General features: G+C 46.4%; 56 protein-coding genes and 1 pseudogene (2 of these 57 cut by a window edge). 30 read left to right on the top strand and 27 right to left on the bottom strand.

Annotation, left to right across the window (positions count from 1 at the left end):
* Positions 1-2,553 carry the 5' portion of a TonB-dependent receptor domain-containing protein gene (locus AC1XUF_RS21205; RefSeq protein WP_483343834.1) on the bottom strand. Its footprint begins 255 nt before the window's first position, so 2,553 of the gene's 2,808 nt are visible here — the first part of the coding sequence; it begins with the start codon at positions 2,551-2,553; the stop codon falls past the left edge of the window.
* Positions 2,554-2,820: 267 nt separating this feature from the next.
* Here AC1XUF_RS21205 and AC1XUF_RS21200 point away from each other — a divergent pair, with 267 nt between their 5' ends.
* The gene (locus tag AC1XUF_RS21200) at positions 2,821-3,330 is read left to right on the top strand and encodes a metallophosphoesterase family protein (RefSeq protein WP_483343833.1); all 510 of its coding nucleotides are present in this window, start codon (positions 2,821-2,823) and stop codon (positions 3,328-3,330) included.
* 2 nt (positions 3,331-3,332) lie between these two features.
* On the opposite strand, the gene AC1XUF_RS21195 is transcribed toward AC1XUF_RS21200, so the two are convergent.
* From AC1XUF_RS21195 to AC1XUF_RS21185, 3 genes are read right to left on the bottom strand one after another with little or no spacing between them, the layout of a single operon-like run.
* Entirely contained in the window at positions 3,333-4,559 is a 1,227-nt protein-coding gene (locus AC1XUF_RS21195) for a M20/M25/M40 family metallo-hydrolase (protein ID WP_483343832.1), read from the bottom strand.
* A 33-nt stretch (positions 4,560-4,592) separates the two neighbouring features.
* Positions 4,593-4,904, bottom strand: coding sequence for a MerR family transcriptional regulator (locus tag AC1XUF_RS21190; protein ID WP_483343831.1), 312 nt, complete (start codon positions 4,902-4,904; stop codon positions 4,593-4,595).
* A 42-nt stretch (positions 4,905-4,946) separates the two neighbouring features.
* The gene (locus AC1XUF_RS21185; protein ID WP_483343830.1) at positions 4,947-5,375 is read right to left on the bottom strand and encodes an SRPBCC family protein; all 429 of its coding nucleotides are present in this window, start codon (positions 5,373-5,375) and stop codon (positions 4,947-4,949) included.
* A 577-nt stretch (positions 5,376-5,952) separates the two neighbouring features.
* On the opposite strand from AC1XUF_RS21185, the gene AC1XUF_RS21180 reads away from it, so the two are divergent.
* Entirely contained in the window at positions 5,953-7,104 is a 1,152-nt protein-coding gene (locus AC1XUF_RS21180) for an acyltransferase family protein (protein WP_483343829.1), read from the top strand.
* Here the strand turns inward: AC1XUF_RS21180 and AC1XUF_RS21175 are convergent, their stop codons facing one another.
* Together AC1XUF_RS21175 and AC1XUF_RS21170 are read right to left on the bottom strand one after the other, a co-directional pair.
* Positions 7,105-8,229 (bottom strand): carboxylesterase family protein, encoded by a 1,125-nt coding sequence (locus tag AC1XUF_RS21175; RefSeq protein WP_483343828.1) that lies wholly within the window; start codon positions 8,227-8,229, stop codon positions 7,105-7,107. It abuts the gene before it with no gap.
* A 1-nt stretch (position 8,230) separates the two neighbouring features.
* On the bottom strand, positions 8,231-8,443 hold the full coding sequence (locus tag AC1XUF_RS21170; RefSeq protein WP_483343827.1) for a hypothetical protein: 213 nt from the start codon (positions 8,441-8,443) through the stop codon (positions 8,231-8,233).
* Between the two features lie 149 nt (positions 8,444-8,592).
* Between AC1XUF_RS21170 and AC1XUF_RS21165 the strand changes: the two genes are divergently transcribed.
* Complete coding sequence (locus AC1XUF_RS21165) at positions 8,593-8,775, top strand: hypothetical protein (protein WP_483343826.1); 183 nt, start codon at positions 8,593-8,595, stop codon at positions 8,773-8,775.
* A gap of 3 nt (positions 8,776-8,778) precedes the next feature.
* Here AC1XUF_RS21165 and AC1XUF_RS21160 read toward each other — a convergent pair whose 3' ends face one another.
* Positions 8,779-9,243, bottom strand: coding sequence for a response regulator (locus tag AC1XUF_RS21160; RefSeq protein WP_483343825.1), 465 nt, complete (start codon positions 9,241-9,243; stop codon positions 8,779-8,781).
* 386 nt (positions 9,244-9,629) lie between these two features.
* Here AC1XUF_RS21160 and AC1XUF_RS21155 point away from each other — a divergent pair, with 386 nt between their 5' ends.
* The 6 genes from AC1XUF_RS21155 to AC1XUF_RS21130 all read left to right on the top strand — a co-directional run bounded on the left by AC1XUF_RS21155 (position 9,630) and on the right by AC1XUF_RS21130 (position 16,996).
* Entirely contained in the window at positions 9,630-11,930 is a 2,301-nt protein-coding gene (locus tag AC1XUF_RS21155; RefSeq protein WP_483343824.1) for an Rv1355c family protein, read from the top strand.
* Positions 11,931-12,623, top strand: coding sequence for a hypothetical protein (locus AC1XUF_RS21150; RefSeq protein WP_483343823.1), 693 nt, complete (start codon positions 11,931-11,933; stop codon positions 12,621-12,623). It begins immediately after the preceding gene.
* A complete protein-coding gene (locus AC1XUF_RS21145; RefSeq protein WP_483343822.1) occupies positions 12,614-14,791 on the top strand; it encodes a sensor histidine kinase in 2,178 nt (725 codons plus the stop codon). The genes AC1XUF_RS21150 and AC1XUF_RS21145 overlap by 10 nt, the downstream gene beginning before the upstream one ends.
* Positions 14,784-15,875 carry a sensor histidine kinase gene (locus tag AC1XUF_RS21140; RefSeq protein WP_483343821.1) on the top strand — a complete coding sequence of 364 codons (1,092 nt, stop codon included), beginning with the start codon at positions 14,784-14,786 and terminating at the stop codon, positions 15,873-15,875. The genes AC1XUF_RS21145 and AC1XUF_RS21140 overlap by 8 nt, the downstream gene beginning before the upstream one ends.
* Positions 15,876-15,881: 6 nt before the next feature.
* Positions 15,882-16,271 carry a response regulator gene (locus AC1XUF_RS21135; RefSeq protein ID WP_483343820.1) on the top strand — a complete coding sequence of 130 codons (390 nt, stop codon included), beginning with the start codon at positions 15,882-15,884 and terminating at the stop codon, positions 16,269-16,271.
* A gap of 575 nt (positions 16,272-16,846) precedes the next feature.
* Positions 16,847-16,996, top strand: coding sequence for a hypothetical protein (locus tag AC1XUF_RS21130; protein ID WP_483343819.1), 150 nt, complete (start codon positions 16,847-16,849; stop codon positions 16,994-16,996).
* Here the strand turns inward: AC1XUF_RS21130 and AC1XUF_RS21125 are convergent, their stop codons facing one another.
* From AC1XUF_RS21125 to AC1XUF_RS21110, 4 genes are all read right to left on the bottom strand, one after another.
* Positions 16,997-17,701 (bottom strand): L-ribulose-5-phosphate 4-epimerase, encoded by a 705-nt coding sequence (locus AC1XUF_RS21125; RefSeq protein WP_483343818.1) that lies wholly within the window; start codon positions 17,699-17,701, stop codon positions 16,997-16,999. It abuts the gene before it with no gap.
* Between the two features lie 12 nt (positions 17,702-17,713).
* Entirely contained in the window at positions 17,714-19,204 is a 1,491-nt protein-coding gene (gene araA / locus AC1XUF_RS21120; protein WP_483343817.1) for an L-arabinose isomerase, read from the bottom strand.
* A 22-nt stretch (positions 19,205-19,226) separates the two neighbouring features.
* Positions 19,227-20,912: a ribulokinase gene (locus tag AC1XUF_RS21115; protein ID WP_483343816.1), complete on the bottom strand. Its 1,686-nt coding sequence runs from the start codon at positions 20,910-20,912 to the stop codon at positions 19,227-19,229.
* Between the two features lie 180 nt (positions 20,913-21,092).
* Positions 21,093-21,806: an NUDIX hydrolase gene (locus AC1XUF_RS21110; protein ID WP_483343815.1), complete on the bottom strand. Its 714-nt coding sequence runs from the start codon at positions 21,804-21,806 to the stop codon at positions 21,093-21,095.
* A gap of 180 nt (positions 21,807-21,986) precedes the next feature.
* Here AC1XUF_RS21110 and AC1XUF_RS21105 point away from each other — a divergent pair, with 180 nt between their 5' ends.
* The 9 genes from AC1XUF_RS21105 (at position 21,987) to AC1XUF_RS21065 (ending at position 33,561) form a co-directional block, all read left to right on the top strand.
* A complete protein-coding gene (locus tag AC1XUF_RS21105) occupies positions 21,987-22,574 on the top strand; it encodes an RNA polymerase sigma factor (RefSeq protein ID WP_483343814.1) in 588 nt (195 codons plus the stop codon).
* 75 nt (positions 22,575-22,649) lie between these two features.
* A complete protein-coding gene (locus AC1XUF_RS21100) occupies positions 22,650-23,660 on the top strand; it encodes a FecR family protein (protein WP_483343813.1) in 1,011 nt (336 codons plus the stop codon).
* A gap of 156 nt (positions 23,661-23,816) precedes the next feature.
* The gene (locus AC1XUF_RS21095; protein WP_483343812.1) at positions 23,817-27,428 is read left to right on the top strand and encodes a TonB-dependent receptor; all 3,612 of its coding nucleotides are present in this window, start codon (positions 23,817-23,819) and stop codon (positions 27,426-27,428) included.
* A 23-nt stretch (positions 27,429-27,451) separates the two neighbouring features.
* Positions 27,452-29,182: a RagB/SusD family nutrient uptake outer membrane protein gene (locus AC1XUF_RS21090; RefSeq protein WP_483343811.1), complete on the top strand. Its 1,731-nt coding sequence runs from the start codon at positions 27,452-27,454 to the stop codon at positions 29,180-29,182.
* A gap of 33 nt (positions 29,183-29,215) precedes the next feature.
* Positions 29,216-30,436, top strand: a complete 1,221-nt coding sequence (locus AC1XUF_RS21085) for a purple acid phosphatase family protein (protein WP_483343810.1) — start codon at positions 29,216-29,218, stop codon at positions 30,434-30,436.
* A 283-nt stretch (positions 30,437-30,719) separates the two neighbouring features.
* On the top strand, positions 30,720-31,559 hold the full coding sequence (locus tag AC1XUF_RS21080) for an endonuclease/exonuclease/phosphatase family protein (protein WP_483343809.1): 840 nt from the start codon (positions 30,720-30,722) through the stop codon (positions 31,557-31,559).
* A gap of 91 nt (positions 31,560-31,650) precedes the next feature.
* A complete protein-coding gene (locus tag AC1XUF_RS21075; protein ID WP_483343808.1) occupies positions 31,651-32,325 on the top strand; it encodes a hypothetical protein in 675 nt (224 codons plus the stop codon).
* An 8-nt stretch (positions 32,326-32,333) separates the two neighbouring features.
* Positions 32,334-33,101: a helix-turn-helix domain-containing protein gene (locus AC1XUF_RS21070; protein WP_483343807.1), complete on the top strand. Its 768-nt coding sequence runs from the start codon at positions 32,334-32,336 to the stop codon at positions 33,099-33,101.
* A 70-nt stretch (positions 33,102-33,171) separates the two neighbouring features.
* Complete coding sequence (locus AC1XUF_RS21065; protein ID WP_483343806.1) at positions 33,172-33,561, top strand: DUF1398 domain-containing protein; 390 nt, start codon at positions 33,172-33,174, stop codon at positions 33,559-33,561.
* A 28-nt stretch (positions 33,562-33,589) separates the two neighbouring features.
* Here the strand turns inward: AC1XUF_RS21065 and AC1XUF_RS21060 are convergent, their stop codons facing one another.
* Together AC1XUF_RS21060 and AC1XUF_RS21055 are read right to left on the bottom strand one after the other, a co-directional pair.
* Positions 33,590-34,084 (bottom strand): hypothetical protein, encoded by a 495-nt coding sequence (locus tag AC1XUF_RS21060; protein ID WP_483343805.1) that lies wholly within the window; start codon positions 34,082-34,084, stop codon positions 33,590-33,592.
* Positions 34,012-34,593, bottom strand: a pseudogene (locus AC1XUF_RS21055) (carboxypeptidase-like regulatory domain-containing protein); the annotation flags it as partial. The gene AC1XUF_RS21060 and the pseudogene AC1XUF_RS21055, both read right to left, overlap by 73 nt.
* A gap of 1,021 nt (positions 34,594-35,614) precedes the next feature.
* Here AC1XUF_RS21055 and AC1XUF_RS21050 point away from each other — a divergent pair.
* Positions 35,615-36,013, top strand: coding sequence for an OsmC family protein (locus tag AC1XUF_RS21050; protein ID WP_483343804.1), 399 nt, complete (start codon positions 35,615-35,617; stop codon positions 36,011-36,013).
* Positions 36,014-36,165: 152 nt separating this feature from the next.
* The gene (locus AC1XUF_RS21045) at positions 36,166-37,212 is read left to right on the top strand and encodes a hypothetical protein (protein ID WP_483343803.1); all 1,047 of its coding nucleotides are present in this window, start codon (positions 36,166-36,168) and stop codon (positions 37,210-37,212) included.
* A gap of 1 nt (position 37,213) precedes the next feature.
* Here AC1XUF_RS21045 and mtgA read toward each other — a convergent pair whose 3' ends face one another.
* Positions 37,214-37,900, bottom strand: coding sequence for a monofunctional biosynthetic peptidoglycan transglycosylase (gene mtgA, locus AC1XUF_RS21040; RefSeq protein ID WP_483343802.1), 687 nt, complete (start codon positions 37,898-37,900; stop codon positions 37,214-37,216).
* Between the two features lie 129 nt (positions 37,901-38,029).
* Here mtgA and AC1XUF_RS21035 point away from each other — a divergent pair, with 129 nt between their 5' ends.
* The gene (locus AC1XUF_RS21035; protein ID WP_483343801.1) at positions 38,030-39,310 is read left to right on the top strand and encodes a DUF2851 family protein; all 1,281 of its coding nucleotides are present in this window, start codon (positions 38,030-38,032) and stop codon (positions 39,308-39,310) included.
* Here AC1XUF_RS21035 and AC1XUF_RS21030 read toward each other — a convergent pair.
* From AC1XUF_RS21030 to AC1XUF_RS21015, 4 genes are all read right to left on the bottom strand, one after another.
* The gene (locus tag AC1XUF_RS21030; RefSeq protein WP_483343800.1) at positions 39,307-39,504 is read right to left on the bottom strand and encodes a hypothetical protein; all 198 of its coding nucleotides are present in this window, start codon (positions 39,502-39,504) and stop codon (positions 39,307-39,309) included. The genes AC1XUF_RS21035 and AC1XUF_RS21030 overlap by 4 nt on opposite strands.
* Positions 39,505-39,579: 75 nt before the next feature.
* A complete protein-coding gene (locus AC1XUF_RS21025; RefSeq protein WP_483343799.1) occupies positions 39,580-40,995 on the bottom strand; it encodes a CCA tRNA nucleotidyltransferase in 1,416 nt (471 codons plus the stop codon).
* A gap of 29 nt (positions 40,996-41,024) precedes the next feature.
* Positions 41,025-41,231 (bottom strand): type II toxin-antitoxin system HigB family toxin, encoded by a 207-nt coding sequence (locus AC1XUF_RS21020; protein ID WP_483344041.1) that lies wholly within the window; start codon positions 41,229-41,231, stop codon positions 41,025-41,027.
* Between the two features lie 63 nt (positions 41,232-41,294).
* Positions 41,295-41,666 (bottom strand): globin domain-containing protein, encoded by a 372-nt coding sequence (locus AC1XUF_RS21015; protein WP_483343798.1) that lies wholly within the window; start codon positions 41,664-41,666, stop codon positions 41,295-41,297.
* A gap of 117 nt (positions 41,667-41,783) precedes the next feature.
* Between AC1XUF_RS21015 and AC1XUF_RS21010 the strand changes: the two genes are divergently transcribed.
* Complete coding sequence (locus AC1XUF_RS21010) at positions 41,784-43,163, top strand: glycoside hydrolase family 140 protein (protein ID WP_483343797.1); 1,380 nt, start codon at positions 41,784-41,786, stop codon at positions 43,161-43,163.
* A gap of 7 nt (positions 43,164-43,170) precedes the next feature.
* Here the strand turns inward: AC1XUF_RS21010 and AC1XUF_RS21005 are convergent, their stop codons facing one another.
* On the bottom strand, positions 43,171-43,944 hold the full coding sequence (locus AC1XUF_RS21005; RefSeq protein WP_483343796.1) for an AMP nucleosidase: 774 nt from the start codon (positions 43,942-43,944) through the stop codon (positions 43,171-43,173).
* 50 nt (positions 43,945-43,994) lie between these two features.
* On the opposite strand from AC1XUF_RS21005, the gene AC1XUF_RS21000 reads away from it, so the two are divergent.
* Positions 43,995-44,444: a type I restriction enzyme HsdR N-terminal domain-containing protein gene (locus tag AC1XUF_RS21000; RefSeq protein WP_483343795.1), complete on the top strand. Its 450-nt coding sequence runs from the start codon at positions 43,995-43,997 to the stop codon at positions 44,442-44,444.
* 78 nt (positions 44,445-44,522) lie between these two features.
* Here AC1XUF_RS21000 and AC1XUF_RS20995 read toward each other — a convergent pair whose 3' ends face one another.
* Together AC1XUF_RS20995 and AC1XUF_RS20990 are read right to left on the bottom strand one after the other, a co-directional pair.
* The gene (locus AC1XUF_RS20995; RefSeq protein ID WP_483343794.1) at positions 44,523-45,134 is read right to left on the bottom strand and encodes a YceI family protein; all 612 of its coding nucleotides are present in this window, start codon (positions 45,132-45,134) and stop codon (positions 44,523-44,525) included.
* 91 nt (positions 45,135-45,225) lie between these two features.
* Positions 45,226-45,684 carry a MarR family winged helix-turn-helix transcriptional regulator gene (locus AC1XUF_RS20990; protein WP_483343793.1) on the bottom strand — a complete coding sequence of 153 codons (459 nt, stop codon included), beginning with the start codon at positions 45,682-45,684 and terminating at the stop codon, positions 45,226-45,228.
* Between the two features lie 103 nt (positions 45,685-45,787).
* On the opposite strand from AC1XUF_RS20990, the gene AC1XUF_RS20985 reads away from it, so the two are divergent.
* The 3 genes from AC1XUF_RS20985 (at position 45,788) to AC1XUF_RS20975 (ending at position 48,988) form a co-directional block, all read left to right on the top strand.
* The gene (locus tag AC1XUF_RS20985) at positions 45,788-46,369 is read left to right on the top strand and encodes a Maf family protein (RefSeq protein ID WP_483343792.1); all 582 of its coding nucleotides are present in this window, start codon (positions 45,788-45,790) and stop codon (positions 46,367-46,369) included.
* A gap of 6 nt (positions 46,370-46,375) precedes the next feature.
* Positions 46,376-47,881 carry an alpha-amylase family glycosyl hydrolase gene (locus AC1XUF_RS20980; protein WP_483343791.1) on the top strand — a complete coding sequence of 502 codons (1,506 nt, stop codon included), beginning with the start codon at positions 46,376-46,378 and terminating at the stop codon, positions 47,879-47,881.
* A gap of 96 nt (positions 47,882-47,977) precedes the next feature.
* A complete protein-coding gene (locus tag AC1XUF_RS20975) occupies positions 47,978-48,988 on the top strand; it encodes an SMP-30/gluconolactonase/LRE family protein (protein ID WP_483343790.1) in 1,011 nt (336 codons plus the stop codon).
* Position 48,989: 1 nt separating this feature from the next.
* Here AC1XUF_RS20975 and AC1XUF_RS20970 read toward each other — a convergent pair whose 3' ends face one another.
* Both AC1XUF_RS20970 and AC1XUF_RS20965 read right to left on the bottom strand, forming a co-directional pair.
* Complete coding sequence (locus AC1XUF_RS20970; protein WP_483343789.1) at positions 48,990-49,526, bottom strand: hypothetical protein; 537 nt, start codon at positions 49,524-49,526, stop codon at positions 48,990-48,992.
* Between the two features lie 11 nt (positions 49,527-49,537).
* Positions 49,538-50,056: a hypothetical protein gene (locus AC1XUF_RS20965; protein ID WP_483343788.1), complete on the bottom strand. Its 519-nt coding sequence runs from the start codon at positions 50,054-50,056 to the stop codon at positions 49,538-49,540.
* A 211-nt stretch (positions 50,057-50,267) separates the two neighbouring features.
* Here AC1XUF_RS20965 and AC1XUF_RS20960 point away from each other — a divergent pair, with 211 nt between their 5' ends.
* Positions 50,268-50,777 carry a GtrA family protein gene (locus AC1XUF_RS20960; RefSeq protein WP_483343787.1) on the top strand — a complete coding sequence of 170 codons (510 nt, stop codon included), beginning with the start codon at positions 50,268-50,270 and terminating at the stop codon, positions 50,775-50,777.
* Here the strand turns inward: AC1XUF_RS20960 and AC1XUF_RS20955 are convergent.
* The 4 genes from AC1XUF_RS20955 to AC1XUF_RS20940 form a co-directional block, all read right to left on the bottom strand.
* The gene (locus tag AC1XUF_RS20955) at positions 50,774-51,958 is read right to left on the bottom strand and encodes an acetyl-CoA C-acyltransferase (RefSeq protein WP_483343786.1); all 1,185 of its coding nucleotides are present in this window, start codon (positions 51,956-51,958) and stop codon (positions 50,774-50,776) included. The genes AC1XUF_RS20960 and AC1XUF_RS20955 overlap by 4 nt on opposite strands.
* A gap of 40 nt (positions 51,959-51,998) precedes the next feature.
* Entirely contained in the window at positions 51,999-52,256 is a 258-nt protein-coding gene (locus tag AC1XUF_RS20950; RefSeq protein WP_483343785.1) for a DUF6814 family protein, read from the bottom strand.
* Positions 52,257-52,297: 41 nt separating this feature from the next.
* A complete protein-coding gene (locus tag AC1XUF_RS20945) occupies positions 52,298-53,833 on the bottom strand; it encodes an MFS transporter (protein ID WP_483343784.1) in 1,536 nt (511 codons plus the stop codon).
* 129 nt (positions 53,834-53,962) lie between these two features.
* Positions 53,963-54,253, bottom strand: coding sequence for a hypothetical protein (locus tag AC1XUF_RS20940; protein ID WP_483343783.1), 291 nt, complete (start codon positions 54,251-54,253; stop codon positions 53,963-53,965).
* A gap of 232 nt (positions 54,254-54,485) precedes the next feature.
* Here AC1XUF_RS20940 and AC1XUF_RS20935 point away from each other — a divergent pair, with 232 nt between their 5' ends.
* From AC1XUF_RS20935 to AC1XUF_RS20925, 3 genes are all read left to right on the top strand, one after another.
* A complete protein-coding gene (locus AC1XUF_RS20935) occupies positions 54,486-55,223 on the top strand; it encodes a carbohydrate-binding family 9-like protein (protein ID WP_483343782.1) in 738 nt (245 codons plus the stop codon).
* A gap of 25 nt (positions 55,224-55,248) precedes the next feature.
* Positions 55,249-56,352, top strand: a complete 1,104-nt coding sequence (locus AC1XUF_RS20930; RefSeq protein WP_483343781.1) for a lactonase family protein — start codon at positions 55,249-55,251, stop codon at positions 56,350-56,352.
* A 275-nt stretch (positions 56,353-56,627) separates the two neighbouring features.
* On the top strand, positions 56,628-57,138 hold the 5' portion of the coding sequence (locus AC1XUF_RS20925; RefSeq protein WP_483343780.1) for an RNA polymerase sigma factor. 32 nt of this gene lie beyond the right edge of the window; the window shows 511 of its 543 coding nt (coding positions 1-511); its start codon is at positions 56,628-56,630; its stop codon lies beyond the right edge, outside the window.

Genomic DNA, 57,138 nt, shown 5'->3' with positions numbered 1-57,138 from the left:
GTCGTTCTTATAACTGCGGTAATTGAGACGCGCGTTGAAAAAAACCTCTTTAGGCATTTTCAGGTTCATATCTGCCGTGTAGTTCGTATTAACAATTGTTTGATTCTGATTGGTGTTGATAGAATATTTGGTATCGTTGATACTCCAATTGGCGTAAGTATATAAGGTAAAAACGTCGCTTGGCGTAAGGTCCAGCCTGGCCCCTAAGTTGTAGCCCTTTGTGTTAGTTTCATTTTTAACGTCATTCACGTAAGCGATGCTGTTACCGAAATTGAGCCCCACGTTACCTCCGACAGTCAGTTTCGTTTTCACGATCGGCAGCCCGAAACCAAAATAACCTCCGTAATTATTACTCCCCGAAACGTTCATAGGCTTCGTCGTCGTCACGAGCGTTTCCGTATTGACCGAGCGGTTGTATACGATCTGGTTCACATTATAATTATAGAAAATATTACCATATAGATTCGTGAAAGACGCTGGATTGAACATTTGATACCCTCCGTAGAAATTGTGGGTAGATGAGGGCAGCAAATCCGGATTACCCTCGGTAATGTAAAGCGGATTACTATTGTCCACGATTGGCTGCAAGTCGGTAATCGATGGTTCCCTGACCGACAGCCCGTACTCCGCATATAGATACCGGTTGTTTTTGAGACTATAATTTAAGCCGATATTTGGCACCAGGCTGAAAAACGTTCGGTCGATACGGGTGAAATTATTGTTAGCCTGGTCGGTCATGAATTTTCCTTTCAGATCGAGCTGTACCCCAGCCACACCTAAAGACAGGTTCAATCCATTGGATGAGTAGCGAACGCTTGTACCCAAACGATTGTAGGTGAAATCGTTCGAATAATAACGGGTAAGGAAGGGATTCACTTCTTGCACATTTCCCTCTATATCGAACACATCACGGTCGACTTTATCCTTGCGAAGACTGTAATTGTAAAAAGTCTCCCAGGTAAATTTCTTGGCAAATGGCTCTACGAAAGAAAGGCTACCCTTGAAGTTGCCGCGGGTGCTCTCGGTTTGGTTGAGCTGATTGACCACGCTGTTCCGTACAGAATCCTGTGCGAAGGTATTGACCGAATTCAAATGCTTGTCTTCGTCGGCATTATTGATATTATAGGAGAGGCTTGCTGCGAAGTTCCGCCCTTTCTTCTTGCCCGACTTATGCCGGTACATCAGCAGGTTGGCCATCGCAAATGAATTGTAATTACTGACATTGTTCACGGTCGACTGGTTGACAGGCTGGTTCTCCATACGGAAGGAAGCTTGCTGGCTTTCATATTTACTATCTCCAAGGTTGATCCTAGAATTGCTGATGAGCACAATGCTATTGAGCGAATCGATCTCCTTTTCAAAGCGCAATGCCGGCCGGTGATTGCCGATGAAGCCGTGGGTATTGTTGTTATCCCGGGTCTGATATGATTCGTTCGTCAAGAAGTTTTGTGTACTTGACCTCACATCTACCTTGGAGTCGGTCTGGCTGTAAAAATAGCTCGTACTGAGTTTGGTTTTCTTGGTGTCAAAATTATAATTGGCACCGCCCGCCCAGTTTTTGGTAAAGCCCTCGGATGTACTCCCCCCCCAATTAGGTTGTATTGTAATATCGTCACCACCATAGGACCTGCCGCTGTTGAAGCCGAAATCCCCGTCATCCCAGTTGAACGACTGGCTACCCTTGAAGTCCTGGTAGTCGTTACGCGCGATGCCCGACTGGTTGGTATTATTTCCAAAACCAAGCAAAGCGAACTGCTGCTTGTCGTTGAAGCGGTTATAACTCACCTTTCCTTCCATCCGCGACTCGTTCCCTACCCCGGCCACTGCTTTCCCGAACCCTCCTTTTTTATGACTGTCTTTGAGTTCCAGGTTCATGGTCTTCTCGCGCTTACCGTCGTCTATGCCTGTTGCTTTTGCCTGCTCTGTCTTGCCATTGAAAACCTGCACTTTGTTAATTGCCTCTGCGGGGAGATTTTTGGTCGCCATTTTCGGATCGTCGCCGAAAAACCTTTTACCGTCTACCGTTACACGTTTGATCTCCTCCCCCTGAGCCCGGATATTCCCGTCACCATCCACCTGCACACCAGGTAACTTACGCAGAAGGTCCTCTACGGTTGATCCCGGTGGAACTTTGAAAGCCTTTGCATCAAACTCTACCGTATCGCCCCTGATGCTCAACGGCGCACGGGCAGTTTTAATGACGACCTCATAAAGCTCCTTTTGAAGTACCTTCATTTTAATTTTACCCAGATCCACCGTTTCCTGGTCTTTTGGGTTGATGTCGTCCTGGTAAGGAATAAAGCCAACATACGACACCTTGAAAATATAACTGCCTCTTTTGATGTTCTTCAATTCGAAAGCACCGTCTTTGTTGGCCCTGCCGAAATTAACAAGAGACGAATCTTTGGGAAGCAAGAGCATCACTGTTGCCTCCGGAAGTATGGCCCCGGATGTATCGGTTACCACTCCTTTTAACGTAAATCTCCCGGCGGTCTGCGCTTGAGCAGCCAACATAGAAAGACATAAACAGAACAGAAGTAAGGTTTTTTTCAAAGCTAACAGAAGGTTTAGATGAGTGGTTTTTGTAACTGTTAAATTACTCCCCGCAATAATATACAAACCAAAACAACTTTACAACTAAATTTTTAGTTTGAAGATGATTTTATGCGGCTGCAAGGAAAATTTAACTTTTATTAAGAGGACAACTGCAAATATTCACTTTTATTATATATAAGTTACTTTTATCTGCGAAAAAATTAAATTATTAACTTTACGGTAAAAAGACCGTCATTTTTGGACCCACAACATTAAAAAGAGTAAATGAAGACTATCGGTTTGGTGTCAGACACACACGGGTATTTAGATGAGCGGATATTTGATCACTTTGCCAATTGCGATGAAATCTGGCATGCGGGAGATCTTGGGTCTGTTAATATTGTGGAACAGCTCGAAGATTTTAAGACCTGCAGAATCGTGTATGGGAATATTGACAATCATCAAATCCGTGTCCGGACGCAGGAAAATCTGCATTTTGAGGTCGAGGGGTTCAGGGTGTGGATGACCCACATTGGCGGGGCACCTCCCCGTTACAATCCGCAGGTTATGCCTGCATTGCGGGCGGACACGCCGGACATTTTCATCTGCGGTCACTCACATATATTGAGGGTAATCCGCGACCCGGCACTGAACAATATGCTATACATGAACCCAGGAGCAGCAGGAAGGGAGGGCTTTCATAAGTTCCGCACAATTCTGCGGTTCAATCTGCACGAAGGGATTATCAGCCAGATGGAAGCAATCGAGCTCGGGAAAAGAGGCACTATTTCATAAGTTTAAAAAGTAATTTTTACGGTTTTGGTCTCCTTGCCACGCAAAAGCTCGGCATCTACCTGCTGCCCTTTTTCGTGTTCGCTAAGAATATCCATGTAGTCATAAATGCTGCCTATCTCTTTTCCAGCAAGTTTGGTGATAATATCACCTACCAGTATCCCTGCCTTATCTGCCGGACGTGCCTTGGAAACCCCGTCAATTTTCAGGCCTTTGCCCGAATAACTGTAATCCGGCATCACGCCTAATGTTACTTTAAAATTGCTGGTCGTGGCACCGGAATGCGGGCTGCCAGCTGTTAAAAATTCAGGTTCAACAGTTTCCGTATCGAGCTTTTGAAGGAGCCCGGCTATTACATTGAGGATACGTGCCTCGCCATCGACGTTGATTTTGTCGGCATCGTCTGAAATTTTGTGATAATCCCCGTGGCTACCCGTAAAAAACTGCACAACAGGGATATTTTTTAAATAAAAAGACGTGTGGTCGGACGCACCCACACCTGAAGAATCAATGGTGACTTTCAGATTCTGCGATTTCGCCAGATCTGGTATAAGCTTGCCCCACACTTTACTAGTGCCCCATCCCGAAACAATTATCCCTTTGTTCTCTTCCAGCCTGCCGATCATATCCATATTGATCATGGACGACACCGACATTAATGGTATAGTGGGCTTTTCCGTGAAATGTTTGGAGCCGATCAATCCCAACTCCTCGCCGGAAAATGTAATGAACAGGTAGTTATGCTTTTCCACTACATCGTTTTCGGCAAAATATCTGGCCAATTCCAGCACACCGGCAGTTCCCGACGCGTTGTCATCGGCTCCGTTATGGATTTTATTTTTACTGTCAGGGGATAATGAACTTCCCTGAAAACCCTTACCCAGGTGATCATAATGCGCACCGACCACAATCGTTTTGGCAGCCCAGTTATCCAGAAAGCCTGCCACATTTCTGCCCATCATCTGATGGGCCTTTCCTTCAATTGCGAAGGAAACCTCAAAGGGTTGGAAAAAACTACCATTCGTCCCCGCCGGTTTCAATCCGACTGTTTTAAAAAAATCTGAAATATAGTTCGCTGCCCTAACCTCCCCCAAAGTGGCTGTGCCCCGTCCTTCCAGCTCATCGGAGGCCAGAAATTCGATATGCTGTCGGATGAATGCAGGCTGGATGTTTTGCGAAAATGCAACAAATGGCACTATCCCAATCAGGACAAGCAGAAAACGCTGTTTCATTGTTTCTTAAAATGATGGTCCGATTTGGAAGGTTTAAAGTTTTTCCTGAATCTCAACAAGGAATTTTCTTACTCTCAGCAGTCGCTGGATCAGGAGCTGCGCTTCTTCCTTTCTACGTAGTTGCTCTCTGGTTCCTTTAATGGTCCGCCCCTGCTTATCACGCTGGTGCATGATCTTTTTGATGATCTCAATGTCCCTCTCCGTATATCGCCTGCGATTGCGTGCGTCCCTTTTTGGATTAAGCTGAGGAAATTTCTTTTCCCAAAAGCGTAGGGCTGAAGGCTCACAACCCACCCTTTCAGCAACTTCGTTGGTGTCGTAGTAAAGTTTTGTATTCGATTCCATATCAATATGAAGCGGTTACTACAAAGATAAGCAGCACGTCAATTAAACCCTGTTCTCTGCCAAATTTTTGATCTTGTTCAATGCGGCTGCCGCAAATTCGCCGGAAGACCTGTAATAATCCTCGCCGTCGGCCAAAGCTGCAAAATCGCCGATTTCCAGGGCAAGCCTAGTAAAACCATCTGACTCGGAGAGGTTATACTGATACCCTATGTCATAGGCAGCGGGCGGTTGTTCCCATTTAGAAACATAAAGCGCAAATACCAGCGATTTATGCGGCTCGCAAACTTTGACGGTCATTTTTGAAATGCCAGACCACTCGATTGTCCGTCCCGTTTCCAGATAATAGTCGTCGAAATCGTGAGGAAGATCATCCCATTGCCTGATATATTTTGGGGCGACCAATACTTCCCAAACCTTTGACACCGGAGCTTCAATTAATACTTCATCCTTGATTATCAATTCCTGACTCATTTTTTTTGTTTTGCGGGTGAAATGCTAGTGCGCACGTGTCGATAAATTGGAATTTGCATTGAGCCAATTTAATCTGTGGAACAATCCTTGTTTATCAATTCAGCCATCTAACCACTTATTTTATCAATTTTGTTTACTAACCGACGGCTCCCCAAATTATAATTGCTGCGATGCGGCAGTCTCCACCATTGGCTTTTGCTTAATTTTTTAGAATTTAGTTTTTAAGTTGCATATTCAAATCTTATGATTGTCATACAATCAAGACACTGTATTACAGGTACATGTGCAACTATTTCTGCATTTAAAAACTAATGAACACACAATGAGTAATGTTTAAATGATTGACAATGATGGATATACGCACACTATTAAAAAACCATGCCTTTTGCGCAGCCTGGCCCTGCTTTGAGTTGAAATGTCACACTTTCATTCTAATTCATTTCCCCGATTGCCACGTCACAAGTCCAAATAACACTCTCTGTAACCAAAGGGCAACTATTCTGATTGTCAAAACACAGCGGCGCCGGCACAACCTGCCTTCCGGAGCTGCCTGTATGTATTTATTTTTTTTCAAACCATGAGCCGGGAGGAATGCCTTAACCATCATGAGCACCAGTCCAGAATTGCCAGTATCCAGGTTTTAAGGGCTATTGCTGCTCTCATTGTTGTCGTTTACCATTCAAGGGATCTGATCGCAAAAGGCGAACCTTTCAGGAAAGAGGTCGATTTTTTGTTTAATGCCGGGGCAGCAGGTGTCCCGCTGTTTTTCGTGATCAGCGGTTTTATTATGGTTTACATTACAAAAGGAATATCCTCTTCGGGAACGAGTGTACTTCTTTTTTTTACAAAAAGGCTTTTACGCATCTGGCCTGCATACGCCGTTGTTACTTTGCTATTTTATGTCATACAGCACGGTTTTTCAGTAGATCCACTTTCTTTATCTGAGCTTGCTCAGAGTTTGTGTTTCACTCCGGTTTCACGCTTTAATCCTCCTTTTTATGGAGCTGCCACACTTTACGTCGGATGGACTCTCAACTATGAGATCTACTTTTACCTGCTGGTGACGATCTCTCTGTTTTTTTCAAGACACAGGTGGACAGTCTTCTTTTCGTTGATTTCGATAACCCTGATCTTCCTCCCATTGGCTTTGGGCGACCTAACGTTAAAGCCCGATCATGCCCTGGACTTTGGCCACGGGTATCTTAATATGATTACCAATCCGATTGTCTGGAATTTTGTCTATGGTGTGATTATAGGGCTGATCTATAACGATCATGAATTGTTTCGCCTGTTCTCCGTCGCCTTTTCTGAAAGCAATGTCGTTTTCTTTGTTGTTACACTTGTGCTGTGGCAATACTTATCGGGTTTCTTTGGCGGGTTTGGGCCGTTTCAATGGGGTTTCGGCTCTGTGTGCCTTTTCACGGCAATTGTCTTTCACAGCACCCGGCACACCTCACGCTTCCCTTCGTGGCTTGTAAGGCTTGGCGACATTTCGTTTTCGATTTATCTTCTGCATATTCCGGTACTTGTAACATTGAAGACCTTTTTTCATAAAATCGGGTACCCGGTTTTCGACTCCGGCCCCGCCATGCTGATGCTAACGATATCTGTTACCGTAGCCGCATCCAGAGTATCGTATCATTACCTCGAATTATGGCTTTCGGAATACTTGAAAGGTTTCTTTGCTAATATCGAAAAGCGGCAGGCCAAGTCGAAAGTACGCACTTGATTATCTGACCGTCAGATCTTCGACGGTTTTGAAGTTCTCATTCGTTATTTGACGCATGTCCCCAAGCCATAAGCGTTTCATAAATTGTGCGTACCGGTTGGTAACATATTCTTCGGTGTAAGTCAGCATATGTCCGACCTCCGGCTGATAGTTGAGTTCATAAGGCACTTTGTACTTTTTAAGCAAATCGGAAACCGGCTTGGCACCTTCGGAACTTAAATAATAAGGGCAGGAAAGAAAGGTGCCCTTCTGATAAGGAAGAACATTGTCACCCGTTCTCTGAAAAAAAACTGTCGGCAATGCATTGGTGGTTTTAATATAGCCGCTTTTAAATATCCCGTAGCCAAGGTACGAAAGCAACGCTCTGATCGTAAATACACTGCCATTTTGATTCGGGTCTAGTTTGCCTAGTCTCTTTGTGATACCTGGCGACAAAGCTTCGAAATCCGCTTCGGTCATGTACGCCAGTGCGGTAATTGTAATAGCCCCCGCACTGCTTCCTGCGAGCATCATCTGGCTCGGGTCAATGCCGAAGTCATCGGCCCGCTCAGCGAAATAATGTAGTGCTGCGTATGTGTCCTGAACTGCGCGATATACTGCTTGTACAACTTCCGTATTATTTCCGCCGCACGCATTTTGCTCGCTTCCTCCGATGAAACCGAGTCGGTAATTGATTGACGCTGCCGCAAACCCTTTTCGCGCCAACAGACTGGCCTTACCCATTTCATTACCCAGCCCTCCAAAAATAAAAGCTCCCTCGTGAACCATCAGAACAAATGGCCGGTGTTTCATTGTATCCGAAGCTGGCGCTACAAACGAAAAATCGAGATCGACAGGGAGACCCTTGTAGTCATTTGCCCTGGAATAAAATCCGGTACGGCGATCCAGGTCCGCTTCTTCAAACAAATAGTAAGTCCCAAATCTTGCAGAATGGCCCAGGAAGTAATCCTCGGTACCTATCCTGGTGGTGTCTTTAATAACTGTGTCCGGAGATGATGTGGTGGCGGTGTCTATCTCAGTTGAGTCGGCAATTTCTGTGGGCTGGGGGGATACCGGTGTTGCACAATTGGTACACCACCGGATCAATAGTAACAGAACACTGCTGACACAGATTTTTCTGAACATGCTAGTTGTTTACGTTCTTTTTAATTCTTGTAGAATCAGTTTCCCGATTTTGCTCGCTCTGATGATAAAAGTAACCTTCCGTTTTATTTTTGTCGGCAAGGTCACTGTCCTTTTTCTCTTTATTTCCCCTCGCCCCCATTTGTTTGGCACATGAGGTTAAGAAAACGAACACGACCACTCCTGTAATTACGCCTACTGCTATGATCTTTTTCATGATATCCTGCTTCAATTGTTGTTGATGAGATTCCCTGTCTATCAGGGACACAAACACTTCACAAAAAGGATACCAAGGCGCCCAGCCCCATTTATTGCGGTTTCTGCGACTAGCCTGAGACTTTTGGTATGATTTTATAAAGTCTTGGAATGCACACCAAAATCCAAGGCATTATGGACGTAATCATCTTCTTAAAGGCCATCAGCAATCTGCTCTTTGCAGCAATTCTGTTCCTGGCCGTACTCATCACCTCTGCGTTTTCGGTAGTAGTGTATATTTTGAAAGGATTAGGTCCGGCACTCGGTCACCGCCTGACTTTCCGGAAAAAGTAATGGCTAAGACAGCAGGTTTTGCCTCAAAAGAAACTCAAGCTGTCCGTTCACGTCCATCAGCTTCTCTATCAATTCCTTGTTTTCTTCACGCAGATGAAATATTTCATAAGCATTCTTGATGATGATCCGCAGTTGCTGCTCGTCCCAGGGCTTGTTGAGGTAATAGTAAATGTGGCCCTTATTTACAGCGTCGATCACCGCAGTAATGTCCGTGTACCCGGTCAAAAGGATACGGACCGGGTCGGTATATTCCTTTAATACTTCGATCAGAAAATCAACGCCGGTCATTTCCGGCATTCTTTGATCCGTTATGATCACATGCACGACATTGTGCTTCAACAGCTCGAGACCTTCCCGCCCGGATGTGGCAATCAGAATGTTAAAATCTCTTCTGAAAGCGGCCTTAAACGAATTGAGATTATTGATTTCATCATCTACATAAAGCACGCTGATTTTTCCTTTTTCCATTGCTTCAAAATTCTTTACCAGGAGGCGGTTTTACAGTTTTGGGGGCTTTTACGAACTAATTTCTAATATTATAATAATAATTCTATATTCACATCAATCTGTCAGTCACACTTTTCGCGGATTCATATTCCATAGAACCGTAACCATCTGCTAATAAGTAAAATTTCCTCGGAATCGTCCAAATATTTTTCTCACCATTTTAAGAGGGGTTAGTTTTACAAAAATAAATTCAGCAATTTGTGTACTTGATTCAATCAAGATCGTCTGTGAATATACTAGATTCAAAATATGCAATGGCAGGTCGGATCGAAATTTATTCATTGATCCGCGGTATTGATTGATCTGGACGTTATTCCACTAAGAACGGGACCCACAATAACTTAAAAATGTATCAAGGAACAAGCCTTAGTAGCACTTACAAACCAGTTTTTATCCAAAAAGATCAGTATAGGAACAAGGAAAAATTCGATTCATTTATTGACAATTACAGGGATAAAATCATCCTGGATCTGTTCGAGTCACAGAAAAAGGAACTGATACGGATTCGCAGCCCCCGAAAACGCCTCACCAGCATTGAAACCGACGAGCTATACAGGCAATGGCGAATTGGAAAAAATCCGGATACAGAGGGAACCTGGCTGTTCTACCCCTGGTCGGGCAGGCTTCTCCACATTTTAGACGAAAATGAGTTCACCGAGCTCAGGACAAGCCGTAATCAATACAAGATTACTCCGGAAGAACAGAAGGAACTAGCAACACGTAAAATTGGGATTATCGGCCTATCAGTCGGTCACGCTGTGGCAGTCAGCCTTGCAACGGAGAGGGCCTGCGGCACACTCAAACTGGCTGATTTTGACACCATTGAATTAAGTAACCTAAATAGGATCAAGGCAGGCTTACATAACATCGGCGTCAATAAATGTATTGTTACCGCCAGGGAAATTGCAGAAATCGACCCATTCCTTGAAATTGAATGCTACACGGAGGGTGTCACCAAAGAGAACCTGTCCCGGTTCCTGTTGGACGACGGCAAGCTGGATATATTGATAGACGAATGCGATGATATCGGAATTAAAATAGCTTGTCGTGTGATGGCGTCGCAGCACCAGATACCTGTGGTAATGGAAACGAGTGACAGGGGGATGCTGGATGTGGAACGCTTTGACATCGAGCACGACAGGCCAATTTTCCACGGCCTTCTTAAAGGTATTCCGCCCGAAAAGTTTGACCATATTTCTGAGGAGGAACGTCTTCCGCTTGTACTCCGGATTGTGAATGCCATCAATGGTTCCAAAAGGGGCAAGGTATCCCTGCTCGAAATCGGACAGACGATCAGCACATGGCCCCAGCTAGCCAGCGCAGTTACCCTTGGTGCTGGGGTAGTCACAGATGTATGCCGTCGCATTTTATTAAAAAAATTCAACGAATCCGGCCGCTATTACATTGATTTGGAAGAACTTGTGGCAAACAAGATAATTCCGGAAAAGGTCAACCTTGCCGGAAATCCATATCAACCATTTGACCTCGCCGAGGCCATTCTTGCTGCAGATTCCCTGCCCTATTCTCGCAAATCTGCGCCAATCGGCGAGGACCTGATCCGTGAAATCGTCAACGCAGCCTGCTTTGCCCCTTCTACCGGCAATGATCAGCCGTGGAAATGGCTCTATCGGAACGGGCGGCTGCATTTATTTCATGACCGCTTCAGATCTTATTCTTTTGGTGATTTTGATCAGATCGCCTCCAATATATCGTTTGGCGCGGCCTATGAAAATCTGATACTCAAAAGCAGTGAACTCGGATTAGGGATTCGGGGGCAGGTATTCCCGTTGGGCACTTCATCCACACTTATAGCCACCATTGAGTTCGTCGACCAACATAGCGAGTACATCGATGCCGAACGTGTATACGCTTCCGATCTGTCGCAGTGGATTTACGAACGGTGTACCAACAGGAATCCCTCGATACCCGCTTCGATTACTGAACAGGAGGTTGAAATTTTCAAAAATGCTGCGGAGAGTGTTCCGGGAGCACGTTTTCATTTCTTCGAAGATAAACAACTCATACGGGCACTGGGCGAAATCATTGGCGAGTGTGACAGGATCAGGCTACTCAACCCAAACGGACACCGCGATTTCGTTCAAAGGGAGATGAAATGGTCACCAGCGGAAGCCGAAACTTCCCGAGATGGTATCGACATCCGTACACTGGGCATGAACAACGCCCAGATGGCAGCACTTGCAATGATCCGGGATGAGGAAATTACCAGCGCATTGAAAATCATCCATGGAGGCAGCGCATTGATCGATGTGGCGCTCAAAACACTCAGTACTGCTTCGGCAATCGGTATGATCACATTGCCCAATTACAGCTACCTGGATTTTTTCCAAGGAGGAATGGCCATGCAAAGACTTTGGCTAAGGGCGGAGCAATCCGGATTTGCAATTCATCCTTTGATCTCCCCTTTTTACTTATTTCCAAGGGTCACTAAAGGTAATGGTGCCGGGCTGGATGCCGAAGAAACCGAAAGATTAAAAGATCTTAGAAAAAAATTTCTGGAACTCGTTCCGTTTGAAGATAATATTGCAGAAGTGTTTTTATTCAAAATTGCAAAGGCGGAAAAACCTCAGATCAAAAGTTACAGGTTACCGTTGGAGAAAACACTTTTTATCGTAAACCCCGAAAAATAAATGGTAGCACATATAAAAGCCTACCGTGCGCCGGACGATGTGGAAACCAGCCTTAAATATGCCGAAGGCCACCGCAAAGTGTTGGAAGCATACGGTGTGAAGCAGGTAACTTCTTACAGCCACAACTGGCTCGAAGACCCGAATACATATGTGATCATCGTGGAATCAGAGGACGGCAGCAAAATTTACGGCGGAACGAGGGTACAGGTAAGGTCCCCGAACCTTAAAATGCCCATGGAGGATGCCATCGCAAAAATCGACAAAAACATCTATAGTTATGTCGACAATATCGGTGACTACAATGTTGCGGAATTTTGCGGATTGTTCAATTCCAAGGAAGTGGCCGGATATGGAATTGGAAGCGTATATCTGGGAAGGACGGCCATGGCCATTTCTTCCATGGTCGGGATCAAATACCTGATGGGCCTATGCTCTCCTATCACACTGGTAATCAGTCAGCGGATTGGATTTGAAGTACTCACAGACCTGGGGAACAACGGAACGTTTTACTATCCCAAAGAAGGCCTGATCGCCACATCGCTGATTGCGAGAGACCTGACTAACCTGCCGTTCGCGACAGATGAAGAACGTCAAAAAATATTCAGCCTGCGAGAAAACCCCAGACAGACCGTTTTGGAAAATGGCAGACGGGGGGAACTGGAAATTATATATGATATCAACAAATGGATTTAAGGTTCTACCAGCGTTTTTTTCTTACGTTCTTCGTTTCGCTTTTTTCCGTTGTAGCCTACGGCGGTGAGATCGCTTTTAAAGGCAATGACTTAACGCTCGGGAAAAATGTTGAGATACTGGAAGATACCGCCGGGACCATGACGCTTGACCAAGTCATTTCTTCCCGTAAGTTTGTTCAGAGTCACGATGAAACCCCAAATTTCGGGCTCAGCAATTCCACCTTCTGGATCAAGCTGACCATTAAAAATGAAACTGACGAGGAGGATATGTTCCTCGAGCTGGCTTACCCGCGGATCGAATTCTGCACGCTCTATTCGATGGAACAGGGCCGGTTTCGTGAAGAATCCATTACCTGGAATGATGTATTCGGTAAACGAAGCGTTCAACACCAGAATATCGTTTTTGAACTCGCCATCCCCACTCAAAAGTCGAAAACCTATTATCTGAAGATCCGCGCTAGCGAACAGATCGTTGTGCCTCTGATCATTCGCAGCGAAGCTGGTTTCTTCAAATACGCATTTAACAATGAAACCATAGCGGGAATCCACATGGGGGTTTTGCTGGTGATGATGCTCTACAACTTCTTCGTCTATTTTTCGATACGGGAAAAGAGCTACCTCTATTACGTTTTGTACATCCTGTTTATGGGACTTAATCAGACAACGATCACCGGCTACACTTTCAAGTTCCTCTGGCCTGATACCCCATCCCTGAACAAATATTTCAGCGTATTTCCAACGCTAGGCGGAATATTTGCTATTTTATTCTTCCAAAATTTCCTGCATTCAAAAGAAAAGTCTCCGGTAATACATCGTATTCTTTCGGCAGTTATCGTAGGATTCATCCTGGCAATTGTTTTCAATTTGATGGGCATGGACCGGATCAGTTACCGGATTATCGATGTAACCGGCGTTTCGGCATCTTTGCTGGCACTGATTGTAGCTATCCAGCTTTCTTTGCAAAATTATCGTCCCGCGAAATTCTATCTGGTCGCATGGTCGATTTTTTTGGTTGGAATAGTACTTTATACACTGAGAAATCTTAATATATTACCCTATAATACCTTTACAAACTATACGATGCAGGCAGGTACCGCGATTGAGGTGATCTTGCTTTCATTCGCGCTTGCCGACAAAATCAACATTTTCAAGCAGGAAAAAGAAGCTTCGCAGGCACAGGCGCTGAGGATTTCAATGGAAAATGAAAAGATGATCCTGGAACAAAACGCCTTCTTGGAAAAAAGTGTCAACGAGAGAACTGCCGAGCTGCAATTTGCCAACACGGAGCTCAACGGTGCGCTCACTAAACTGAAAGACGCCCAAAGCCAGCTTCTGGATTCAGAAAAAATGGCGTCCCTCGGCCAGCTCACGGCCGGGATCGCTCACGAGATCAATAACCCGATCAACTTCGTAAGTTCTAACATTCGCCCGTTGAGAAGGGACATTGACGACGTTCTTGAGATATTGGATTCATACAGCGAGATTCAGAACGTGGAATCTCTGGATGTTCTTAAAAGTAAAGTGGAAGAGATAGAGCATCTGAAAGATGAACTCGATCTTGATTACATCAAAACTGAACTTGTCACGCTTCTGAAAGGTATGGAAGACGGCGCACAGAGAACTGTGGAGATTGTCAAAGGGCTTAAAATATTCTCCCGTGTCGATGAGACCGACCTGAATCTGGTCAATATCAATGAAGGCATCGAGTCTACGGTGATCATATTGAATTATCAGATGGGTAATTCGATACGGCTCGTCAAAGAGCTGGGGAATATCCCCAGCATTGAATGTTACGCGGGAAAGCTCAACCAGGTCTTTATGAACATCCTCACCAATTCCATTTACGCATTGCAAAAGGAAAAACATAATAGTGACCAACCAACCATCTGGATAAAAACGTGGCTTAAAGATCCTGAACACATTTCCATTTCAATGCGCGATAACGGCCCAGGGATGACTCCCGAGGTCCGCAACAAAATATTCGAACCTTTTTTCACAACCAAGCAAGTGGGGGACGGAACTGGATTAGGGCTTTCAATTGTCTTTAAAATTATCGAAGTTCACAGCGGCAATATCCAGGTAAATACAGAAGTCGGGCAGGGAACAGAATTTGTGATCACCCTGCCAGTCAAGAAAAAAGTACGCCCTATCCCTATTTTCAATGAATGATAAAGCAATAACCATTCTCTATATTGACGATGAGGAGCATAATCTGCATTCGTTCAAAGCTTCATTCCGTAAGCAATACGATATCACGATTACTTCCTCTGTCGTAGAAGCGGAACTGATCATGGAAAACAAGGATTTCTGTATCATTCTGGCAGACCAGAGAATGCCGATCATGACAGGTGTGCAATTCTTTGAAAAAATCAGGATCAAACACCCAAAACCTATACGCATACTCATCACGGGGCATACAGACATTAGTGCCGCGATTGATGCCATCAACAAGGGAGAAGTGTTTAGGTTCATCGACAAGCCCTGGGACTACAAATATGTGGAAACAGCTATTTCGAGCGCTTATGATATCTACAAGACCAGAGAGGATCTCAAACTGCGCAATATTGAACTCCAGAAGGCCAATGAAGAACTTGATAAATTTGTGTACAGCGCCTCTCACGACCTCCGCGCACCACTGATGTCCGTACTGGGAATCGTAAACCTGGCATTGCTGGAAGAAGATGTAAAATCGCAGAACGAATACCTGGAACTGATACGCCAGTCAGTTAAAAAGCTGGACACGTTTATCATCAACATCATTGATTACTATAAAAATGCACGTGGTGTTCCTGTTGTAACTAACATCAGTTTCGAAGAACTGGTAACGGAAGTCCAGGCCACTATACAGTATCTGCCAGAATATGGTAACCTCAAAATGACAACCGAGATCGATCAGGTCGGCGTGTTCCAGTCCGATGTTATGAAACTGAGGATTATCTTTAATAACCTGATCAACAATGCGATCAAATTTCAGGACAGGTCCAAAGCGGAACCTTACGTACACCTGACCGTCAAGTCCACTCCTACGCATGCCAGGATCGTTGTGGCAGATAATGGCACCGGGATCAAGGAGTCGGATCAGGACAAGATTTTCAAGATGTTTTACCGGGCCGGCGCAACCAACAGCGGCTCGGGGATAGGACTGTATATTGTGCATGAAGCCATATCCAAGTTGGGTGGGGAAATTACGGTTAATTCAAAAATAGGCGAAGGTAGTATTTTTGAAATCAACATCCCTTCTATAACTAAATAACCCGCTATGGCACCTCTGCTCAACTTCTTCCTGATTGATGACAGCGCGTTCGATCTTTTCATTTACGAAAAACTTCTGATCAAAAGCGGGATCACTGATAATGTAAAAACATTCAATTCTGCTCGTGAGGCACTAAAACACATTCTCAACCAGGGAAATAACCTGCCGGAAATCATCATTCTGCTAGACCTTCAAATGCCCGATATGAATGGCTTCGAGTTTATCGATGCATTTGACGGCCTTCCGGTTTTTTTGAGGGAAAAGATTAGGATCTTCATGCTTTCGTCCACGATTGATACACGTGATATAGAAAAGGCAAAAGCAAGCCCGCATATCATCGACCTTCTTCCCAAACCTCTGGAAGTCAATTTTCTTAAAAAGAAACTGGCAATGTAATTCGTGAAGCACCCGGAAAAACGCTTCAAATTCCCATTCCCCCAGATTGTCCTATTTTGAAACAACTTGCCGTTGATTAAAACCAGCGGACTTCCAAAATGTGGGATAAAAGCAAGTTTAAATTAAATAAACGTAATTTTTTATATAACTTTTTGAATATATAAAAAAGCGAACGATGTTCGGGAACATGTTTGTTTCTCCATGTTGCGTCAAACTTTGTAAACCTTAACATCCAAAATAAATTAATGAAAACTGATAGCAAAACCCTGTCCGAAATTTTGAAACTTCACGCGGAGTATGTTCGAGAAGTAGAATTTAGTGGAATCAAGCCCTTATCGATGGAGATTTACAAAACTAACTCACACAACTTTGTGCGCTGGATTAAAGATGAATTCAACCCCGGAAGCAAATTGCGAAAGGAAGTAATGGGCCAGTGAAAAAACATTGTCATGCTCGACGTTTAACAAAATATGGTTCTGCCGGATGAATAGCCTCTCCGGCAGTTTTTTTATACCCCGTTCTTTCCTATGTTTGGAAACAAAATGCAGCCCCGATCCGTTTGACGAATAAAGACTATGCTATTTTCACTATTTAATATACTGAAAGGCCGTTTCACCAAGGAGGCAATCAACGAGGCGAAAGCCAATGAAAAGAAAATGTCCCGCCAGGAAGCACTTCAGCAAATGCGTAACATTGCAAGCAAGCGGACCGACAAGAACAAGTAGTCAGCAACCCTGTCCGTAGTAAGCGTCCTTGCCATGCTTGCGAAAATAATGCTTATCAATAAGGCTTTGTTTAATCGTGCCTGCTGATGGGTTAATCTGCAGCGTAAGAAAAGCCATTTTCGCAATTTCTTCAAGAACAATAGCGTTATAAACTGCCTTAGCCGGATCCTTTCCCCACGTAAACGGCCCGTGGCAGGCAATCAGCACCATTTCAATTTCTTCGTAGCTCAATCCCTGTTTTGAAAACAAATCGAGGATCTGGTTGCCGGTTTCGTGCTCATAGTCTCTCGTGATCATGTCGTCAGTCATCACCTCAGTAACAGGAATAGAGGCTGTTAAATGGTCTGCATGGGTAGTACCCAGGTTTGGGATCGGTTTAATAGCCTGCGCCCAGGCTACCGCATAAGTCGAGTGCGTGTGGCAAACCCCTCCTATCGACGGGAAATTTCTGTAAAGCAAGGTGTGGGTCTTTGTGTCCGAAGAAGGGCGCATGATGCCCTCAACCAGCAAATTGTCCAGATCCACAATCACAATGTCGTCCACTTTCAGCCTATGGTAAGGCACGCCGCTTGGCTTGATGGCCACAACTCCCGCTGCTCGGTCCACACCACTTACATTCCCGAAGGTTACTATGGCCAACTCTTCCTTTGGGATCTCCATATTGGCCTCGTAAACCTGCTCTTTCAGATAACTGTATTTAGACATCGTATCAATTCTTTATTTATAAGCAGCTTCACTCCACTTTAATTCTTTTTTCAGCTGCCTTAATGAGGTATTTTTATCAATAACAACCAATTCAACACCCACCATTTCGGCGAAGCTTTCGATATGGTCTGTGCTCAGATTCTGGCTGTAAACAGTATGGTGGGCCCCCCCGGCATAGATCCAGGCCCCACAGCCGGTTTGCATATCGGGGGCAGGTTTCCATAAAACCCTGGCGACTGGCAACTTAGGAAGCTGCTCACTCACTTCTACCGCCTCCACTTCATTTACCAGGATCCTGAACCGGTTACCCAGATCGATCAGCGAAACATTGATGGCAGGACCCGCGGCCGCGTCAAAAACCAGCCGTACCGGATCTTCTTTCCCTCCTATACCAAGCGGGTGGATTTCACAGGATGGTTTCCCTTTGGCAATGCTCGGACAAATTTCCAACATATGTGATCCTAATACGAGATTGTTGGCCGGATGAAAATGATAGGTATAATCTTCCATAAATGAATTGCCCCCCTCCAACCCCGAAGCCATCACTTTTAGCGCACGGACCATCGCGGAAGTTTTCCAGTCTCCTTCACCCGCATACCCATATCCGGCCGCCATCATACGTTGCGAGCCAATACCGGGTAATTGCTTCATTCCATGCAGGTCCTCGAATGTATTGGTGTAACCTTTAAAGTTGCCTGCCTCCAGAAAATGCTTCAAACCGAGCTCAATGCGTGCTGAATCGCGTAATGCATCGTGCCTTCCCTGCCCTTTGCGAAGGTCCGGAGCGAGCTGGTAAGTTGCATCGTATTCTTCGACCAGCCCGTCCACTTCATAGTCGGAAATCTGGTTGATTACCTCCACCAGGTCGCCGACGGCATGGGTATTTACAGAAAACCCGAATGTCATTTCCGCAGCAACCTTATCACCATCTGTAACTGCAACCTGCCGCATATTATCGCCAAACCGTACGAATTTCGCTCCTTTCATGTCGTGACGGGCAGCCGCTACCCTGGTCCATTGAGCCAAATCCTCCACAACATCATCTTGCTGCCAATGTCCCACAACCACTTTCCGGTTCAGCCGCATCCGTGTCATGATAAACCCAAACTCCCTGTCGCCGTGTGCCGACTGGTTCAGGTTCATAAAATCCATGTCAATATCAGCCCATGGAATGTCCCGGTTGTATTGGGTATGCAAGTGCAACAATGGTTTTTGCAGGATTTGCAAGCCCCTTATCCACATTTTGGCGGGAGAAAAGGTATGCATCCAGGCAATGATGCCCACACAGCGGGAGACACTGTTCGCCTCCTGAATAATATGATAAATCTCGTCCGCAGTTTTAACAACCGGTTTGAAAACAATCCTTACCGGTATTTTCGGGGATTGGTCAAGGTAGGTACTGATGATCTGGGAATGCTCGTCAACCTGCCGGAGTGTCTCCTCGCCATATAAATGTTGACTGCCTGTTACAAACCAAATCTCAAATTGTTTTAAATCGAGCATTAGATAGTGAATATCGTTGTGATTAGAAGGTTTCGGAAAATGAATTGACGGGTACAGATTGGGGTTTTGCCAGGAACTGGTTTTCCAAAAATGCGCCAGACTGAAGGTACCTTTGGTAAAGCGATTGATACACGTTTGCCTGTTCCTCCCGCGGCTGATATACCTTGTCAAAGCCAGAGCTCATTGCCTCTTGTGCGTCCTGCAAATTTTTATGAATACCCGAGGCTACGGCGGCAAACATAGCTGCACCAAGCGCACAGGCCTGTTCAGATGCCGCTACTTTGATCGGCATGTTCAGAATATCGGCCAACGTCTGCATCACAAAGGCAGATTTTTTAGCAACTCCGCCAATCGCAATGACCTGGTGTATCGGAACGCCCTCGCTCCTGAACCTCTCCACAATGCTTTTAGAACCGAATGCGGTCGCCTCCACCAGTGCTTTGAAAATCCTGGCGCCATCGCTGGCTAAGTTTAATCCCAGTATAGCACCCTTTAAAGTATGTTTTGCATCCGGCGTACGTCGTCCGTTCATCCAGTCTATTGCAACGATATCATTCTCCGTTACGGGCAACTTTGCCGCCTGTTCCGAAAGGTGGGGGATTAGCTTACGCGCCATTTCCGCTGCTGCCTCTGCACCCAGCAACGCACCAACGGGCTCAACAACCAGCTTTGCATACCAGGCATATATATCGCCAAATGCCGACTGCCCGGCTTCCATGCCGAGCATACCCGGAACAATAGAACCGTCGACCTGCCCGCAAATACCCCTGACCAACAAATGACCAACTTCTTCATTGGGGGCAACCAGCATGTCACAAGTGGACGTCCCGATTACTTTACACAAAGAATAAGGCTCAATTAAAGCACCAACGGCGCCCATATGTGCGTCGAAAGCGCCCACTCCGATCACCACATTTTCAGGAATTCCCAGCCTTTCCGACCATTTTGCCGATATCCTGCCCATTGGCCTGTCCGATGTTTCGGTATCATGGAAAAGCTGTCCGCGTAACCCGTCCAGAAGCGGATCGAGTTCTTTGAAAAATGCATTTGGCGGCAACCCGTCGAAATCCTGATGCCATAACGCCTTATGCCCGGCCGCACAACGGGAACGTTTCATGGTCAGGGGGGCTGTCTCTCCCGTCAATTCTGCTGAAATCCAGTCGCAGTGTTCTACCCAGGAAAATGCTTTTTCTCGTACCGCCTGGTCGGTCCTGAGCGTATGAAGGATTTTGGCCCAGAACCATTCGGAGGAATAAATCCCGCCCACATATTTGGTATAGTCTATTGAAGAACTGTGTGCCAGCTTATTAATTTCCTCTGCTTCCGCATTAGCGGTGTGGTCTTTCCATAGAATAAACATTCCATTGGGGTTTTCAGCAAATTCCGGCAGCAGGGATAAAGGAGTACCGTTTCGGTCAACTGCTACAGGCGTGGACCCGGTGGTGTCAACGGAAATACCGCGAACATTTTCTCGCACGCCGGCTGGTGCTGCTTCCAAAGCATTCAAAACAGCCGTTTCAAGACCCTCCAGGTAATCCAGAGGGTGCTGGCGAAACATGGAAGTAGCCGCATCACAGTATTTTCCCTCCTTCCATCTCGGGTACTCTCTCACTGCCGTGCCGACTTGCTCGCCCGTTTGCGCATTGACAACCAACGCCCTCACGGAATCTGTTCCAAAGTCTATTCCAATCACATAGTTTTCTTTCATGTTTAGTTTAGGGTTAAGGCAAGAGCAATTTTGTGTTTTTATTTAATTTATCAGCTAACAAATATAAATAAATTTGCTTATAGTGTATAAGTGACACAATTTAATTTTGAATGAATAAAGAAGTAAAGTAAAACCGATTAACCGTCAAAGTAATTTTATATCTACTCATTCAAAATTAAATCATTCACTCCTCCCCTCCTTCATCGAATCCGGCATGAAATTCCAGAATGAATGAAATTTTGCCTTGTATTTCTCCTCATCGAGTCTGTACAAAGTGGCTTTTTTGGTAGTACTGTTGCTGTTTTTATGACCTGTATCGATCAACAAGCCCGTAGAAAGCAGTTTCCGGCTGAAATTCCGTCTGTCTATAGGAATATTGTAAATCGCTTCATAGAGTTTTTGAAGCTGCGGGATGGTGAAGCGTTCAGGAAGGAGTTCAAAGCCGATCGGATGTAATGCGGCTTTATACTTAAGGTGATCAATTGCACGGGCCACCATCTGCTCGTGGTCAAAAATGAGACGAGGCCGACATTCCAGCGATATCCAGGAAGCGTTGTGGCTTTTAACTGCCTCAGAATCATGGTCGTCTATTTTGATCAGTGCAAAAAATACTACTGAAACCGTCCGTTCGGCAGGGTCACGACCTGCCTTTCCGAACGTTTCAAGCTGTTCGACATAGATATCCTTTAAGCCTGTCAGATTGTATAAAATCCTGGCCGCGCCGTCGGAAAGGTCTTCGTCTTTATTTACAAAGCCACCCATAAGGGACCATTTCCCTTTTTCCGGCTCGAAGTTACGCTTGATCAGGAGCAGCTTGATGTCCTTTCCATCGAAGCCAAAAATGATGCAGTCTATAGCCACGAGGATACGCGTAGCTTGCGGATAATTAGTCATTCAACAAAGATTATGGAGGTGTGACGCTTATTAGGTTGGAAGCGCATTATTAATTTTCTGTTAAGAAAGAAAAAAAAAGAAAGAGATTACTTAATCTGGTCTCACCGCAGTCGATTAATTTAATTGCGAATTTTGCAAACCTTCTCAACATGAGCAAATCAGATTTCACAGGCCGTCTTCATGATGAACGATCTCTATTCAAACTGTTCCGATGAAAATATCCTTGCCCTGATCCGTGAGCAAAACGATGAACTTGCTTTTGAAGAGCTATACAACCGTTACTTCAAGGTACTTTTCAATTTCGCTTACAGTAAGGTTAACGACCGGTTTTCTGCACAGGAAATCGTTCAGGAAACATTCGTTAACCTCTGGCAGCAACGCCAGCGCACGCAGGTCGAATGCTGTCGCTCCTTCCTTTTTGCCGTTATCAAAAGAAAGGTTATTTCTTTTTACCGAAGGGAATTGACAAGGCAGCATCACTATGGGCAATGGGAAATGGAACACACGCCCCATACCGAATCTTCTGATCAGTTAACACTTACTGCCGATCTTCAGAACAGGTACGAGTCGGCACTTCATTTGTTATCCCCCAAATGCCAGGAAGTTTTTGTACTGAGCCGGCAAGGGCTTTCCAACAAACAGATCGGAGGTCAGCTTGCCATTTCAGAAAAAACGGTCGAACAACACATCACCAAGGCCCTGCGGATCCTGCGGGAACACCTGAAAGAGCATATGATCTGTGCATTGGTCCTTTTTCCGCTTTTTTAAAAAAATTTCCCTCCAGAGCTAAGGGTTACCTCTTTGGCGCGCGACTTTCAGTTTGTTAACACAAATGAAGCGACGATGCCCAACCGTATTCCCCCTGCACTTTTAGAAAAATACCTGAATGGCCACTGTACCGACGAAGAAAAAGCGCAGGTAGAAGCCTGGTATTCATCCTTGCAAGGGGAAGCTGCCTATCTCGACCAATTACCGGAAGCCGAGCAGGCCGCTATTCAGGCGGAAACATTTGGGGCGATCAAAAATGAGCTCAATTTTCAGCCTGAAAAATCCGCGACGATGATCCCCTGGCGGGTACTCACCGGCATTGCAGCCTCCCTGATTCTGATGTTGGGCATTTACCTGGTTTACCCGGGCGAGGTGAAACGTACTACTGTTTCGGAGCAACTTCAGAAGATGGGCGAATCGAAATTGGTGAGATTCGTGAACGACAACCCGTACATGGTCCTATACCGGCTCCCGGACAGTAGTTCGGTGTCCATGCATCCCCATGCCGTTATTACTCACCCCAGGGAATTTGAAACAAGCCAAAGGCTGGTGACTTTCGCCGGCGAAGGATTTTTTGATATCCAAAAAGACAAATCCCGTCCGTTTTCGATCCAGAGTGGGGAAATGGTGATCAGGGTATTGGGAACGAGCTTTAACGTAAAAGCGCACCAAAGCGCGCGCCTTTTTCAGGTTGATGTGGTGACAGGGAGCGTGGAAGTGACTGCACCTGGAAAAACAGCCGATGCACAGCAGGTTGTTCTGAAACCTAACCAACAGGCGCTTTTTGAGCTCGGTTCCAAAAAGTTGACTTCTAAATCGGTCGCCGTGCAAACCAGAAAACCGATTTACGAACCGGTTACGATCGAATTTGAGGAAACGCCGCTCGATCAAGTCGCAGAACAGCTCGAAAAACGCTTCAATGTGCGGATCATCCTGCCAGAAAACGGCATATCGCGGTGCAGCGTAACCGCCAATTTCGAATCGCAACCGTTGTCCAGTATCCTCGAAATGTTATGTACCACCCTGGATGCCAGCTACACGCTATCCGAAAGCACCATTACAATCGCAGGAAAACCATGTGAATAAACCTTTAATAATCAAATGACTATCCCAGCTGTCCCGCCATGAAAGAACCGGGAGTGTACCACCACCCCCGGTTCAAAATCTCATCCTTCTTGCATCGTACCACCGATAAAAAAGGACGTTTATCCAACAGTGCCTAACCATCAGACAATCAAAATTATGCAAAAATCAGTACGTAACAAGCCGGTCAACTGGCAGAAAATTATGCGCATCGGACTGCTTCAATGGATTCTTGCTGCCGCGCTAGCCGGCGGCAGTTATGCGAAAGAAACTTCTGCGCAGTCTGTTTTAAGCAAAGACATGACGCTCAACCTTCGCAATGTGACGCTCAAAGAAGCCCTGAGTGAAATTCAACAAAAAGTAAATACCCGTTTCGTTTACAGCAGCAGGGTTTCTGTTCGCGAAAACGTAAGCATCGACGTAAAAAACGAAAAACTTTCAAAAGTCCTGGATCTGTTGCTTGCGCCTCGCGGCATTCATTACCGGGTGATCAATAATCAGATCGTCCTCGCCAAAAGTAAAGCAGGCAGAGAAGAGACAATCATCCCTGAATTGGAGGAAAAATTACAGAACTACGTTTTTCCTGCGGAAATCAACGTCAGGGGAACCGTTGCCTCGGCAGACGGACAGGGTACGTTACCGGGTGTGAGCGTGGTCTTAAAAGGCAGCTCGCAGGGTACGACCACGGACGCCAATGGACATTTTTCGCTGGTAGTACCCAATGGAGAATCCGTTCTGGTTTTCAGTTTCGTGGGATACGTTTCCCAGGAAATTGCAGTGGGAAGCCGCACTGAGATCAACCTCACGCTGCAAACCGACAACAAAGCATTGTCGGAAGTCGTCGTGGTCGGCTATGGAACCCAGAAAAGGGTAAACCTCACCGGGGCAGTAACCCAGGTACAGGCAAAAGACCTTGAAAACAGGCCGTTGAACAATATGTCCCAAATCCTGCAAGGCATGGTGCCCAACCTGAACATTACCTTCTCAACCGGACAGCCGGGTAAGGGGGGTAACCTGAACGTACGGGGCGAAACTTCCGTGAATGGTGGCGGTCCGCTCGTACTGATCGATGGCATCCCGGGTGATATCAACCGGATCAACCCCAACGATGTCGAGTCGGTTTCGGTATTGAAAGACGCTGCTGCTTCTGCGATCTATGGCGCGCGTGGAGCATTCGGTGTCATTCTGGTAACCACCAAGACGGCCAAAAACGGCAAGACAACCGTTTCTTACAGCAATAATTTCGGCTGGGCGAAGCCTACAGTCAGCACCGACTTCATGACCAACGGATATGAATATGTGAAGATCAACGACGAAGCCTTTACCCGTGCCACAGGGAATAGCTACACGCGGTATTCGGAGGAAGATTATAAAGAAATAGAAGCGCGTCGCTACGATAAAACGGAAAATCCTGCACGTCCCTGGGTGGTGGTGAAGAATGTCAATGGGAAGGACATTTATAACTACTACGGAAACTACGACTGGTGGAACACGATCTTCAACATGAAAGAGCCCTCCAAACAGCATAACCTTAACCTCTCGGGCGGCACAGATAAAGTCAATTATTTCCTTTCAGGCTCCGTTTTCGAGAAAGACGGGATCATGAAGATCAATACGGATAAGTTCACTTCTTACACCCTGCGGAGCAAGGTCAACGCCCAGCTGACACCCTGGCTGAAAGTGAGCAATAATACCCAGTATTTTGATTCTAAATACAAATATCCCGGTTTGGAAGGTGGGGCGAACGCCAACTTTGTGGCGATTACCGTTCACGCGCTGCCTATTTATGCACCCACTAACCCGGACGGAACGCCCACATACAATACGCTGAAAAACAACTACTCAATCGGCGACGGATTGTTTGCCAACTTACTTAAAGGGGTAGCCGGCGGAGAACAGAAAGTACATGAGTTGACGACGATCAATACCGTAACCATGGATTTTACCAAAAACTGGAACCTCGTTGCCAACCATTCCTACTCATTTTACATTACCGACGACTGGTACCGCTCGGCGGTGGCGACATATTCGGTCCAGCCCGGTATTCTCGCAACGGTGCCGAACTATAACACCGATCAGTTGAAAAAAACATTCTGGTTTGATCCGCAGAATGTTGTGAACGTGTTTTCATCTTACAATAAAACCCTGGGCAAGCATTATTTCGGGGCGACAGCGGGTATCAACTACGAATCCAGAAAGCATCAGGTGCTGGCCGGCTCCCGAAAGAACCTGCTTTCTGAGCGTATCAATGACCTTAACCTTGGTACCGGCGAACAATTAACCAGCGGCGGCTCCTACCAATACGAGCTTTTCGGGGCTTTCTTCCGACTGAATTACGATTACATGGGCAAATACCTGCTCGAAGTGAACGGGCGCTACGATGGCACCTCCCGGTTTGGCGAAGGTAAGCGCTACGGTTTCTTCCCGTCCGTTTCGGCAGGCTGGCGGATCAGCGAAGAAAATTTCTTCGAGCCGGCGCATCATGTCGTGAATAATTTGAAAATCAGGGCGTCCTATGGAACATTGGGTAATCAGCTTCCCCCGAATTTCAATAACAACCCTAGCTCGGCGAGCTTCTACCCCTACATTCCAATGATGCCGACTGCGCAGTCGACCTGGATCAACAATGGTCAGAAATTGCAGTATGTAAGCAGCCCTGCTCCTATTTCGGCAGGCCTTACATGGGAATCCGCAACGACATCGAACATCGGCTTGGACGCGACTTTGCTCAAAAACCGTTTGAACATTTCCTTCGACGGCTATATCCGGAATACAACCGACATGCTGATCCCCGGTCAGGTACTGCCGTCTGTATACGGTGCAACAGTGCCGACGCAGAATGCTGGAGACCTGCAAACCAAAGGCTTTGAACTCTCCATCGGCTGGGCCGACCGCTTCAAAGTGGCCGGTAAGCCGTTGTCTTATAATGTTTCCTTCATTGTATCCGATTCCAAATCTAAGATCACCCGCTACGACAACCCGAACAAGGTGCTGAGCAGTCCTTATGTGGGACAAACCATTGGTGAAATGTGGGGATATTCCATCGAAGGGATGTTTAAAACCAACGAAGAAGCACAAGCCTACAAAGTGGACCAGACGATCGTGAACAAGCAGCGTCTGAGCGCACCTGGTGACTGGAGCAAGCTGCAAGCCGGTGACCTGAAATTTATCGATACCAATGGGGATGGCAAGATAGATCAGGGTGCGAACACACTGGCTGACCATGGAGACATGAAAATCATCGGGAACAACCGCGCGCGATACCGCTATGGCGTGAACCTGGGCGCGTCCTGGAACGGATTCGATTTTTCTGCCCTTGCGCAGGGCATCCTTCGCAGGAACTGGTACCCGGGTAACAATGCCGACAAATTCTGGGGGCCTTATTCCCGTCCTTACTACTCTTTCATACCGAGCGATTTTGCCAAAGACATTTGGACACCCGAAAATCCTAATGCCTATTTTCCTGTATTGAGAGGATACACAGCCTTGAATGGTGGCGGGGACCTGAATGCTTCCAATGACAAGTATATCCAGAACGTCGGTTATCTGCGCCTCAAAAATGTGGTGATAGGCTATACCGTGCCCGAAAAAATCAGCAAGCTGGTGCGCATTCCGCGGGTGCGGGTTTATGTCAGCGGGGAAAACCTGCTTACTTATACGCCACTTCGCTCCAAGTACATTGATCCAGAGCAATTTGACGGCGATGCCACCAACGGACGGACCTATCCATTGTCCAAAACCATTTCAGCCGGACTTAACATCACATTCTAAAAACGGTTCAAGCATTTACGATCATGAAAAAAATATTGAGTATCATCATCCTGTCGCTCGGGCTGGCAGCCTGTGACCTGGAGCAGCTTCCGACAGACGCCATTTCGCCGGAGACTTTTTTCAACACCGAAAACGACCTTCTTTTATATACCAATTCATTTTACAATGCACTTCCCAGCGCGGAGGATGTTTACAATGAAGATGTAGACAATGTGGTCAAAAATAGTCTTCGCGACGAGTTACAGGGTACACGTGTGGTACCTACAAGCGGTGGCGGATGGACCTGGACAAGCCTGCGCAATATCAATTATTTCCTCGCCAACTCCGGTAAATGCCCTGACAAGAAAGCAGTTGCCAAATACAACGGACTAGCCCGTTTCTTCCGTGCTTATTTCTACTTCGGAATGGTGAAGCGTTTTGGGGATGTGCCCTGGTACTCGACTACGATCGAACTGGAAGACCAGGAGTTGCTCACCAAAGCACGCGACCCGAGGGCAATGGTCATGGATTCGGTACTGGCCGACCTGGATTACGCGATTGGCAGCCTGGATGCAAGCCGTCAGGTAACGACCATTACCAAATGGACAGCTCTGGCATTGAAGTCCCGCATTGGGTTGTACGAAGGTACCTTCCGGAAATATCATCCGGAATATAACCTCCCTAATGCAGACAAATTCCTGGATGCCAGTATATCCGCATCCGAAGACCTGATGAAAAACAGCGGGTACACCGTGTACAAAGCAACGCCGGCTACCGCTTACATGAAACTTTTCTCCGCGGATAACGCCATTCCCGACGAGGTGATACTTGCCCGCGATTTCAGCGACGAATTACAGGTATACCACAATCTGAACTATTACACCATGACTGCCTCGTATGGCAAGCCAGGATTGGAGAAGAAACTCGTAAACAGTTATCTGATGGCCGACGGGACCCGGTTTACGGACATCAAAGGTTACGAAACCATGCAATTTTACGACGAAGTCCAGAACCGCGACCCACGTCTCAGCCAGACCATCCGGACTCCGGGATACACCCGTATCGGCGAAAACACACCCCTGGTCCCTGAATTTGGGGCGACAGTTACCGGTTACCAGCTGATCAAGTTTGTATCTGCCCCTAAATGGGACACATACAACAAGGATATTACCGATATGCCCATCTTCAGGTTCGGCGAAGTGCTGTTGAACTACGCCGAGGCCAAAGCTGAAAAAGGATCACTGACCCAGGCAGACCTGGATGTTTCCATCAAGCTCCTGCGCGACCGGGTAGGTATGCCCAATATCAGTCTGGTCGACGCCAATGCCAAGCCCGACCTTTACCAGGCGCAGCAATATACCAAGCTGACCGGTAACAACATCGGGGTTATCCTTGAGATCCGCCGGGAAAGACGTGTAGAACTTGTGATGGAAAACTTCCTTCGGTGGGACGATATCATCCGTTGGAAAGAAGGTCAATTGCTGACCAAAGTCTTCAAAGGCATGTACTTCCCGGGTGCGGGCGAATACGACCTGGATCGCAATGGTAAGATTGACCTGGTGATTTATGAGGGTACAAAGCCTACCGTAGCCGGGGCGCAATTGCTAAAACTGGGTAGCGAGATCCTTTTAGAAAACGGCAGCAAAGGCGGCAACATTGTCGTCAACGGGCACATCAACAAAAAGTTTGATGAGAACAAGGATTACCTTTATCCAATCCCAAAACAGGAACGACTACTCAATACCAACTTAACTCAAAACCCTAATTGGGAGTAAAAAAGCCCCAACCTAACCCCTTAACCATTTCCTATGCTTTCCGACAGAAGGTCTTTTCTTGAAAAAATGTCACTAATCGGGGCGCTCAGTGTACTGCCCCTCGCCACTTCCGCTGCTGCCGAAACCGCCGCCCCGGAAGAAGCCAATCACTTCATTGTTGGCCCTTACCTTCAGAATATAGGCCCGGATGAAGTAACCGTCATGTGGATCACTCACAAAAACTGTTTCAGCTGGGTGGAATATGGCGAGGGCACTTACACAAGCCAGAGGGCATTTGGATATGTCAATGGCCTGATCGAAGCCAATAACAGGGTTAATAAGATCACCTTAGCAGGCTTGAAACCGGGGACGGAACACAAATACAAAATCGTATCCACGGAAATAACAGGCTACAAAGGTTCCAAAGTGGAATTTGGCGAAACGATATCTAGCGCGTTGTTTGGTTTCAAAACACCTGCCGAAAATGAGGATGAATTCAAAACGGTGATCTTTAACGACATCCACGATCGTCCGCAAATTATCCCCCAATTGCTTTACCGTCACGGGTACACAGGCAATACCCGGGATTATGACTTTGTTATTTTTAACGGCGATAGTTTCGATTGGGTCACCGAGGAAATCCAGATGGTCGACCACCTGATCAAACCGTGTGTTGATATATTCGCGACTGAGTTCCCCTTCATCTTAACCCAGGGGAACCACGAATGCCGGGGGAGCTTTGCGCGTCACATCCCCTCCTACTATGCCTATCCGGAGAACAAATTTTACTACGCCTTTACACGAGGGCCTGTCCGCTTTGTTGTACTGGATTCAGGCGAAGATAAGGCCGACGATACCGTGGATTATGGCGGATTGATCGCATTTAACCGCTATCGCGAAACCCAGAAAAAATGGCTGGAAAAGGAAGTGGAATCGCCGGAATTTAAGAAAGCCGATTTCAGGATTGTTTTGATCCACATATCCCCTTACCATTCGGGCGATTGGCATGGTACGTTGCATTGCCGCCAGGTTTTCGGGCCGGTTTTGAACAAAGCTAAAATCGATCTGCAGATCTCGGGGCACACGCACAGATACATGACGCACGAGCCTGATGCCGACCATCATTACCCGATCGTCATCGGTGGCGGACCATTGGAAGGCAAGCGAACGTTGATCAAGTTACACGCGACCAGAAAGCAGCTGGATCTGAAAATGATCCGGGATGATGGTGAAGTAGTCGGGAAATTTTTGATCCCGAAGAAAGCAAATAAGTGAACCGGCGAATTTGCTGGCGTGTGAACACCGGAAACAGCAGACCCCGCTGGTCTCTAAACCGGTTCAAAACATTCCTTTTTATAGACAGGTGGCCACGTTATAGCCTTATTGAAGCCCCGTCGGGGCTTCCTGTTTATAGGGGCAAAAAGATAACAAGGCTTTTTTGAAGACCTCAGCGGGATCCCTGTTTACAACGACTGCCAGATCAATCAAAACACCTGGATTTTACACAAATGACGATTATACTATAACTTGCCAACTATTATCCACATCTTTTAACCTTATGAAAAACCTTGCTCTTTGTACGCTATTCGTTTTAGCTCTTTCATCTTTCGCTTTTGCGCAAAAAAACACGATCAACGTGGCCACCTACAACCTGCGCTACAACACGGCCAGTGACGGCATCAATGCATGGCCGAACCGCAAAGAAAACGTCAAAGGCCTCATTCAATTCCATGAATTCGACATTTTTGGCGTGCAGGAAGCCCTGATCGGACAGTTGCACGACGTTGCCGAACTGACCGCATATCACTTCTTCGGGAAAGGCCGCGATGACGGCAAGGAGGGCGGAGAGCATTCCGCTATTTTTTATAAAAAAGACCGTTTCAAGCTGCTTCAGTCCGGTGATTTCTGGCTGAGCGAAACCCCTGAAAAACCGGGAAAAGGCTGGGATGCAACCTGCTGTAACCGCATCAGCTCATGGGGAAAATTCCAGGACCTGGCTTCCAAAAAGGAGTTTTTTCTTTTCAATGTACACTTTGATCATCAGGGCGTGGAAGCGCGCAGGCAGTCAGGGCATCTTATGGTAAAGAAAATCGGTGAGATTGCAGGAAAATCGACCGTGATCCTTACCGGCGACTTCAATTCGACACCGGACACGGAGCAGATCAAGACGATCAAAACAATACTGGTCGACACGCATGATGTGACCAAACAAAAACCTTACGGTCCCGAAGGAACATTCAACAGCTTCAAATTCGATGCGCCGATGGACCGGAGGATTGATTATATTTTTGTCAGCAAAAACATTGATGTGCTGAAATATGGCGTTTTGACAGACGCAAAGGAGCAACGTTACCCGTCGGACCACCAGCCCGTGGTGGCAAAAATAGTGATTAAGTAACGGGGGTACCGGCTGTCGGCCCTCGAAAATAGTAACGACTTTTTACTATATTCGAAGGCCGACAGCCGATTGCCGAAGTAAACTTTGATACATGCTCAGACTAACCCTGTCAACGCTCTTCACGCTGCTTTTTCTGATCCCCGCCTTCTCCCAAAATGTCAAAATAAGCATTGCAGCACCAAGGGTCCTCAACGACAGAAAAGCCATCCTTTTAACCCGGGAAAAAGGCTTTGCAGCGATCGTCCATTCCATTCAATTGGGCTTCGATACCACCCATTTGCAAATGGACAAGAACCTTCTTCCCGATCTGTATCAATTGCAAATATCTAAAATGAAAGGCTCGCTGACTTTCTTCTTTGAGTCCGGCACACAAATCAAACTGGATACTGCCGACCTGGCCAAATCCCTGGTAACGCATTCAAAAAGCAACCTGGAATGGCGGATGTTCCAGGACAGCATTCAGCTTCCCTCCGAAAAACGGACCGGCGCTTATCTGTTGCAGGAAGGCCGTGCGAGAAAAAAAGCAAGGACAGATAGTGCGGCCTACTGGCTCAGTAAGCAAGTTGCGGAAAGGGAGCAATTCATGACCAAAACGGGCGAATTCATTGCCCAGCACCCACATTCTTATGTAAGCCTTTATTTACTCAAGGTCAATTGGTTTGGCTTGAAAAACCGAGGTTTGTTTGAGAAACTGGACCCCGCGCTCGCACACCATCGGAATTACAAGTTTTTGAAAAGTATGAATAGAGGAACAGTCCCAAACTAAACCTTCCAATGCGTTTCGACAGCTATCAGCCAAGCGATTTTTTGATACCCTACGTTAGGGCCTTCGCAATATCCGAAGCCGAAAACGAACAATCGTACAGGGTCCTGCCTGATACCGGACTGGTGATCGGGTTTCAATATAGAGGCAGGCTGTCGCACATGACCAATGACAAGACGGTCCAGCTTGACACTTTCGGTCTTACCGGGCTTCACGATACATTCCGGATTTTCAAAAATTCCGCCGATACCGGTAGTGTATTGGTCTACTTTAAGGAAGGGGGTGCGGCCGCTTTCTTTCCTCTGCCCATCCACGAGCTTTTCCGGGAAAGTGTCTCGCTTGACAATTTCATGTTACGTTCGGATTTATTACTTCTCGAGGAAAGACTCTGTGAAGCAAAAACCGACACTGACAGAATAAAAATTGTCGAACAGTTTCTGATGGCCCGGTTAAGGCCGGTCACTATGGACAACCTCGTTGTAGCGGCACTGGCATTGATCCATCAAAACAAAGGCAATATCCGGATCGGAGAATTGGTGACGAAATTAAACATCAGCCAAAGTCCATTGGAGAAACGATTCAGGCAGGTTGTCGGGACTTCTCCAAAAAAGTTTGCTTCCATCGTTCGCTTCAAGCACACGATCCAGCAATACAATCCGCAAACTTCCTTGACCGACCTGGGGTACGAAGCCGGCTTTTACGACCAGGCCCATTTCATCAAGGAGTTCAAATCGTTCACCGGAGAAACTCCGGAAAGTTTCTTTTCCGCCGCGAAATAAACGATTTTTTACAATGACCCCCTTCCGGTCTGGTTGATCTTTGTTGTATCAATTTTAAAACCGCTCAACCATGTTTACCATCAATCAAATCAAAGAAGCACATTCAAAAGTCAAAAGTGGCGCAGATTTTCCCGGCTACATTCGCGAAATAAAAGCATTGGGAGTCACATCGTATGAACATTTTGTTTCAGACGGGCATATCCAGTATTTCGGCAACGAAAAATTCAGCATTGCAGCCGATCCGAAATGGCCGGCCCGCGACGTCAAAGGATCCGGAATAACTTCGGAATTGAAAAGTGCGTTGCTAGTCCACCAGCAAGGAGGGACAGATTATACGACTTTCTGCAAACAAGCCGCTGAACTCGGCGTTGAAAAGTGGATTGTGGATATCGAACAAATGCTATGTACTTATTATGATGGGGTCGGACACGAAATGCTTATAGAAGTTATCCCGGGATAATACAAGCCGAAATGAAGGGAGCGCGCATTCACTCTTCCCCCCAATCAGCTGGCAGCAGGGTCGACAACCGATCAAATGCCAGGTCACCGTCTACGAAAAGACCCATTGGCTTTACGATCCAACCCTGCGCGGTAAAGACAATATGTTTTTGCGGAAGAACCATTTCGGAGTAGGCGTAGTGCATATCCGCATAGGGAGAAGTACCCCTCCTCTTTGTAAAAAAGACTTCCAAGGGCAAAGCCGATTCCAATATCCTTTCAGAATCCAGCTTTCCCTGCCGGATTAAATGTGAAGCCGCTACTTCTATCCTATTGGACCCCGGGTCAGAAATCCGGGGCTTCCGTGTATTTCCAAGAATGAGCATGGGTCGGGCCAATGAGTCTTTAATCTGGTAAATCCTAAAACCGTCATGGTCCGTCGTATTGGAGGCCATGCTGATCAGCAAGTGTTTCAGCGATCCTTTAAAGGCTTCTTTCCGGTTCGTTCTCCAGCGATCCTTTTGATTTTCGTCTTTCGGTGCCAAACTTTCGAAACGGGTACTTCCGCCATAATAAACCCGGTCCCCGAACAAGTTAAAATCTTCGATATCTGAAAAATTCGGTAGCCCAATCCCTGGTTTTCAACAACAAGGGGTTCGGCCGATTTGGCCCTGAGATGTCCTTCTTCATCGTCATAAATCCTGAGTACCTGCGGGTTTAGGATTTTGCATTGCTTTTTGAAGCGGCTTTCTCCCAATAGTTCGGTCGTGATGATCTTCAGGAGCTGTTCTCTCTTGGGATCCTTCTTCCCGCGGACCACAAATTCTTGCAAATCGATTCCCTGTTTCAATTTAAAAGCTACCTCCTTCATTCCAGGCTGTTCGAAACGTATATCCTGTTTCAGGGTCTGATAACCTAAAAAGGATATACGGATATCCAAGTCGCCCACAGGCAGTTTTTCAATCCTGAAATTCCCGTTTTCGTCTGTCTGCGTTGCTATGCTGGAATTATTGAGAAATACATAGGCCGATTGGAGCGGCTTGCCGGTTTGGCCATCGCTAACTTTTCACGCGAGGCTGACCAGGTTCTCTTGCGCGGAGGAAAACAGTGCATATAAAATTAGAACTGCAATGAAACACAAGTCTCTCATCTATAGATCTTTTGTGATAATAAGACGCTGAGGTCGCAGGTACGCACCGCTGAATTTCACCATGAAATTGTTGCCTGTTTTGTCATTAATATATATCCATAATTCCTCTATATTTAATAATCAAAAAACTTTCTATGGAAGAATTGGTCAAAATATTTAAACACCTATCAAGGGATTTATTTTTTTACTGCCTGCCGGGTATTGTTTTTTCCGCCAATTTATTATACCTGGACTATTTATTCAACGCCGGCCTTACTTTAACATTCATCCGGAGTCTCACTGCATATTGGATCATATGCGTAGCGTTTGCGAGCTACATACTGGGGCATATTTGCTTTTCCCTAACGTATTGGATAACACGTCGCTTCGAAAAAAAAGCGATTTCATTTGTATCCTATCTAACGGATGGCTCGAGGGATATTGATGTTCATTCTTCAGACCTAACTTCTGATGAGGAAGTATATGTGTTTATTAAATCGAAGGAACTTTATGAGCAATTCATTGAGAGATATAATCTATTATCACTTTTACGGTGGAATATATCCGGCACCCTTGTCATTTCTGTGTTAATTAATCTGGCTTCTCTGATGGTTTTTCAGTATTCAACAATTTGCGCCATTTTAACGGGGTGTGAATTTTTGTCTGCCTGTAGTCTCTATCTTCTATCTCTAGAAAATGAAATTACCTTCACGAAAAGAATAAAACTGGTGAACAAGGTAATTAGGGGTAATTTAATCGATGTAGAAATAGTATCAAAAAACGCTTTGTCTGAGCAGTCGTCATGAAAAGATTCGACTATCCGGCCAATCGGGAGCAAACACCATTACCAGATCTTATAAAATGTGCTAGCTACGAGCACTGTTAATTCGATCAGGCAATATTCTCCAATTTATTAGAATACATGCAAACCAATCGGCTATTCCTCATGAAAATCTCCGCAAGCATTAAAAGTGAATATAACCAACACGAAGTCAAGGTAGAAACTAATGGCGCTGCAAAAGCGCTGCACATTGTCCCCAAAACAACCGGCTTTGGCTCTTCGGTAAATGGGGGAGAAATGCTTGTACTTGCTTTGGCTACCTGCGTTTGCAATGATATTTACCGTGAAGCGGCCAAAAGAAACCTGGTTGTAAATGGTGTTGAAGTGGAATGCACTGCCGACTTTGGCGCGGACGGCGAGCCCGGCAGGAATTTTGAATATAAAGTAAATATAATATCCCCTGCAGATGAAACGGACATTCAGGAACTCATCCACGATACCGATCAGATCGCCGAAATTCATCAAACATTAAGGAAAGGGGTTGCTATTACGCTTGTTAGATAATCCGACTTAATTCTTGAATTATATCTATATTTTAATGGGATATTAACATGTCAAAGCAGCAGCGGTGATAAAATAGGAATTTTAGAAAAAGGTAACGCTCCTCATATTCTCTCTTTAAAGGTTATTCCCTACATTGCCGCAAACTTGACGTTATGAAACTTTCCTTCGCTTTAATTAGTGTCACAATTCTTCTTGTGACGGGCCTCTCCGCAATGGCCCAATCCGAAGCAGAAAAACTAAACTTACCAGGCGATAATCTTAATCTTTATGCAGTTATGAAACTCTTTCAGGATTCGAAAAGCCTGGAAGGTTTCGAGAAAGCAATGAATGAAGAAAAATCGGAAATCAATAACCTGGATCTCGACGGCGACACTCGTATTGATTATATCCGGGTAACCGACAAGGTTAATAGCAACATCCACATCATTACGCTTAATATCGCTGTAAATGAACACGAAGAGCAGGATTTGGCAGTTTTCTTTGTCGAAAAACGCGATAATGGCCAGATGCTCATACAGCTCGTGGGGGACGAGGACCTGTATGGGAAAGATTACATTATCGAGCCGGTTGACCAGACATACAAGGAAACACCTCCTCCGTCCCTGAGCGGTAAAAAAGAACCTGCGCAAGCGCACAGTACGATCCCCAATGCAATCGCCTCATGGCCCCTGGTAAAATTCATTTTCTTCCCGAACTATACGGTATGGAGATCGCCCTGGCGGTGGCGCTATTATCCTTCGTACTGGAAATCGTGGACTCCTCAGTACTGGCACTTCTATTACGGTTACCATTCCTATCTGCGCCCTTACTATATTAAAAACTTCCGGAGATGGCCCTATTTCCGCAATCCTGTCTGGTACAGTCACTACTACGGGGGGAATTTTCGCTCCCAGTCTATGACGGTCAGGACAAAACTGGCCAGGGGCGAATATAAGGTCACTTATTCGAAACCAGCCTCCTTGAAAGAAGGGGCGGCTCTTTATCTAAAAAATAACCCGCGAAGGGCTGCCACCCGGCCTGTCGTCAGCCCTGAAAACAAGAAAGACCAAAAACAGTCAAGGCCTGGAACTACCAAACAATCGAAGAGGAAGTCCGGCACACGCAAGACGCGCAATCACAAAGCTTCGACAAAAAAAACAACATCCAAGCCCAGTAAATCGCGCCAAAATTCACCCCATGCAAAAGTTAAAAATGATTGATTCAAAGTCCTGCGATATACTTCTGGCCACCGAGTGAACGCATTTGCCGGACAATCTGCCCCGTGCGTTTATTCACGTATGCCGACGGGTTTTTGATGGAGAATCGGATAGGGTTCGGAAGCACGGCTGCAATGCGGGCCGCTTCGTGCCGGGTCAGTTTCTTGGCAGATTTATTGTAATACCTCAATGAAGCAGCTTCCACTCCAAAGGTCATTTTGCCCATTTCGGCCACATTCAGATACACTTCCAGTATCCGCTCCTTATCCCAGATCACCTCGATCAAAATGGTAAAATAGGCTTCCAAGCCCTTCCTGATAAAGCTTCGTCCCTGCCACAAGAAGACATTTTTGGCGACTTGCTGGGAAATGGTGCTGGCTCCGCGCGCACGTTTTCTCTTTTCGGTTACTGCATTGTATATCTGGTCAAAATCGAACCCCCAGTGCTTGGGAAAATTCTGATCCTCGGATGCTACTACCGCAAGCGCGGCCTCCTTGGAGATATTTTCGTAAGGCTCCCAATCATGAAAAATTTCCGTGTCCTCATCCCTGCCGAAAGCCTCAATCTTTTTCGAAATCATATAGGGCGTTATCCAAACAGGCAAAAATCTAAGAATGACCACCCAGACAATTGAAACAACTATAAAGAGAATGAAAATACGGAGCGCAATAAATTGCAAACGGCGGAGCATAAAACTTTTTTACTTCTAAAACAGAAACCAAACGACCAAACGAGCGTACAAAGAACAGAAACTAATCAGGTTTAGACAAAGAAATCCAAAACCATATTTATCAATTTTCAATCCCTGTCCCTGTATCTGATGAATGAAGATCTCCTCAGCTTTGTCTGGCGCTTTCAATATTTTGACACTTCAGACCTCCAAACAGATGAAAATCTGACCCTTTCAGTCATTCGGACGGGTTACAAAAACATAAACGCCGGACCGGATTTTTCACAGGCTGCCGTGATGATCGCCCAAGTTGAATGGCACGGAAGCATAGAGATCCACGTAAAATCCTCGGATTGGTTCCTGCACACCCATGAGAAGGACCTGGCTTACGAAGGCGTGATATTGCATGTGGTATGGGAAAATGACAAACCAGTCATACGAAGCGATGGGACATTGTTGCCAACCCTGACCCTGAAAAACTTGATAAATCAATCGGTAATAGAACGTTATGCTGCATTACAGGATGTGAAGGAAGGTGTCCCCTGTGCTAATATGTTCCATCAAATTATCGAAATCCAGAAGTACTCCATGCTCGACCGCGTTTTACTGGAAAGACTGGACCGAAAGGCGGCCGACGTGGTGAAACTCTATGAAGAAAATCAGAAAGACTGGGAAAAAACGGCCTATCATTGGCTAGGAAGGCATTTTGGGTTTAAGCTGAATGACCACGCGTTTGCCAGGCTGACCCGGATCACCCCATGGAAACTGATTCAGAAGCACCGTGGCCATTTGGTACAGATAGAAGCATTGCTTTTCGGGATGGCCGGGCTGATACCAGAAGACTCCGAAGAAAACTATGTTCGACTGCTTCGAAAAGAGTTTCAGTTTTTGAGTACCAAGTACAAGCTCGCCGGCCAGTTCATGTGGGAGCATGAATGGAAGTATGCGAAACTTCGCCCTGCGGGTTTCCCCACAGTCCGCCTGGCGCAGTTGGCAAAGTTGTTGAGCAGAGAGGGGAGTTTGTTTTTGCTGCTGACTTCCGCTGATTCGGCGAGTGACTTACAGGAAGTCTTTCACGGAACACAATCGGATTATTGGACAGAACATTATGTTTTTGGCAGAAAATCAAAAAATAAGGTCCCAGCAATGGGAAGGGATGCGTCTGCGCTGCTGGTGATCAACGTCGCAGTGCCCCTTCTGGTCGCGTTTTCAAAGCTACGTCAGCAACCTGAATTGCTGGATAAGGCAATTTATTGGCTATCGCAGCTCCCTGCCGAAAACAATAGGATCACCCGGGAATGGGCAACGCTGGGAATGTCGGTCAAATCCGCATCAGATTCCCAGGCCTTAATTGAATGGTATAATCACTATTGTACGCCCAAAAGGTGCCTGGAATGTACGGTGGGAGGCATTCTCGTCCAGTCTTCCTAGCTTTTTACCAGGTTGACACCGGTAAGCAAAAAAACAGTCCCCACCAAAAACGGAACAATAGATTCCCATTTGGAAACTGTCATTCCCAGCACCGGTTTATCGGAGAGGAAGGCTACGCAGGCAAAAAGAAGGACAACGATGCCCAGAATGGTTAGTAATGCGCCGAAAAAACGTTTAAACTGGGTATTTTCCATTGATATTTTGAGGAGACTAAATGATGTTCTTGCAAAAATAGAAATAACTCGATGCTGTAAAAACTATATTCAGGCTTACAGCGCTTTCAGGCCCATTTTCTCCCCTTCCCGGATCATATACGCAAATGCCGACTCGTATTGATTGGGAATAATACCTTCCAGTATTGCTTCCCGCACCAGTTCTTTGATCATGCCCACCTCACGGGCCGGTTTCAGTCCGAAGGCTTCCATGATCATTTCGCCTGTAATAACAGGCTGGAAATTTCTGAGCTTGTCACGTTCTTCCAGATCTTTCAATTTCTGTTCAACCAGGTCAAAGTTATGCAGGTACTTCTTTACCTTTTCGGGATTCTTGGAAGTAATATCCGCCCGGCAAAGTTTCATCAGCGCTTCAATGTCCTCGCCCGCCTCGACCAGCAACCTGCGCATGGCCGAATCCGTAATTTCTTCTTTGGATAAAACAATGGGACGCAAATGCAGCCTCACCAGCTTTTTCACAAACCGCATTTTTTCGTTCAGCGGTAATTTCATCCGTTTGAAAATGACGGGCACCATGCGAGCACCGACTTCTTCATGGTTATGAAATGACCAACCAATCTTTTTGTCGAATTTCTTGGTGGCAGGCTTGGCAATGTCGTGCAAAATAGCTGCCCAACGGAGCCACAGGTCGTCGGTATGCTGGGAGACGTTGTCTAAAACCTGCAAAGTGTGGTAAAAATTATCCTTGTGCCCCTTTCCATCGATATTCTCCACACCCAACAGTTCGATCATTTCAGGAAAAATGATCGCCAGCAATCCCGCATGAAAAAGCAGTTTGAACCCGTAGGACGGTGTTGGCGAAAGAATGATCTTGTTCAATTCGTCCGAGATCCGTTCCATGGAAACAATCGAGATACGGTCCTTCATTTTGATGATCGCTTCGAACGTACTGGGTTCAATATCGAAATTCAATTGGCTTGCAAAGCGGATCGCCCGCATCATACGTAACGGGTCGTCGGAAAATGTAATTTCGGGTTCAAGCGGGGTACGCAGTATTTTTTTGCGTAAATCGCGTATTCCGTCAAATGGATCAATCAGGTCTCCAAAGGAATTTTTATCCAGGCTGATCCCCATGGCATTAATGGTAAAATCCCGCCTGTTTTGGTCGTCGGCCAATGTGCCGTCTTCCACCGCAGGTTTGCGGGAATCGGCGCGATAGGATTCCTTTCGGGCACCTACAAATTCTATCTCCAGATCCCCCTGGCGGATTTGTGCGGTTCCAAAGGTTTTAAAAATGCTGACAAGTACATCGGGACCCAATTGACCCGCCACCAGTTCGGCCAGCTCTATCCCGCTGCCGACAGAAACAATATCGATATCCTTGCTATTCCTTTTGAGGACCAGGTCCCTGACAAAACCGCCTATCACATAGGCCTCCACACCAAGCTCCTCCGCTGCCTTCGCAACGATTTCCAATACCGGATAGCCTGACAATTGCTCTTTAAAATTCATGTGGCAAAGGTAAGCCATTGTTGGTGTTGTCACCAAGGATCAGCGCAAGTTGCCGTCGACAATGCTGGAAACGGCATCGTGTCATTCTCCCGGAGCGTTCCGATAGAACGTATAAAAACCCATTGTTTCCTGAAATTGAATTTCGCTGCGAGCCTCAATGAATTACCTTTCATGTAAAACACAATTTGGCCGTCTCTTAAATATTTGCAAAGGTCTGTTTTACTCCTGGTGGAGATTCAATTCCGAATTGATTAGGTTGTCAAAGCAGATTTTGAGTCTGTTTTGGTTACGTTGAAATTTCAACTATTCACCATAAAAAACGCCGTCCTCGGAAACCGGTCGAACAATTCATCCTTCAACTCCTTGCTGATTGGCAACCCGCCAACTGCCTCCGACATGCATTGCAGCCAGGCCACGGCGTCGTCCTCGGTAATCGTATGCGGCATGTGGCGGGCACGCATCATGGGATGACCATACACATCAGAATATAGTTGAGGCCCGCCCAGGAACTGGGTTAAAAACATTCTCTGCTTTTCTTTGATCAGATCTTTGTCACTTTTAAAAAGCCTCGAAATAAGCTCGTGCTCGAAGACCAGATCGTAAAATGTATCGGTCAGCTTTCTCAATGCTTCGTCCCCGCCGATCCGGACGTACAGTGATTCATTTTCCATTGTAATTTATTTGTCCCGTTCAAACAGGGAGTATATTTTTACCAGTCCGGCACAAGAGCTCCCACTGCCGTGTTCTGTTGTACCAAAGCTATTATCCATCTTGAAACTCCGATTCAAATGAAACAGTTTCTGCTCCTCTTGTTATTCCTCTTTATGGGTGTAAATGGCTATTCACAAAACCGGCTGCCTGCGCTGAAAGTCAAAAAAGGGGACAGGTATATTTCGGACGAGAAAGGAAACCCATTTTTCTGGCTCGGGGATACCGCCTGGGAACTGCTGCACAGATTGAGCTTGGAAGAGGCGAAAATGTATCTGAAAAACCGCGCCGATAAAGGTTATAATGTTGTACTTACCGTCATTAATGCCAATTTCGAAGGCCTGAACATTCCAAACAAATACGGGGAGATGGCTTTCGAAAATTTCGATCCGACAAAGCCCAACGAGAAATACTTCCGGCATGTGGACAAGGTCGTTGCAGAGGCCAATAAACTTGGCATTTACATTGGCATGCTTCCAGCCTGGGGAGATAAATTCAGTAAAAAGTGGGATAACGGCCCCGAAAGCCTGACACCGGAAAATTCAAAAATCTATGGCGAATATATTGCCAAGCGGTATAACGGGAAAGGTGTGATATGGGTTTTAGGGGGCGACCGTGACCCGGAAAAGGAAATCCATGGCCAAATCATCAACGCATTGGCAACTGCCATACAGAAAGTGGCAGGTGGGTCGCAGCTCATCACTTATCACCCGGCAGGGGCCAGTTACTCGTCCAAAAACTTCCATCAAGCGGATTGGCTCAGCTTGAATACAGTCCAGTCGGGGCATAATTTCCGACACCTTAAAAACTATCTGATGATTAGAAAAGACTATCAGCTGACGCCTCCGAAGCCGACACTGGACGCCGAGCCGCGATACGAGGACCACGCGATTAACTGGAAACCAGAACTGGGCTATTTCAATGATTTTGATACCCGCGAAGCTGCATGGTGGGCTTTTTTATCGGGTGCTTGCGGTCATACCTACGGATGTCATCCGGTTTGGCAAATGTTCGACAACGCCCTGCATAAACCCATGTCCTTTGCAAAAACCAACTGGCAGGTTGCCATCGACCTGCCCGGCGCGTTTCAGATGGGGTACATGAAAAAATTGGCGGCATCGCATCCCTGGGAAACGCTGGTCCCCCATCAGGAAATTATTCTGAATGATAACCCGGAAGGAGCAGGTTACCAGATCGCAAGTATGTCTGCGGCGAAGGATTTTGCTTTCGCCTATAGCCCGTCAGGGCTTCCCGTGAAACTAGACCTGACCAAATTCAGCGCGGTTAACCTGATCGCCTACTGGTTCAATCCAAGGGATGGATCAAGTTTGAAAATCGGGGAATTCACCAATGAAAGCGCAGCTGAATTCAAACCTTATGCGGCTGGCCCCGACACGGACTGGGTGTTGGTGGTCGATGATGCGGCAAAACCCTGGGCCGGCTATAATTTGAGGAAGTAAAACCAGACTAGCTCTCGAAACGCAAATGCTTCACCGATGCGCCCGAACGCGCAAGCTCAGTAAGTGCCTCAATACCGATTTCAAGGTGCTTCTTTACAAAATTATTCGTGACTTTTTTGTCACTCTCTTCCGTTTTCACACCTTCAGGAACAAGTGGGTTATCAGACACCAGCAGCAAAGCCCCGTGCGGAATTGAATTGGCAAAACCCACAATGAAAATAGTAGCCGTTTCCATATCGATCGCCATCGCGCGGATTTCTCGGAGATATTCCTTAAAACTATCGTCGTGTTCCCAGATCCTCCGGTTGGTGGTGTAAACTGTGCCGGTCCAATAGTCCATTTTGTATTTTGCAATGCTGGCGGAAACGGTGCTTTGTAAACGGAAAGATGGTAGCGCGGGAATTTCCGGCGGCATATAGTCGTCGCTGGTGCCTTCCCCACGGATTGCTGCAATGGGAAGGATCAAATCGCCAACCTGCGTTTTTTTAAGCCCCCCGCATTTACCTAAAAACAAAACAGCCTTGGGCTTGATCGCCGACAAAAGGTCCATCACGGTTGCGGCCATCGGGCTTCCCATGCCGAAATTGATGATCGTAATATCCTTTGCAGTGGCCGTTTGCATCGCCCTGCCCTGCCCTTTCACATCCACCCCGAACTTCTCTGCGAACATGGTCACATAGTTGCCGAAGTTGGTCAGCAGGATATAGCTTCCGAAATCTTCGACCGGGGTACCGGTGTAGCGCGGAAGCCAGTTTTCGACGATTTGCTCCTTGGTAGTCATGAAATTGAAAGCTTTATTGGCGTGGTTTGCCGGTATGTGTATCTTCGTTCATGGAATCATTGAACCTTCCCGGATTTGCTTATAAAGTTAAGCAGGTAAACGGGAAACCATACATTTTCGACATCATACGCAGGAAATTCGTTTCGCTGACCCCCGAGGAATGGGTCCGCCAGCACTTTATTCATCTGCTGATCACGCATTACGGCTATCCTAAATCACTGTTCGCAATAGAAACCGGTTTGCAATACCATACACTGGCAAAAAGGACGGACATTATGGTACTGTCGTCCAATTCGCTGCCCTTTTTGCTGGTCGAGTGCAAAGCCCCATTTATTGCAGTCAATGAGGCGACTTTTGCACAGATCAGCCGCTACAATTTCACGCTGCAACCTCAATTTCTGGCAGTTACCAATGGAATGAGCCACTATTGCTTCCAGGCCATAAACGGACAGATCCAGTTTATGGACGATTTCCCGTCTTACCGGGAAAACAACCTCTGATCCTGCTTTGTCCGGCAAAAAAGAAAGCCTGCCACAACCGGGCAGGCTTTACTACATTTATTAGCCATGAAAAAATCATTACTTACCGGCAACCAATTTCACGTCGATGGTGAAATCATCATGGATCATTTTGTCGCCAAGGTTTTCGAAGAATGATTTCGAATTGTATTTGATATCATATTTAGAGCGGTCAACAACAAGTGTGCCAGTCGCTTCTGCACCAGCAGCGGTGGTTTTAACGGTTACCGGAAAAGTCACCGGTTTGGTAATTCCTTTGATCGTCAGGTCGCCAGTCACGTCGTAAACACCAGCAGACTTCGGAGTTGCCTTGGTTACCACAAAAGTAGCAGTAGGGTGTTTTTCTACCGAAAAGAAATCATCTGACTTCAAGTGGCCGATCAATTTCGCGTTGTACTCTTTGTCGGTAAGGTCAGTATTGGTAATAGTCGTAAGGTCTGCAACAAATTTACCGCCAGTCAGCTTTGCACCGTCCAGGATGATAGTTCCCTCTTTCAGGGCAATTTTACCGGTATGTTCGCCGGTTACCTTTTTACCAACCCAGGTAAGCTCGCTTTTTGAGGTATTTACTTTCAGGTTAGTCACCTTTTTGTCCGCATTTTCAGCAGATACGTTGGAAGAAACAAACAAAGCGACGGCAAGAGATGCAACAAAAAGTTTAACAGATTTCATTGTAGTTTTCATTTTAAATTAAATTGATTGATTTATTGTGATTATTGTTTTGACCGGTGCGCCGGTGCGCCGGATCGCCGGATCGATGAATTCAATTGGCCGATTCCCGAAGCTTGTCCAGCATTTCGCTGAACCTGTCCGCTTCCTCCGTTGTGATGATGCTGAAACGTTCATCCCAGGCGTCTACAACAGGGTCCAGGTCTTTGAGCAACTTAAGGCCTTCTTCTGTGATCACCACGTCTACAGCCCGGCGGTCGCTCGGGCAGGAAGTCCGCTTTGCCAGGTCTTTTGCAAGCAGTTTGTCCACCAGCCGTGATGTATTGGAATTTTTATCCAGCATTCTTTCGGTGATATCGCTTACCTTAATAGGGTTCTGCTGCTGCCCCCGGAGGATTCTAAGCACATTATATTGCTGCGGGGTGAGGTCATACTCCTTCAACTGCTCGTGTTGCTTATATTCCAGCCAGTTGGTGGTGTACACCAGGTTCAGTGCCAGACGTTGATAAGCGCTCCGAAATTTATTTTGCTTGATATCAGTTTCAATAGACATAGCTGATCAATTTTAAATGTAAATAATGTATCTACATTTAATGTTGTAACATCTATTTGTCAGATAATAGTTCCTAACCTGAAAAAATATTTAAAAAAACGGAATGCCATATTTACAAAAAGACCTTATTCTCGCCTCTAACTCCCCCAGACGCAGGCAATTGCTGGCAGACGCCGGTTTCGAGTTTGAAGTTGAGGTCGTTCCTACCGACGAAACATTTCCCCCGGATTTACCTGTAGACAAAGTGGCGGGCTACATTGCGGCGGGCAAAGCAGAAATGTTTCGTGGTGTGCGCCCCTGCCATCTTGTACTGACCGCTGATACTGTTGTGATCGCAGACCGTCATATCCTCAATAAGCCCGCCAGCCAGGAGGAAGCATTCATGATGCTGAAGATGCTTTCCGGCAAAAGCCACCGGGTAATCACCGCGGTGAGCTTATTGGCCGGTGATTCCCTGCAAACCGTTTCCGATCAGGCGAAAGTTTACTTCCGTGAATTGGAAGATCCGGAAATAACCTACTATATTGAGCATTACAAACCCTTCGATAAGGCAGGTGCCTACGGTATTCAGGAATGGATAGGCATGGTCGGGATTGAAAAAATCGAAGGCTCTTTTTATACCATCATGGGACTTCCTGTTCAGGTTGTTTATCAAATGTTAAAGCCTTATTTCAGGCCGCACTAGCTCAACATGATTGCAGACAAATCGAAATTTATTCCACGGATTTGTTACGAGATTTTTGTCCGCTCCTTCTGTGATTCAAACGGGGATGGTATTGGTGATCTGCAAGGCATCATTTCCAAATTAGACTATCTCGCGGAACTGGGCATCGAGGCGATCTGGCTTACGCCCATTCATCCGTCGCCCAGCTATCACAAATACGACGTCATGGATTATTATTCCATTGAGCCGGAATATGGCACATTAGACGATTTCAAACGCCTGCTCCATGCCGCGCATGAGCGCAACATGCAGATTTACCTCGACCTGATCATCAATCACACCAGCACATTGCATCCGTGGTTTGCCGAAGCCAGAAAAAGCCACGACAACGTTTTTCGCAATTTCTATTGGTGGATGACTCCGCCCCAGATCGAAGCGCTGGGGATTTCAAGAAGGGAAACTTCGGACGACTCGCAGGTGGTGTACCCCTGGCACGACAACCCGGAAGATCAGGAAAAATACTACGGGCTGTTTTTCAAAGGCATGCCCGATCTCAATTACCATTCGGACGAACTGCGGCAGGAACTGGAAAAGATCATCCGGTTCTGGCTCCTAGATATTGGCGTGGACGGGTTCAGGCTGGATGCGGCCAGGCATATTTATCCCGATTGGGAAAAAGAAGAAAGTATTGGCTTCTGGGATTACTTTGCCAAACTGGTGGATCATATCAAACCCAGTGCATTCACCGTGGCCGAGGTCTGGGCCGAAACCGAGGAAGTGGCGCCCTATTTCCGGTATCTCAATGCGACCTTCCATTTTGACCTGAGCTTTGCATTGCAGCGCATTGTTGTTCACGAGAAAGATGAAGACATCGTTGAGAAGTTACAGGCCAGTTACGCATTGTTTGAAAAATATAATCCGCTTTTTATCGATGCGATTATGCTTACCAACCACGATCAGGATCGTATCGGAAGTGTCGTAGGGAATAATAAAGATAAAATAAAGCTTGCAGCCAGCATTCTATTGACGTTGCCCGGGCAGCCCTACATTTACTATGGCGAAGAAATCGGCATGCTGGGCACCAAGCCCGATCCCTACATCCGGGAGCCTTTTCTCTGGTCTGAAAATGAAGAAGAACATTCGGAGAACACCCATTGGATAAATGCCCAATTCTCTACCAACCAAACGATCGTTCCACTGTTTGAACAGAAAAAAGACCCGGATTCAGTATACAACCATTACCATTCGCTGATCACATTACGAAAAAAGGAGCCTGCGTTGAGCCAGATTTTCGCCCCGAACCTCCAACGCGTTTGCCTGCATGATGACCAACTGCTGGCATATTTCAGACCGCACGCAAATAAATCGCTGATCATCATCCACAACCTGAGCGGGCATTCCAAGAAATGGGAGCTACCGGAAGACAAAACCGATTTTAACAAAGTCCTTTTTTCAACAGACCCTTCACACTCCGGTATTCTTTCCAATACAGAACTTAGGCCCTATAAAAGCCTGATACTCTCGATGTCCTGAGGTGCAGCTGTATTCTGTAAGCCCGAACAGTAGGTTATGCGGGATAAGCTTCTTTTGTTAAAAACCATCGTATTGGTCTACCAAACCGCTTGTGCTATGAAGGCCCGTCTACTTTCCTGTCTATTGCTCTTGTCTGTCACTCAGATCTCGCAAGCCCAGAAATCCTACCCTACACTTGGAAAGATCATTTATGAAGATCCTTCATTAGAAAAGCTATTGCCAAAAGATTCCAGGGTAGAGGTACTTGCTTCGGGTTTCGATTGGTCCGAAGGGCCTGTCTGGAATAAAGAGGAAGGTTACCTGCTTTTTTCTGATGTGCCCAAGAACACGGTTTATAAATGGGAGGAAAAAACCGGGCTTTCTGTTTTTTTAAAACCTTCGGGCTACACCGGCCTGGGACTTTACAGCGATGAAGAAGGCAGCAACGGGCTCCTCATCGATAGCAAAGGCAGGCTCGTTTCTTGCGAACACGGCGACAGACGGATTTCCGCAATGCCGCTCAAAGGCGGCGGAAAAATGACCCTTGCCGACAGGTTCGACGGGAAGCGGTTCAATAGCCCCAATGATGTCACGGAACATGCAAACGGCAGCTATTATTTCACCGATCCCCCCTACGGATTGAGCAAAAAACACGAGGATGCCAGCCGCGAGTTAAAAGAGCTTGGCGTATATCGGATCGCGAAAGACGGTAAAGTGACGATGGAAATAGCGGATCTGACCAGGCCAAACGGGCTGGCCTTCTCTCCAGACGGAAAAACTTTATATGTGGCCCAATCGGATCCGGATCAGGCAGTGATTATGTCCTACCCGGTGGACGCTCATGGAAAGATCGGCTCGGGAAAACCGATTTATGACGCTACTCCAATGGTAAAAGCTGGTAAAACAGGACTGCCGGATGGATTGAAGACCGATAAGGATGGGAATATCTGGTCGTCGGGCCCGGGCGGGATGCTGATATTAACCCCCGCCGGAAAGCTGCTGGGCCGCATTGAAATGGGTGAGCTGACTTCCAATTGTGCCTGGGGAGACGACGGTACAACTTTATACATGACCGTCGACAGCTACATTTGCCGCATTAAAACATCAACGAAAGGAGCGGGCTGGTAGCCTATTTATCGGCCACTTTCCGAATAGACCTTAATGTGTTCTCTACTTCTCGCTTCACCACGGCCCAATTTGTCTTTCCATTTCTGTAAATATTGGTGTAAGCCTTATAAAGGACAAGCCGGTCTTCGGAAATCTTGTCCAGCTCTTCCGATATTACTTCTTTTCCAGATTGATTGGATGTTTTGTATTCATTGATCAGCACATTCCAGCGGCTTTCCAGGATATCCAGTTCGTACAAGACCAACTCACCGGTCTTGTCCATATCCTCGTATTGTGTAACCAGCTTCTGGTTGTAATCTGTCTTGGCATAATTGCTTTTGACGTCCTCTTCCATCATTTTGTCATAATCTCTTTTGTACGCATCCTTCCCGGTCGAAGTCGGCGAAGTCCGCGTCCTGTCCCGGTCGGGATCATCGTACCGGTCACTGGCCGAGGTTGTGCCATGCCTTTGATCATACCGCCGTTGGAGGGTTTCGGAACACGAGAAATGGGTAAAGGCGATAATCAGCGCAAAAAGACCTATCAGGTTCGTTTTCAATGGATTTCAGGTTAAAAATTGTGTCTCAGCCCGATGCTGAGGTTGGGATTAAAATAAAAGAATTTGGGAATTAACTCAAGATATCCCCCGCCTTCGACAAAAAAAGAAGCCGGTTTATCGGCAAAAAAGAATTCCAGGCCGACCGTCGCAGAAGGGCCCGTGGAAATATTGGTCGTGTACACCGATTTCACATCCCGGTCGGGATAATACCGGCGCGAATTAACCTGAACGCCGGGACCAGCGTAAGCCGTCATTCTCTCGTTGAATAAGGAGGCGTACCATAAATAGGTTGCATTGAACATCACACCGATGCTTCCAAGGTCATCGTTACTTACCTTGTAATTATCTTTACTCTTGAACAAACCGATATAGGTCCCAATGCTGATATCCAGTGCATTATGATCGCCATATTTTCTCACACTTACGCCGATAGGTTCTCCAACTTCAAAACCCAGCGCCCATTTCTGTGTTTGCGCCGATGCGGAGAGTGCGGATAGCAGGAAGGCAAGTAGTAAGGCAGGTTTTTTCATAAAATGATCGACCGGTTAAAATAAACTTCAATTTCTAGTGGTAAATGGTCCGTTGTATTTCAAATAACAAAAACAGTGCCATGCGTATATTCCAAAATGACGCTGGTCCGTTCGCTCAATTAGCTGGCTCATTTTGTTTCAGGATCAATTTCTTTCTAATATTGGGCCACATTTGCTTTTTAAGCCGTTCTTAACCAATCTCATCACGCACGTGGCCGAATCGAAAAACAGTAAAATTTTTAATGCCAAAGATCTTATAGCTTATTTTATCGTTGCAGGCACCGGCGCAGTTATCCAATTAGTTTCCAGCAGTTTAATCCAGGATTGGTTTGGCATTTCATGGAGCGCATCCATTTTCCCGTCCTACCTCGTTGGATTCGTTGTAGGCTTCACACTTACCAAATTATTCGCGTTCGATGCCAGGCGCACGAATCAGACACGCCGCGAAATGGTGAAGTTTTTCATGGTCGCCATCGTCTCCTACCTGGTTACCCAGCTATTCACCATCGGCTCCTACTGGCTGGCGGTAGACTTTTTGGGAATGGATGTTTACAAAGCGAAGCTGCCTTTTGGAAAAAAAGAAGTGAATATTACCGAAATGGGTTCCTATATCTGCGGGATGGGTTTCAGTTTCATTAGTAATTACATTCTTCACAAAACCTTCACGTTCAAGAGTACAGGTTTTTACGACCGCCTGAAAGAGCTGATCAAAGCATCTTAAAGCCTCTCAATAATAACAGCCGAAGCGCCCCCTCCACCGTTACAGATGGCAGCGAGGCCATATCTGCCCTTGTTTTTTTCCAGAACAGATAGCAAGGTGGTGATAATGCGCGCGCCCGAGGCACCCAGCGGATGGCCGAGCGAAACCGCCCCACCAAACACATTCACCCGATTCACATCCAATCCCAACTCTTTGATATAAGCCAATACAACGACTGCAAATGCCTCGTTCACTTCAAAATAGTCGATAGCTGAGATCGGCATTCCTGCTTTTTTCAGGACTTTTTTTGTGGCAATAATGGGAGTGGTGGTGAACCAGGCTGGTTCCTGCTCCGCGTCGGCATAGGCAACGATCCTGGCTATAGGTTTGAGGCCAGAAGCATTTACCGCTGACGAGCCCGAGAGTACCAGTGCCGCGGCGCCGTCGTTGATCGTGGAAGCATTGGCAGCCGTGACCGTTCCATCTTTTGAAAAAGCAGGCTTTAAAGAAGGTATCTTTTCAAATTTGACTTTCCTGAATTCTTCGTCTTCCGAGATCCAGGTGGACTCGCCGCCTTTTGGTGATGGTACCTCAACGGAAACAATTTCATTGGCAAACGAGCCATTCTCGGTAGACAAGGCACTTCTCTGGTACGACTGGATTGCGAATGTATCCTGTTCTTCGCGTGAAATGGCATATTTATTTGCCGTTCTGTCACCGCAAACGCCCATTCCGATCTGGTCGTAAACATCAGTAAGACCGTCTTTCAGCAAGCCATCGACGATTTCACCATTCCCGTAGCCATATCCGTATCTCGCTTTGGGGAGATAATAAGGGATCTGGGACATACTTTCCATACCGCCGGATACGACCAGTTCTGCGTCGCCCAGTTGAATAGATTGAGCTCCGAAAACCACTGCTTTCATGCCGGAAGCGCACACTTTATTAACCGTAGTACAAATCACATTTGCAGGCAGCCCCGCATATATGGCGGCCTGCCTGGCAGGAGCCTGGCCCAGATTGGCAGATACCACGTTCCCCATGAAAACTTCCTGAACTTGCTCCGGCGATACAGCGGACCTGGATAAAGCCCCCTGAATGGCAGTGGCACCCAACCGTGCTGCGTGAACAGACGACAAACTTCCCCCAAAACTGCCAATAGGCGTACGGACTGCAGATAATATAAAAACCTCTTCCTTCATAACTCCGGCTTGTCGAATGGTACAAGCCCAAAAATAGCAACTATCCCTGCAAATCCGAAGAGCTTTCGGGCAAATGGTCGTACTCTCCTTTCCAGGCATAAAACCCGAAAATGACCAGGCCAGCGCATATCGGAATAAAAATGAGGATAATGATCGACCACTGCAGCGTTGTATTGGTACGGGCAATGCCCTCAGCCGCAGCGGCTATCTTGTCCGCCGCCTGCATGAATAAAAACAGGATGATAACCGGCCCAAGCAGCATCCAAAGTATCCCTAGAAATTTCTTTAAAGAACTCATGATCAAATGTTTTTAAAATATCCGTTTCAAATCACTGGCTTTCAGTCCATCACATTGTTATCAACCCTGTTATCGATGTAAATCGCGCCGATTACAAAGGACAAGGCAGCGATACCGATGGGGTACCAGAGTCCCGAAAGCGGCGTTGAGCCGCTGAACGACGCAACCAGCGTTGCAATGAAAGGTACCAATCCACCGAAAACACCATTTCCGATATGATAAGGCAAAGACATAGAAGTATATCGGATCTGTGTCGGAAAAAGCTCGACTAAAAACGCGGCAATGGGTCCGTAAACCATCGTTACCAATAAAACCTGGAAGAAAACCAGCAGGATCACCATGATATAACTCTGACCGGTAAGCGTTACGTCCCTGATCAGCGTCTGCGGCTCCGGTAGCGGTTCCAGCACATCTTCCGGAATGATAACCACACTGGATTCTTTAAAAGTCATCCCGTTATTCAGCGTCTTCACAACTGTGGTTGTAATCAGAGAATCCAGCTTGTCCTTGACCAAGCCACGTTCTACAACAGGGTCGGAAGTGCTTTTCAATTCTGTTTTCTGCATTTCCTTTACGTTCGTAGCATCCAGGAAATACTGGTAGATCGGCCGGTAAAAAACGACGCCAAGCAGCATACCCGTAAGCATGATCCACTTGCGGCCCACTTTGTCGCTCCAAGAACCAAAAACCACGAAAAAAGGGGTAGCGAACAAGATCGCCCAAAGGAGTATATACCGGGATTCATTAAAGTCAAGCTTACAGGTATTTTCAAGAAATGACTGCGCATAAAACTGGCCGGTGTACCAGATTACCCCCTGCCCCATCGTAGCGCCAAATAGTGCCAGCAATACCATTTTGAAATTGGCCCGTTTCTGAAAACTCTCTTTCAGCGGGTTCGCCGATATTTTACCTTCCGATTTCAACTTCGTAAAAACCGGGGATTCGTGCATTTTCATCCGGATGTAGATCGACACGCCCACCAGCAAAATCGACACCAGGAACGGAATGCGCCAGCCCCAGTCTGCAAAGTCCTTGGCCCCCAGCAGATTCTTGGTCAATACAATAACACCTAATGAAAGGAACAGCCCTAATGTCGCGGTAGTTTGGATCCAGCTTGTAAAAAAACCCCTCTTGCCAACCGGGGCGTGTTCCGCCACATAAGTAGCCGCCCCGCCATATTCTCCGCCCAATGCAAGCCCCTGGACAAGTCTCAATATCAAAACTAGTATCGGCGCCGCATAGCCAATGCTGGAATAAGAAGGTATCAATCCAATTAAAAATGTGGAGCCACCCATCAGCACAAGCGTGAGCAGAAATGTATATTTCCGGCCTATAAGATCCCCCAGCCGACCAAAAACCAATGCGCCAAACGGACGGACTATAAATCCCGCCGCAAAAATGGCCAGCGTGTTGATCAGCGCCGAAGCACCCGCGTCACTGGGAAACAATTGCTGCCCGATGATAACGGCCAGGCTGCCAAAAATGTAGAAATCATACCATTCAATCAGCGTACCAAGGGAAGAAGCGGCAATTACCTGCGTAATGTTTTGGGTAACATTCTTGTCGGTAGAAGTCATTGGGTTAGGAAAGATGAGAATAAAACAATTTAGCTGAATAAGTCACGAGAACCATTTCATTACTCATGGATCAAAAATAAAGCCCTCCGGATTGGGTTCCAGAGGGCTTTTTAAAACTAGTACCATGTCTCAGAAATCGTCTTCGTCATCGTCGTCAGCTGCATTGAAAATATCGTCGGGATCTTCGATAACGATTTTACTGTCGTCGATGTCTTCATCAAATTCATCAACTACCTCCTCGTCATCGTCCGTGAGATCCAGATCTTCGTCGTCATCCTCATCGTCATCTCCAAGAAGGTCAGGATCTTGAGCAACCGCGCGGGTCTTCTGAGTATTTTCCGGATAGTCCGGGAAAACGGGTGGTTCTATGATCGGCTTGCTAGTGTCCGCAATTGCCGGCTCTCCTCTTTCGCGTATCATGTTTATTTATAAGTTAAAAGGTTTCGATAAATATACTTCCGGTTTCTAAATAATCATTCCATAATGACCAAGATACTTATTAAGTTTTTTCTCAATAAATATTTCGGAAAATAATCATTTGGTAAAATGTAAAAACCTAATGAAATTGCCATTCTTCATGGCCCACGCCGCTGACTGCCAATGACAATCTTTTCCTAAAACCTGATTATTTCGCAATTCTAACGCTTTATTGATGTTAAAAAAAATCGCGCTCGCCTGTCTGCTCATGTCAGGAACCCTGGGCCAAATCGACTCATTCGCCAATCTGGCCGATTCCACACTCGTTATCAAAAAGACCACGGACTTCCAGGTGAACGGACAGGGATCTGCTTCCAATTGGGCCTCAGCACAATGGCTCGATCTGAACGTGCAGAAAGGCCCCAACCAGCCCTCCCCCGGAAAGCAATTTCCAACCAGAATGAAAATACTGTACTCCGATAAAGGAATTTATTTTCTTTTCGATTGCACGGACCAAAAGTTGACTTCAACCATCATGGAAGACTATGGGGCACTGTTCAAAGAAGATGTCGTGGAAGTGTTCCTCTGGCCCGACACCTCTTTTCCGATCTATCTCGAATACGAGGTTTCTCCGCTCAATTACGAGCTGCCCATCCTGGTACCGAACATGAACGGAAAAGCGCAGGGCTGGAAACCCTGGCATTACGACGACCGCAACCGGGTACAGCATGAAACCAGCGCCCAGGGAGGTCAAAAGAAAAGCATGGCGTCCGTAGAAGGCTGGAAAGCGGAATTTTTCATTCCTTACGCGTTAATGAATCCTATTGTGCCATCCATTCCTAAACCGGGGACCAAGTGGCGCGGGAATTTCTATCGCATCGACTATGATTCTGAAACAGCTTATTACTCCTGGCAAAAAACAGGCGGCAGTTTTCATGAATACAAAAAATTCGGCACACTCATTTTCGAATAAATACTTTTAAATCAAATCCTTAACCATGAGATCCACCATTCTTATTTTCCTTTGCCTTATTTCTGCTGTGATGACTTTTGCACAAAAATCAACCAAAGAAATCCTTTACATCGGTACATACACCCAAAAGGGTGAAGGTATTTATGTCTACGAATTCGACCGCAAAGATTACTCTTTCAAGGAGTTACAGGTGCTTACCAGCAAAACAAGCCCTTCTTTCCTCGAATTTCATCCGAATAAAAAATTCCTCTACGCCGCTAATGAAGGCAACAACACCGTTTCCTCGTTTGCAATTGACCCGGCTACGGGCAAGCTTAAAAGCCTCAATGCCCAGCCTTCACTCGGTAAAGGACCCTGCCATGTTGCAGTGGATCCCAAAGGACGGTTCCTGTATGTGTCCAACTACGGCAGCGGGCAGCTGGGCGTGTACCTGCTCAATGCCGATGGTACAATCGGCGCGGCCGCCGACAGCATCCAGGATAAGGGTGCTGCGGGGCAAAAGCCTCACATGCACTCGGTAATCCCCTCTGCGGACGGAAAATTCATTTATGCATCGGATCTGGGCATTGATAAAATCCTGGTTTACTCCGTGGATCCCAATACGGGCAAACTTACGCCGGGAGCCGTACCTTATGCCGAAGTAAAGGCCGGGGATGGTCCCCGCCATTTCGCAATACATCCCAATGGGAATTTTGGCTATTCGGCCTGTGAGTTGGGCTCAGTTGTCAATTCCTTCAAAATCGTAAAAAATTCCGGGGCATTGGTGCCCATGGAACGTGTGACGATGCTGCCGGCCGACTTTACAGGTAAAAGTTTCGCAGCGGATATCCACTTCTCCCCGGACGGGAAGTTCCTGTACGCTTCCAACAGAGGTCACGAAAGCCTTGCTATCTATGGTGTGGATGCGAAAACCGGCAAGCTGACGGTGGCAGGCCACGCCGATACCCACGGCAAGCATCCACGGAATTTCATGATCGACGCGAAAGGTCAATTTGCGATCGTGACCAACCGCGATAACAACAACGTCGTATTTTTTACCAGGGACGCCAAAACCGGGCAGTTGACTTACACCGGGAAGGAGATTTCCATCCCCACGCCCGTTTGCGTTAAGCAACTATTCCTGAATTAGAAACCGTACCCCGAATAGAGGTAATAACCGCTGAAAATCACGAATTCCAAGATTATTTTCAGCGGTTATCGCTTATTTCAATTTACTTTTCTAATTTTAAAAAAATTTTATGAATCTTCTTCACAACTGAAAATTTACCAAAGAAAATATTACTATTTTAATTTATGACACCAATAATAGGATGTTAATCAATTCAAAATCGTAGTATAACGGAGCACTCCTGAAAGCCCGATAACACCCATTTTAAGATTCAACGGATCACAGATTTCCAGTTTATGACGAATGGCCAGGACGATTTACTGCTCATAACCCTGATCAAACAAGGGGATAGCCGGGCTTTGGATTGCATTTTCAGGAAATATTATTCCTCCCTTTGCCGGTTCGCGACTTACATGACTAATCGGAAAGACCTTGCGGAAGAAATTGTAGCCGACGTCTTTTTCAGGATCTGGGACAAAAGGGACACATTGACGGTCGAGAGAAATGTTCGTTCATATCTTTTTACGGCTACTCGCCATACCTGTATCAACTACATGAAACAGGAAAAATACATCATGGAGGATCTGAGCGACGATATCGTGGAAGAAAGGTCAGGACCCGAGGAGGAACTGCTGTACCATGAACTGGAGTCGCGCGTCAACAACCTCGTGAACTACCTTCCACTGAAAAGAAAAGCCATATTCCAGCTGAACCGTTTCGAGGGTTTTTCTTACAATGAAGTTGCCGAAATTCTTTCTCTATCTGCCAAAACAGTTGAAAATCAGATGGGTAAGGCCATCAAACAAC

The organism is Dyadobacter sp. HNCC25DJ185, from assembly GCF_056895195.1.
The sequence above is the reverse complement of the archived record's forward strand: the minus strand, read 5'-3'. Positions and strand labels throughout refer to the sequence as shown.

Bases quoted from the DNA above. Each gene is read 5' to 3' on its own strand.
- AC1XUF_RS21090 (WP_483343811.1), top strand. From the start codon at position 27,452: ATGAAAAAAATATTGAGTATCATCATCCTGTCGCTCGGGCTGGCAGCC.
- AC1XUF_RS21135 (WP_483343820.1), top strand. From the start codon at position 15,882: ATGGCACCTCTGCTCAACTTCTTCCTGATTGATGACAGCGCGTTCGAT.
- AC1XUF_RS21180 (WP_483343829.1), top strand. From the start codon at position 5,953: ATGAGCCGGGAGGAATGCCTTAACCATCATGAGCACCAGTCCAGAATT.
- AC1XUF_RS21030 (WP_483343800.1), bottom strand. From the start codon at position 39,504: ATGGAAAATACCCAGTTTAAACGTTTTTTCGGCGCATTACTAACCATT.
- AC1XUF_RS20955 (WP_483343786.1), bottom strand. From the start codon at position 51,958: ATGAAGGAAGAGGTTTTTATATTATCTGCAGTCCGTACGCCTATTGGC.
- AC1XUF_RS21105 (WP_483343814.1), top strand. From the start codon at position 21,987: ATGATGAACGATCTCTATTCAAACTGTTCCGATGAAAATATCCTTGCC.
- AC1XUF_RS21035 (WP_483343801.1), top strand. From the start codon at position 38,030: ATGAATGAAGATCTCCTCAGCTTTGTCTGGCGCTTTCAATATTTTGAC.
- AC1XUF_RS20980 (WP_483343791.1), top strand. From the start codon at position 46,376: ATGATTGCAGACAAATCGAAATTTATTCCACGGATTTGTTACGAGATT.
- AC1XUF_RS21170 (WP_483343827.1), bottom strand. From the start codon at position 8,443: ATGAAAAAGATCATAGCAGTAGGCGTAATTACAGGAGTGGTCGTGTTC.
- AC1XUF_RS21195 (WP_483343832.1), bottom strand. From the start codon at position 4,559: ATGAAACAGCGTTTTCTGCTTGTCCTGATTGGGATAGTGCCATTTGTT.
- AC1XUF_RS21110 (WP_483343815.1), bottom strand. From the start codon at position 21,806: ATGACTAATTATCCGCAAGCTACGCGTATCCTCGTGGCTATAGACTGC.
- AC1XUF_RS21045 (WP_483343803.1), top strand. From the start codon at position 36,166: ATGAAACTTTCCTTCGCTTTAATTAGTGTCACAATTCTTCTTGTGACG.
- AC1XUF_RS21115 (WP_483343816.1), bottom strand. From the start codon at position 20,912: ATGAAAGAAAACTATGTGATTGGAATAGACTTTGGAACAGATTCCGTG.
- AC1XUF_RS21085 (WP_483343810.1), top strand. From the start codon at position 29,216: ATGCTTTCCGACAGAAGGTCTTTTCTTGAAAAAATGTCACTAATCGGG.
- AC1XUF_RS21000 (WP_483343795.1), top strand. From the start codon at position 43,995: ATGGAATCATTGAACCTTCCCGGATTTGCTTATAAAGTTAAGCAGGTA.
- AC1XUF_RS20975 (WP_483343790.1), top strand. From the start codon at position 47,978: ATGAAGGCCCGTCTACTTTCCTGTCTATTGCTCTTGTCTGTCACTCAG.
- AC1XUF_RS20940 (WP_483343783.1), bottom strand. From the start codon at position 54,253: ATGATACGCGAAAGAGGAGAGCCGGCAATTGCGGACACTAGCAAGCCG.
- AC1XUF_RS21165 (WP_483343826.1), top strand. From the start codon at position 8,593: ATGCACACCAAAATCCAAGGCATTATGGACGTAATCATCTTCTTAAAG.
- AC1XUF_RS21145 (WP_483343822.1), top strand. From the start codon at position 12,614: ATGGATTTAAGGTTCTACCAGCGTTTTTTTCTTACGTTCTTCGTTTCG.
- AC1XUF_RS21150 (WP_483343823.1), top strand. From the start codon at position 11,931: ATGGTAGCACATATAAAAGCCTACCGTGCGCCGGACGATGTGGAAACC.
- AC1XUF_RS21065 (WP_483343806.1), top strand. From the start codon at position 33,172: ATGTTTACCATCAATCAAATCAAAGAAGCACATTCAAAAGTCAAAAGT.
- mtgA (WP_483343802.1), bottom strand. From the start codon at position 37,900: ATGCTCCGCCGTTTGCAATTTATTGCGCTCCGTATTTTCATTCTCTTT.
- AC1XUF_RS20990 (WP_483343793.1), bottom strand. From the start codon at position 45,684: ATGTCTATTGAAACTGATATCAAGCAAAATAAATTTCGGAGCGCTTAT.
- AC1XUF_RS21010 (WP_483343797.1), top strand. From the start codon at position 41,784: ATGAAACAGTTTCTGCTCCTCTTGTTATTCCTCTTTATGGGTGTAAAT.
- AC1XUF_RS21190 (WP_483343831.1), bottom strand. From the start codon at position 4,904: ATGGAATCGAATACAAAACTTTACTACGACACCAACGAAGTTGCTGAA.
- AC1XUF_RS21175 (WP_483343828.1), bottom strand. From the start codon at position 8,229: ATGTTCAGAAAAATCTGTGTCAGCAGTGTTCTGTTACTATTGATCCGG.
- AC1XUF_RS21185 (WP_483343830.1), bottom strand. From the start codon at position 5,375: ATGAGTCAGGAATTGATAATCAAGGATGAAGTATTAATTGAAGCTCCG.
- araA (WP_483343817.1), bottom strand. From the start codon at position 19,204: ATGCTCGATTTAAAACAATTTGAGATTTGGTTTGTAACAGGCAGTCAA.
- AC1XUF_RS21125 (WP_483343818.1), bottom strand. From the start codon at position 17,701: ATGTCTAAATACAGTTATCTGAAAGAGCAGGTTTACGAGGCCAATATG.
- AC1XUF_RS21050 (WP_483343804.1), top strand. From the start codon at position 35,615: ATGAAAATCTCCGCAAGCATTAAAAGTGAATATAACCAACACGAAGTC.
- AC1XUF_RS20985 (WP_483343792.1), top strand. From the start codon at position 45,788: ATGCCATATTTACAAAAAGACCTTATTCTCGCCTCTAACTCCCCCAGA.
- AC1XUF_RS20935 (WP_483343782.1), top strand. From the start codon at position 54,486: ATGTTAAAAAAAATCGCGCTCGCCTGTCTGCTCATGTCAGGAACCCTG.
- AC1XUF_RS21160 (WP_483343825.1), bottom strand. From the start codon at position 9,243: ATGGAAAAAGGAAAAATCAGCGTGCTTTATGTAGATGATGAAATCAAT.
- AC1XUF_RS21200 (WP_483343833.1), top strand. From the start codon at position 2,821: ATGAAGACTATCGGTTTGGTGTCAGACACACACGGGTATTTAGATGAG.
- AC1XUF_RS21130 (WP_483343819.1), top strand. From the start codon at position 16,847: ATGCTATTTTCACTATTTAATATACTGAAAGGCCGTTTCACCAAGGAG.
- AC1XUF_RS20995 (WP_483343794.1), bottom strand. From the start codon at position 45,134: ATGAAATCTGTTAAACTTTTTGTTGCATCTCTTGCCGTCGCTTTGTTT.
- AC1XUF_RS21155 (WP_483343824.1), top strand. From the start codon at position 9,630: ATGTATCAAGGAACAAGCCTTAGTAGCACTTACAAACCAGTTTTTATC.
- AC1XUF_RS21025 (WP_483343799.1), bottom strand. From the start codon at position 40,995: ATGAATTTTAAAGAGCAATTGTCAGGCTATCCGGTATTGGAAATCGTT.
- AC1XUF_RS20965 (WP_483343788.1), bottom strand. From the start codon at position 50,056: ATGAAAAAACCTGCCTTACTACTTGCCTTCCTGCTATCCGCACTCTCC.
- AC1XUF_RS20950 (WP_483343785.1), bottom strand. From the start codon at position 52,256: ATGAGTTCTTTAAAGAAATTTCTAGGGATACTTTGGATGCTGCTTGGG.
- AC1XUF_RS21070 (WP_483343807.1), top strand. From the start codon at position 32,334: ATGCGTTTCGACAGCTATCAGCCAAGCGATTTTTTGATACCCTACGTT.
- AC1XUF_RS20930 (WP_483343781.1), top strand. From the start codon at position 55,249: ATGAGATCCACCATTCTTATTTTCCTTTGCCTTATTTCTGCTGTGATG.
- AC1XUF_RS21100 (WP_483343813.1), top strand. From the start codon at position 22,650: ATGCCCAACCGTATTCCCCCTGCACTTTTAGAAAAATACCTGAATGGC.
- AC1XUF_RS21075 (WP_483343808.1), top strand. From the start codon at position 31,651: ATGCTCAGACTAACCCTGTCAACGCTCTTCACGCTGCTTTTTCTGATC.
- AC1XUF_RS20945 (WP_483343784.1), bottom strand. From the start codon at position 53,833: ATGACTTCTACCGACAAGAATGTTACCCAAAACATTACGCAGGTAATT.
- AC1XUF_RS21015 (WP_483343798.1), bottom strand. From the start codon at position 41,666: ATGGAAAATGAATCACTGTACGTCCGGATCGGCGGGGACGAAGCATTG.
- AC1XUF_RS21095 (WP_483343812.1), top strand. From the start codon at position 23,817: ATGCAAAAATCAGTACGTAACAAGCCGGTCAACTGGCAGAAAATTATG.
- AC1XUF_RS21080 (WP_483343809.1), top strand. From the start codon at position 30,720: ATGAAAAACCTTGCTCTTTGTACGCTATTCGTTTTAGCTCTTTCATCT.
- AC1XUF_RS21005 (WP_483343796.1), bottom strand. From the start codon at position 43,944: ATGACTACCAAGGAGCAAATCGTCGAAAACTGGCTTCCGCGCTACACC.
- AC1XUF_RS21140 (WP_483343821.1), top strand. From the start codon at position 14,784: ATGAATGATAAAGCAATAACCATTCTCTATATTGACGATGAGGAGCAT.